The organism is Luteimonas sp. YGD11-2, from assembly GCF_004118975.1.
Lineage (GTDB): Bacteria > Pseudomonadota > Gammaproteobacteria > Xanthomonadales > Xanthomonadaceae > Luteimonas > Luteimonas muca.
The window spans coordinates 2,941,508-2,999,178 of sequence record NZ_CP035376.1; the positions used below are offsets into that span (position 1 = coordinate 2,941,508).

Annotated in this window: 47 protein-coding genes and 1 pseudogene (2 of these 48 running past the window's edge); 28 read left to right on the forward strand and 20 right to left on the reverse strand. The window is 67.4% G+C overall.

Going from position 1 to position 57,671, the window contains the following annotated elements:
* A protein-coding gene (locus ERL55_RS13605) for an RHS repeat protein (RefSeq protein ID WP_129136899.1) crosses the window boundary here: on the reverse strand, positions 1-2,686 show its 5' portion. The gene continues 2,663 nt to the left of window position 1, outside the view; the window shows 2,686 of its 5,349 coding nt (coding positions 1-2,686); the start codon lies at positions 2,684-2,686; its stop codon lies beyond the left edge, outside the window.
* Between the two features lie 222 nt (positions 2,687-2,908).
* Here ERL55_RS13605 and ERL55_RS13610 point away from each other — a divergent pair, with 222 nt between their 5' ends.
* The 4 genes from ERL55_RS13610 to ERL55_RS13625 all read left to right on the forward strand — a co-directional run bounded on the left by ERL55_RS13610 (position 2,909) and on the right by ERL55_RS13625 (position 6,264).
* A complete protein-coding gene (locus tag ERL55_RS13610) occupies positions 2,909-3,541 on the forward strand; it encodes a GntR family transcriptional regulator (RefSeq protein ID WP_241685781.1) in 633 nt (210 codons plus the stop codon).
* 126 nt (positions 3,542-3,667) lie between these two features.
* Positions 3,668-3,808: a benenodin family lasso peptide gene (locus ERL55_RS13615; protein ID WP_129136900.1), complete on the forward strand. Its 141-nt coding sequence runs from the start codon at positions 3,668-3,670 to the stop codon at positions 3,806-3,808.
* A gap of 51 nt (positions 3,809-3,859) precedes the next feature.
* Positions 3,860-4,531 carry a lasso peptide biosynthesis B2 protein gene (locus ERL55_RS13620; RefSeq protein WP_129136901.1) on the forward strand — a complete coding sequence of 224 codons (672 nt, stop codon included), beginning with the start codon at positions 3,860-3,862 and terminating at the stop codon, positions 4,529-4,531.
* Entirely contained in the window at positions 4,531-6,264 is a 1,734-nt protein-coding gene (locus tag ERL55_RS13625) for an asparagine synthase C-terminal domain-containing protein (protein WP_129136902.1), read from the forward strand. Before ERL55_RS13620 ends, ERL55_RS13625 begins: the two co-directional genes overlap by 1 nt.
* Here ERL55_RS13625 and ERL55_RS13630 read toward each other — a convergent pair.
* Positions 6,187-8,325, reverse strand: coding sequence for an Atxe2 family lasso peptide isopeptidase (locus tag ERL55_RS13630; RefSeq protein WP_164972211.1), 2,139 nt, complete (start codon positions 8,323-8,325; stop codon positions 6,187-6,189). The two genes, ERL55_RS13625 and ERL55_RS13630, sit on opposite strands and share 78 nt — an antisense overlap.
* Positions 8,326-8,398: 73 nt before the next feature.
* Positions 8,399-10,876: a TonB-dependent receptor gene (locus tag ERL55_RS13635; RefSeq protein WP_241685782.1), complete on the reverse strand. Its 2,478-nt coding sequence runs from the start codon at positions 10,874-10,876 to the stop codon at positions 8,399-8,401.
* Positions 10,877-11,045: 169 nt separating this feature from the next.
* Here ERL55_RS13635 and ERL55_RS13640 point away from each other — a divergent pair, with 169 nt between their 5' ends.
* Together ERL55_RS13640 and ERL55_RS13645 are read left to right on the forward strand one after the other, a co-directional pair.
* Complete coding sequence (locus tag ERL55_RS13640; RefSeq protein ID WP_129136904.1) at positions 11,046-11,318, forward strand: helix-turn-helix transcriptional regulator; 273 nt, start codon at positions 11,046-11,048, stop codon at positions 11,316-11,318.
* A 112-nt stretch (positions 11,319-11,430) separates the two neighbouring features.
* Positions 11,431-11,673, forward strand: a complete 243-nt coding sequence (locus ERL55_RS13645) for a helix-turn-helix transcriptional regulator (protein WP_129136905.1) — start codon at positions 11,431-11,433, stop codon at positions 11,671-11,673.
* Between the two features lie 349 nt (positions 11,674-12,022).
* On the opposite strand, the gene ERL55_RS13650 is transcribed toward ERL55_RS13645, so the two are convergent.
* Both ERL55_RS13650 and ERL55_RS13655 read right to left on the reverse strand, forming a co-directional pair.
* Complete coding sequence (locus ERL55_RS13650) at positions 12,023-13,072, reverse strand: hypothetical protein (RefSeq protein WP_129136906.1); 1,050 nt, start codon at positions 13,070-13,072, stop codon at positions 12,023-12,025.
* Positions 13,062-14,702 (reverse strand): N-6 DNA methylase, encoded by a 1,641-nt coding sequence (locus ERL55_RS13655; protein ID WP_206733326.1) that lies wholly within the window; start codon positions 14,700-14,702, stop codon positions 13,062-13,064. The genes ERL55_RS13650 and ERL55_RS13655 overlap by 11 nt, the downstream gene beginning before the upstream one ends.
* 791 nt (positions 14,703-15,493) lie before the next feature.
* On the opposite strand from ERL55_RS13655, the gene ERL55_RS15085 reads away from it, so the two are divergent.
* Entirely contained in the window at positions 15,494-15,718 is a 225-nt protein-coding gene (locus ERL55_RS15085) for a hypothetical protein (protein WP_129136908.1), read from the forward strand.
* Complete coding sequence (locus ERL55_RS13665; protein ID WP_129136909.1) at positions 15,715-16,701, forward strand: hypothetical protein; 987 nt, start codon at positions 15,715-15,717, stop codon at positions 16,699-16,701. Before ERL55_RS15085 ends, ERL55_RS13665 begins: the two co-directional genes overlap by 4 nt.
* A 375-nt stretch (positions 16,702-17,076) precedes the next feature.
* Here ERL55_RS13665 and ERL55_RS13670 read toward each other — a convergent pair whose 3' ends face one another.
* Positions 17,077-19,680 carry a DEAD/DEAH box helicase gene (locus ERL55_RS13670; protein ID WP_129136910.1) on the reverse strand — a complete coding sequence of 868 codons (2,604 nt, stop codon included), beginning with the start codon at positions 19,678-19,680 and terminating at the stop codon, positions 17,077-17,079.
* Between the two features lie 94 nt (positions 19,681-19,774).
* The gene (gene aceE, locus ERL55_RS13675; RefSeq protein WP_129136911.1) at positions 19,775-22,462 is read right to left on the reverse strand and encodes a pyruvate dehydrogenase (acetyl-transferring), homodimeric type; all 2,688 of its coding nucleotides are present in this window, start codon (positions 22,460-22,462) and stop codon (positions 19,775-19,777) included.
* 327 nt (positions 22,463-22,789) lie between these two features.
* Between aceE and ERL55_RS13680 the strand changes: the two genes are divergently transcribed.
* The 4 genes from ERL55_RS13680 (at position 22,790) to ERL55_RS13695 (ending at position 26,888) form a co-directional block, all read left to right on the forward strand.
* Positions 22,790-24,598, forward strand: a complete 1,809-nt coding sequence (locus ERL55_RS13680; protein ID WP_129136912.1) for an ATP-binding protein — start codon at positions 22,790-22,792, stop codon at positions 24,596-24,598.
* Positions 24,595-25,035, forward strand: coding sequence for a response regulator (locus tag ERL55_RS13685; protein WP_129136913.1), 441 nt, complete (start codon positions 24,595-24,597; stop codon positions 25,033-25,035). Before ERL55_RS13680 ends, ERL55_RS13685 begins: the two co-directional genes overlap by 4 nt.
* Before the next feature lie 4 nt (positions 25,036-25,039).
* Positions 25,040-25,414, forward strand: a complete 375-nt coding sequence (locus ERL55_RS13690; RefSeq protein ID WP_129136914.1) for a response regulator — start codon at positions 25,040-25,042, stop codon at positions 25,412-25,414.
* Positions 25,415-25,625: 211 nt separating this feature from the next.
* Positions 25,626-26,888, forward strand: a complete 1,263-nt coding sequence (locus tag ERL55_RS13695) for a cation:proton antiporter (protein ID WP_129136915.1) — start codon at positions 25,626-25,628, stop codon at positions 26,886-26,888.
* Positions 26,889-27,037: 149 nt separating this feature from the next.
* On the opposite strand, the gene ERL55_RS13700 is transcribed toward ERL55_RS13695, so the two are convergent.
* The gene (locus ERL55_RS13700; RefSeq protein WP_129136916.1) at positions 27,038-29,329 is read right to left on the reverse strand and encodes an NADP-dependent malic enzyme; all 2,292 of its coding nucleotides are present in this window, start codon (positions 29,327-29,329) and stop codon (positions 27,038-27,040) included.
* A 75-nt stretch (positions 29,330-29,404) separates the two neighbouring features.
* Positions 29,405-30,673, reverse strand: a complete 1,269-nt coding sequence (locus ERL55_RS13705; RefSeq protein WP_129136917.1) for a flavohemoglobin expression-modulating QEGLA motif protein — start codon at positions 30,671-30,673, stop codon at positions 29,405-29,407.
* 204 nt (positions 30,674-30,877) lie between these two features.
* Here ERL55_RS13705 and ERL55_RS13710 point away from each other — a divergent pair, with 204 nt between their 5' ends.
* On the forward strand, positions 30,878-32,098 hold the full coding sequence (locus tag ERL55_RS13710; protein WP_164972212.1) for a S41 family peptidase: 1,221 nt from the start codon (positions 30,878-30,880) through the stop codon (positions 32,096-32,098).
* 239 nt (positions 32,099-32,337) lie between these two features.
* Here ERL55_RS13710 and rsgA read toward each other — a convergent pair.
* Positions 32,338-33,357: pseudogene (gene rsgA, locus ERL55_RS13715) on the reverse strand (ribosome small subunit-dependent GTPase A); the annotation flags it as partial.
* Between the two features lie 136 nt (positions 33,358-33,493).
* Between rsgA and ERL55_RS13720 the strand changes: the two are divergent.
* From ERL55_RS13720 to ERL55_RS13730, 3 genes are read left to right on the forward strand one after another with little or no spacing between them, the layout of a single operon-like run.
* Positions 33,494-34,744, forward strand: coding sequence for an aminotransferase class I/II-fold pyridoxal phosphate-dependent enzyme (locus ERL55_RS13720; protein ID WP_129136919.1), 1,251 nt, complete (start codon positions 33,494-33,496; stop codon positions 34,742-34,744).
* Entirely contained in the window at positions 34,744-35,367 is a 624-nt protein-coding gene (locus ERL55_RS13725; protein ID WP_129136920.1) for an SGNH/GDSL hydrolase family protein, read from the forward strand. The genes ERL55_RS13720 and ERL55_RS13725 overlap by 1 nt, the downstream gene beginning before the upstream one ends.
* Before the next feature lie 31 nt (positions 35,368-35,398).
* A complete protein-coding gene (locus ERL55_RS13730; RefSeq protein WP_100324194.1) occupies positions 35,399-36,133 on the forward strand; it encodes a methyltransferase domain-containing protein in 735 nt (244 codons plus the stop codon).
* 36 nt (positions 36,134-36,169) lie between these two features.
* Here the strand turns inward: ERL55_RS13730 and ERL55_RS13735 are convergent, their stop codons facing one another.
* Entirely contained in the window at positions 36,170-37,147 is a 978-nt protein-coding gene (locus ERL55_RS13735) for a transaldolase (RefSeq protein WP_129136921.1), read from the reverse strand.
* Positions 37,148-37,382: 235 nt separating this feature from the next.
* Between ERL55_RS13735 and ERL55_RS13740 the strand changes: the two genes are divergently transcribed.
* Positions 37,383-38,081 carry a hypothetical protein gene (locus tag ERL55_RS13740; protein WP_129136922.1) on the forward strand — a complete coding sequence of 233 codons (699 nt, stop codon included), beginning with the start codon at positions 37,383-37,385 and terminating at the stop codon, positions 38,079-38,081.
* Positions 38,082-38,148: 67 nt separating this feature from the next.
* Complete coding sequence (locus tag ERL55_RS13745) at positions 38,149-38,409, forward strand: hypothetical protein (protein WP_129136923.1); 261 nt, start codon at positions 38,149-38,151, stop codon at positions 38,407-38,409.
* Positions 38,410-38,513: 104 nt separating this feature from the next.
* Here the strand turns inward: ERL55_RS13745 and ERL55_RS13750 are convergent, their stop codons facing one another.
* Complete coding sequence (locus ERL55_RS13750; RefSeq protein WP_129136924.1) at positions 38,514-39,428, reverse strand: polysaccharide deacetylase family protein; 915 nt, start codon at positions 39,426-39,428, stop codon at positions 38,514-38,516.
* A 59-nt stretch (positions 39,429-39,487) separates the two neighbouring features.
* On the opposite strand from ERL55_RS13750, the gene grxD reads away from it, so the two are divergent.
* On the forward strand, positions 39,488-40,420 hold the full coding sequence (gene grxD / locus ERL55_RS13755) for a Grx4 family monothiol glutaredoxin (protein ID WP_129136925.1): 933 nt from the start codon (positions 39,488-39,490) through the stop codon (positions 40,418-40,420).
* A 992-nt stretch (positions 40,421-41,412) separates the two neighbouring features.
* Here the strand turns inward: grxD and ERL55_RS13760 are convergent.
* The 3 genes from ERL55_RS13760 to ERL55_RS13770 are packed head-to-tail and all read right to left on the reverse strand — an operon-like array spanning position 41,413 to position 43,320.
* Positions 41,413-41,946: a DUF924 family protein gene (locus tag ERL55_RS13760; RefSeq protein ID WP_129136926.1), complete on the reverse strand. Its 534-nt coding sequence runs from the start codon at positions 41,944-41,946 to the stop codon at positions 41,413-41,415.
* The gene (locus ERL55_RS13765) at positions 41,943-42,524 is read right to left on the reverse strand and encodes a DUF411 domain-containing protein (RefSeq protein WP_241685783.1); all 582 of its coding nucleotides are present in this window, start codon (positions 42,522-42,524) and stop codon (positions 41,943-41,945) included. The genes ERL55_RS13760 and ERL55_RS13765 overlap by 4 nt, the downstream gene beginning before the upstream one ends.
* A gap of 19 nt (positions 42,525-42,543) precedes the next feature.
* Positions 42,544-43,320 (reverse strand): AMP nucleosidase, encoded by a 777-nt coding sequence (locus ERL55_RS13770; RefSeq protein WP_129136928.1) that lies wholly within the window; start codon positions 43,318-43,320, stop codon positions 42,544-42,546.
* 169 nt (positions 43,321-43,489) lie between these two features.
* Here ERL55_RS13770 and ERL55_RS13775 point away from each other — a divergent pair, with 169 nt between their 5' ends.
* From ERL55_RS13775 to zupT, 9 genes are all read left to right on the forward strand, one after another.
* The gene (locus ERL55_RS13775; protein ID WP_129136929.1) at positions 43,490-44,914 is read left to right on the forward strand and encodes an amidohydrolase; all 1,425 of its coding nucleotides are present in this window, start codon (positions 43,490-43,492) and stop codon (positions 44,912-44,914) included.
* A complete protein-coding gene (locus ERL55_RS13780; protein ID WP_129136930.1) occupies positions 44,911-46,203 on the forward strand; it encodes an amidohydrolase family protein in 1,293 nt (430 codons plus the stop codon). Before ERL55_RS13775 ends, ERL55_RS13780 begins: the two co-directional genes overlap by 4 nt.
* Before the next feature lie 1,576 nt (positions 46,204-47,779).
* Positions 47,780-48,208 carry a hypothetical protein gene (locus ERL55_RS13785; RefSeq protein WP_129136931.1) on the forward strand — a complete coding sequence of 143 codons (429 nt, stop codon included), beginning with the start codon at positions 47,780-47,782 and terminating at the stop codon, positions 48,206-48,208.
* Between the two features lie 203 nt (positions 48,209-48,411).
* Positions 48,412-49,197: a hypothetical protein gene (locus tag ERL55_RS13790; RefSeq protein WP_129136932.1), complete on the forward strand. Its 786-nt coding sequence runs from the start codon at positions 48,412-48,414 to the stop codon at positions 49,195-49,197.
* Positions 49,198-49,353: 156 nt separating this feature from the next.
* Complete coding sequence (locus tag ERL55_RS13795) at positions 49,354-49,674, forward strand: hypothetical protein (protein ID WP_206733327.1); 321 nt, start codon at positions 49,354-49,356, stop codon at positions 49,672-49,674.
* A gap of 97 nt (positions 49,675-49,771) precedes the next feature.
* Entirely contained in the window at positions 49,772-51,682 is a 1,911-nt protein-coding gene (locus ERL55_RS13800; protein ID WP_129136934.1) for a copper resistance system multicopper oxidase, read from the forward strand.
* Complete coding sequence (locus ERL55_RS15215; RefSeq protein ID WP_241685784.1) at positions 51,679-52,044, forward strand: hypothetical protein; 366 nt, start codon at positions 51,679-51,681, stop codon at positions 52,042-52,044. The genes ERL55_RS13800 and ERL55_RS15215 overlap by 4 nt, the downstream gene beginning before the upstream one ends.
* Before the next feature lie 63 nt (positions 52,045-52,107).
* Entirely contained in the window at positions 52,108-52,632 is a 525-nt protein-coding gene (locus ERL55_RS15220; RefSeq protein WP_241685785.1) for a copper resistance protein B, read from the forward strand.
* A 271-nt stretch (positions 52,633-52,903) separates the two neighbouring features.
* A complete protein-coding gene (gene zupT / locus ERL55_RS13810) occupies positions 52,904-53,725 on the forward strand; it encodes a zinc transporter ZupT (protein WP_129136935.1) in 822 nt (273 codons plus the stop codon).
* 67 nt (positions 53,726-53,792) lie between these two features.
* Here the strand turns inward: zupT and rpoH are convergent, their stop codons facing one another.
* The 5 genes from rpoH to ftsE all read right to left on the reverse strand — a co-directional run.
* Positions 53,793-54,671 (reverse strand): RNA polymerase sigma factor RpoH, encoded by an 879-nt coding sequence (gene rpoH, locus ERL55_RS13815; RefSeq protein ID WP_129136936.1) that lies wholly within the window; start codon positions 54,669-54,671, stop codon positions 53,793-53,795.
* A gap of 182 nt (positions 54,672-54,853) precedes the next feature.
* Entirely contained in the window at positions 54,854-55,612 is a 759-nt protein-coding gene (gene ung, locus ERL55_RS13820) for a uracil-DNA glycosylase (protein WP_129137363.1), read from the reverse strand.
* Between the two features lie 22 nt (positions 55,613-55,634).
* Complete coding sequence (locus tag ERL55_RS13825) at positions 55,635-56,513, reverse strand: response regulator (protein ID WP_129136937.1); 879 nt, start codon at positions 56,511-56,513, stop codon at positions 55,635-55,637.
* Position 56,514: 1 nt separating this feature from the next.
* Positions 56,515-57,468: a permease-like cell division protein FtsX gene (gene ftsX, locus ERL55_RS13830; RefSeq protein ID WP_129136938.1), complete on the reverse strand. Its 954-nt coding sequence runs from the start codon at positions 57,466-57,468 to the stop codon at positions 56,515-56,517.
* Positions 57,461-57,671, reverse strand: partial view of a cell division ATP-binding protein FtsE gene (gene ftsE, locus ERL55_RS13835; protein WP_129136939.1) — the 3' end only. It continues 479 nt past the right edge of the window; 211 of the gene's 690 nt are visible here — the last part of the coding sequence; its start codon lies off the right edge, out of view — the gene reads right to left on this strand; its stop codon occupies positions 57,461-57,463. The genes ftsX and ftsE overlap by 8 nt, the downstream gene beginning before the upstream one ends.

The window sequence follows — 57,671 nt, forward strand, 5'->3', positions numbered from 1 at the left end:
CAAAGACATTGCGTGCGATGTATGTGCGTGTGTCTTCCGGGTGCCAGATGGCGATCGGCAGTGCAGTCGATGGCTCATCGAATGCCTGGAACCACGTCCGCGTCTGCTGCCCCTTGGGGCTGGTGACAAGCGTGTATGGGCCATCCGCGTTACCGAGATAGGTGGTGGTCGTGGTCAGCGGGCCGAGTTCGCTGTCCTGCACCACCGAGCGCACGCGGCCGAGCGCGTCGTACTGCGTGCGCGTACCCGTTGATTCGCTGTGATCCGCGCTCGCGTAAGAAACGAACGTCGGCCTTCCCGCATGGTCAAACGTCTGTCGGGTGAAACGCTGCGTCTGCGACGCGTTGGCGTTGTCGTATTCGCGCACCAGCACTGGCCGCCAGAGTGCATCGAGGTAGGTCACCTTTCGGCCGTTACCAGTGGCGACCGTATGCTGCCAATGGCCAGCCGGAACGCCATGAGCCGCACTCGATGCCTTGGCCAGGGTGAAAGTAGTGGCATTCCACGCCACGGCATCGCCGGCGGGATAGGTGATCCGACTAAGCCGTCCCATGGCGTCATGGGCGTACTGGGTGGCGAATCCGTTCTCATCGGTAACAGCGGTGATCCATCCGTTATCGTCCACTGCCGCACTCTGGGTCGCACCGGAAGGGGCTTCCGGGGTAGCGGGATACCGGATGGTCTGCGGAATTCCTCGCTTCCAGCTCGATAATGTCGTGACGTTGCCCTTGCCATCCGCGACGGTCCGGATCGTCCCATCACTGTTGTAGGTCAGCGTCTGCACCACCCGGCCGAATTCCCTCGAAACCGTCGGCATCGCCTTGGCGTCGTAGTCGGTCTGCGACGCCACGACCCCGTTTACGGTAAGCCGGGCCGGCTGTCCGAGGATCCAGGTGGCAAGATTGTCGTGATACGCCGTCACCTCGTTGCGTGCAACCGAGCCCGCCGCGTCGTTGGACTTCGTAACCGACAATGCCCGCGCGAAGCTATCGAAGCTGTTCGCCTGCCAGACGAAGGCTCGGCCCTGTTGCACAACGGTGCGGCGAACCTCTGGGCGAACGGCGGCTGTGGAGGGATCGTCGCCGTTGAAGATCGTGCCGTAACGCGGGAAGAACGGCTGCTGCGCCACGTTGGCCTCCGCCAGGTAATCCACCGTTTCCGAGCGCAGCACGGAACCCGAAGAAGACACCACCTCCCGGCCCAGCAGACGCCCTTCGTTCAAGGCATACATGAAGCCATAGCGGTGACGAACGGAACTCCCGTCAGGCTGATGCACGGTGACCGTCTTATCAGCAGGACAAGTAGTGCACGGATAGGCCGCCGGAGATCCACGGCTTCCCCATAGCGGCTGATACGACCCGCCGTAGTTGTAGGTCCAGACCAGTGGGGCGACTCCCGGTCCCGCGATTTCCTTCGTACCAAGCGACATGACGTCGAAGAAATTCGGGGTATTGAGGACGTAGTACAGATAACCGCCGTCACCGCCGCCCGAACTGTGCTGCACGCGCTGCAGGCATGCGCTCGCATGAACACCGGATCGGTAGTGTCTCGTGTTGGAAAAACTGAACACCCCTACTGCACCGCTCGGGTGCGTCACCGAGAGCGCATACCCAGCCGGAATTTCCGGCGGCTGTTCGCTACATGATGCGTTGGAATTGCCGTCCCAACTCGGGATATCTGGCGTGAGAGTGCCCGAGCGTGCGTATTGCCATGAAGTCCCGTCTGGCAACGTCACGCTCGAGAGCCAACTTCCAGAATACCCGTACGTCCAGGTGCGCCCATGCGCACTGGCCGAAGTCAGAAGTCCCCCCGCATACGTCAGGGTGATAACCCGCCCGTCATTAGCAGATATCCGCGTGGGTCGGCCGTCCGCGTTGTACTCGAATGACACGGAATTGCCGAAACGGTCAATGATCCGGCTTGCCAGCAGGTAATTCCGGGTGCGAACGACACGGGCCTGCAGCGACGTAAAGATGCCAATGGTCCTGGTCATCTCGCCCTGATGGCGCGTCACCCCCACGTCGAACTCGTATCGCAGGCCCGATGACGTGCGCATGGCGAAGCCTTCGCCCGCCAGACCTCCCTTCATTGGGATGCACTCGAACATGTCCCGTTCGCGCGTAGTCCAGTTGGCGGCGGCAGCGCCTGTAGGGACCGGTACGCCCTGAGGACGGAGCAGCATCGTGCGGTCCGCCCCTCCGGGAACGTGCACACTGGTGCCCTGCCAGAACTCGGTCGGCTCGAAGCCGGGCGCGTGCGGAGTCTGCGGGTTGGAGCACCGATCGGCAGCCCACGTTCCATTGAACGTCCCGGCGATGTACGGCACATCGATGTCCCAATCGCCCGCGCCCCGCAGGTTCGCATTCCACGATCCGCCTTGGCCGACGGGATGAAGCTCGATTCTGAAGCGCCGGGTAAGGCGCACCGGCAAGCTGTTGTTCCCGGCCAGGTCGATGTCATCGACGGTGAACTCGGTCGCGCCGTTGTACAGACTGACCTGATCACCCATCAGCTGGTCGGTCAGCGCGGTGATGCTCTGCGACGATTCAACGCGCTTCCGATACTCGTGTTGCGGCTCGATCGCAACCGCTGTTGCTGCGCCACCCAGCAGTGCAAAACACGCAACTGTTTGCGCAAGGCGCACGAACCCGGGCCGCGCGGCGCGCAGCGTGACATTAAGACCCATTGCCCCTTCCCCCAAGGCGCACACATGCCGCCCGTATGCCCGGGAGCATAGTGAGGGGCATCCCGGTCTGGCTTGTCAGAAAAATCTGATTCTTTGGATGTTGTGATGGTCGTCACCCAACCGCGCGATGCCACTTGACGTCGCCAGTTGGACTTGTCCCGCCCCTGCCACGCTCGAAGTAAGATCGGCCCAGGAGCAGCTGCGCAGACAGGGAGTCACGCGATGAGTGAGATGCACTCGAAGAGCGCGTTCCTCTACGGCCAGGTCCGGCGAGCGCTGCAGTCCGGGCACTATTTGCCGGGCCAACGGATCGATCCCGCCGCGCTTGCCGCCGAATTCAATACCAGCCCCACGCCTGTCCGCTTCGCGTTGTATCGCCTCGTGGGCGAGGGCCTGCTTTCCGACCATGCGCGGAGTGGCCTGTACGTGCCGCTGCTCACCGAAGTCGCGCTGCGCGATCTCTACGACTGGATGGAGCGCCTGCTGCTGATCGCCTGCGAGGTGGGGCCGGCGCCGATCGCGTCCGCACGAATCGGGGCGCCCGATTCCGGCGCGGTCGAGGAAGACGTGGTCAAGGCCACCTGGAAGCTCTTCGATGCGATTGCCCGCTCGACCGGCCATCGGTATCTGCACGATGCAGTGAAACGCACCAACGACCGGCTGGCACCGGTACGGAGGGCCAAGCGCCACCTGCTGGACGACCTCGCCGCGGAACTCGGCGTGCTTACCCGCCTCTGGGACGAAGGCGACATCGACGGGCTGCGCGCTGCACTGCAGCGCTACTACGCACGGCGCAAGCGGCTGGTGCCGTGCATCGTTGCCACGATGAATGAAGGCCGCGAGCGCCTGCACTGAGCGGACTGTCACAGTCCGCCGGAATCATCGGGTTACAGCGCAATAATCATTTGAGAATTGCGTTTTCCGCCTCCTAGGCTGGCTTTGTCATGGGACGTCCATGACGCATCCGTTAGGAGACTGCAAATGAAGACCAACGACAGCATCCCCGCTGACGTGCGGGACGAGGTGATCGAGCTCGGCGTCGCCAGCATCGAGACCAAGGGAGCAGTGATCAATACCGAAGGTTTCGGCGGCTTGCCCATGCCGGGCATCTCCGAAGAGTGAGCCAACAGGGGCGCGCTGAAAGGCGCGCCCCTTTTTTGTTCGGGCGCCCGGATGGCCTACAGACTCCACCAGGACCTCTGGTTTTGCAGGATCGGCCAACAACTGATCTTCCTGGACGTGCACGCAGACCGGTACTTTCGGCTGCCTACCAGGGAGGAGTCGCTGCTCGTCCAACGACTGCGAGGCAACACCGGTGTCGCACCGTTGGCAATCGCCGATGGAAATCAGGTCGACCGCCTGCTTTCACTAGGATTCCCTGGTGAAAAGTTCACCAGCACACCCCCCACACGCAGCACAATGGAAGAACGCCACCAGGACGCGCCGATATCGCTCCATGCGTTGCCGGCGGTCGCCTATGCGATCGCGTCGACGCAAGCCCGCCTGAGACTCCAACCTCTCAAGAACGTTGTCAGCCACATGCAGCGATACAGGTCGAGGCGGGCTGCAAAGCCTCAGAGAGCGGAAACCACACCGCCACCCAGCGCGTTGGAAGCAGTGGACGTGTTCAATGGATTGCGCCTGTATGTCCCGATCGCACCCTGCTGTCTGCTCGACTCGATTGCCATGTCGATGTTTCTCGCCCGACACGGCATTCATTGCCAGGTCGTCTTCGGTGTGACGTCCAATCCATTTGGCGCCCATAGCTGGGTGCAAGCGGGCCATGTAGTTCTCAACGACTCGGTCGGGAGCGTCAGTGCCTACACACCTATTGGGGTGTTCTAGTGACCTATCGCTACATCGTCGTATTGGGTGATTCAGCCGAGCAACACCGGCCAGCTCCGGCTGGCCTCAGGTTGCACATGGTGGGCGGCGGCCCGGGGTCTATCGGTTCGCACCTCTGCGTCTACACATCCAGCGCAACTCCCGTCATGCCGCTTCCGGGGGGCGGCGTCATCATCGGCCACATCTTCGATGGTGCCGGCGCCCTCATCAAAGACGCCCGAGGATTCCAGTCCGCACGAGCAACGGACCACACATTCTTCCGGGACTTCTGGGGCGAGTACGTCGCGATACGACCGCTATCGGAGGCAGGTGCCTTCGACGTTACGCATTCCCCGTCCGTATCGGCCGGCCTGCCCTGCGTGTACTCGTGCGACATGGACTCGGGCTTCGTTGCCTCCCACGTGTCTCTGGCCGAGGAACTCGGGCTGTATCGTCGACGCGTGGATTGGGACTACCTAGTCCGATTCCTGGCACACCCATTCCTTCGCACAGAGCACACCGCACTGATGGGAATCCGGGAGCTGCTCCCGGGACAGCGCGTAAGGATGCCAGCCAACCGACCGGAAACCAAAGCGCTCTGGTTGCCATGGGACTTCACTTCGCGGGAAGCACGGTACGGCAACCTCGAAGAGGCGGCAGAGGCAGTGCGATCGGCAGTGATGAAGTCCGTCCGCAGCCTGGCTGCGCTGGATCAGACCATCCACATGGAGCTGTCCGGCGGCTTGGACTCATCGATCGTTGCGTGCTGTCTTCGTGGCACGGCTGCCGACGTGACCTGTTCGACCCTTATCACCTCCGACCCGGGTTCCGATGAGCGGCTTTACGCGAGCGCTGTTGCCACCACACTGGGGGCGGAGTTGCGCACGGAGGAAGTTTCCATCGAGGGTCTGCAATTCTCTTTCATCGATCCTTCGGGCCCGGTCCGTCCCAGCGTCGGCCCACTCCAGTACGCCATCGACAAGGTCATGGGCGCTGCAGGCGACCAGCTGCTGGCGACAGGTACATTCACCGGTGCCGGAGGCGATTCGGTCTTTGGATACCTGAGAACCGCCGCGCCGGCGGTCGACGCGTGGAGGGCGCATGGGCTTCGCGCCGCCCTTCCAACCGTCCACGACCTTGCGGCTCTGCATCAGTGCACGGTGTGGCGAGCCGCGGGCCTCACCGTGCGCAAGCGCCTTCGGAGGCCGTCTGCACTACCTTACCGGCCCGACACTTCCTTTCTGCAGCCCGGGTCGGCCTCTCTGGAACCACTGGATCACCCATGGTTCCACGGTCCCGCCAACATGCCACCTGGCGATCGCGAACGCATCTTCGAACTCGCAGGCAATCAGGTCTTCATGGACTACGCGCCCCGCAGGGTGAAGCGCTTCCTTAGGATGCCCCTACTGAGCCAACCCGTCGTGGAAGCATGTCTGCGCGTGCCATCGTGGATGTGGATTGCAGGCGGCCAGAACCGAGCCGTTGCCCGGCTGGCCTTCGCCGATCTGCTTCCCGCGACTGTTCGTTCGCGTCGCAGCAAGGGCACCTTCATGAGTTACCTCGGCGACGGGTACCAACGCCACAAGAAAGAGATGTGGGAATTTCTCAGGTCGGGGCACCTCTACGATCGAGGCATCATCGACCCGGCCGCGCTCGGGGCCTTCATCCGTGCGCCGCTACCTCCGCGCGACAGGTCGTTCACCCGCATCCTCGACCTGTGCCGGGCGGAGAACTGGGTCCGACATCAACACTGAGGGTCGTCCTTCTATCCCGGGCTGGTTCGAGCGCATGGAACGCCACTGCCGGTACTGCCCAGCCTTGCGCGGGTCGTCTTCCTCATGGCCGAGCAACCAGAAAAGAAACCAATCCAGGTTCCGCTCGTACGCGGCCAGCTTGTGCCTCGGCTGGAACTTCTGATGGGGTTCGTTAGGAAAGACGTACAGATCCGCGATGCCTTCACGCAACATCGGGATCGCGTAATCGAGCGAGTGGATGTACTCCTGCTCCGGCAACTGCATGAGCACCGGCGCACGCAGCGTCCCGAGGTTGAGGTCCGGCGAGAGGCGGCGCCATTGCTCCGGCGTCTCCTCGGGCCCTCCGGCTTGCCAGAACCGCTGCAGGCCCGCCAGGAATGCCTCGCCCCTCAGACTCCCCAGGAGGTAGTACTGCCGGGAAATCGCGGGTGAGCCGACGGACGCTACCGCCAGCAGATCCGAGCGCATGAGCACCCAGAACGTGGTCTCCGCACCAAAGCTCAACCCACCCATGCCGACGCGCCGGCGGTCGATCTGTCCATCGGATGCAAGGAGTTCTACCGCGCTGCGGACGGCGGCCAGGCCGTCGTCGTAGCGCTCCACCGCGTCGATCCGGTACGGCGCGGCGTTGATGCACAGTGCCGTGATGCCGCGTGCGGCAAGGGAAATCAAAGGCCACTCGTCCCCCACCCCACCCCGCACGAAGCCGGGACACAGGTAGTAGGTGATGAACAACGGTGCCGCGTCTTCGCCCTTGTCGCGCGCAAAATAGAGCTGCCCGGTGAACTCGCGGCCGTGCTCATCATGCCAACGCATCAGCCGCACCGAGATGCCATCGCCCAGGTCGCGTGCCAGAGCGTCATTCGGGTCGAACAGCTCCGCGGCGGCACCCGTCGTGAGATCCACGCTGATCAGCCGCGGTGGCCTGATGGCCTGCGCAGCCACGCAGACAAGCGCATCGCGCGATATCCCACAGGGACTGGATCGGGCACGCCCACCGGCGACAAGGCCGTCCGATCGGATGATCTCGCGCACCTGCCCCGAAGCAACATCCCAGGCGCGGATCGTCTGTGCCAGTCCGAGCCGCGGGTCCGTTACGGTGAACAGCACCTCATCGCTGCCCGGCCGCCATTGCACGCCCGTAATGGCCTGGTTCGTGCAAAGCGTCGCTCTGCACTCCAGTGGTTGCGTTCGGTCGTCTACCCAGACGGACAGTTGCACTTCCGGCGCCTCGAGCAGACCGTCCGCGCCCCCCACGCGTGTGAGCAGGGCGATCCGGTTTCCATCAGGCTCCCTCGCCATCTTCCAGGGTGATGGTTGTTCTCTCGGCAATACAACCTGCTTCTCCGACAAGGCTGGCGCCTCAGACGGCGCGAGGTCGTGCACCGCGCCGGTTGCCAGCTCCACACTCCTCCATCGTGTGGGGGTCTCGGCCAATAGTGGTACCCGGTCGAACCATTCCCCAAGGCGCTGCGTGGCCAGCCTGCCGCCAGCCGCGCCGGAGCGGAAGAGCCCCTGCCCCACCGGGATGGACGCATCGATACGGATGCCCTTGTCGTACTCGAGTTCCTCAGCTTGGCGCACCTGCTCGCGCGTCGGCCCTACCCCATACGTGAGCAGTTCTCCATCGCCACTCAGCACGAACCCACGCACATCGGCGTCGTCGCTCGTGACAGCTTCGGCACCCGAGCCATCCGCGGCGGCGCGCCATACGTCGAGCCTGCCGTCCACGTGAGCGGTGTAGTAGATCCACCGCCCATCGGGTGTCCACGTCACCGACGCCGCTAGCGGCTCTCCCGCCGAGTCGCGCAGCAGCGTGCCGCAATCCGCTATCCGGACGGGTGGCAGCGACCCGTCCACACGCTGCACGTACCAGAAGCAGTCATAAGCGTTGCGTTCCACCGAAGCCCGCTCATACCGGAACGCGACGTGTGCACCATCGGGCGAAATCACCGGTGACGCGAGATCCGCCACCTCCACCAGCCGCCGCGGCCCCAAGCCGCCGGCATGTGCCGCGGCGCTGACGATCAGTACCACGGCTGCGCCGACCAGCGCGGCCACATGGCTACGCCTCCCGCGGACTGCAACCGTCGTAACGACAACCGGCAACCGTGCGTCGCTGCGCATGCCAGCCTCAGAAGTGCTTGGCCAAGGACAGGCTGACGAAGCGCCCTATCGCCGAGTAGTTCGTCGAGTCGTACGGGACGTGGAGGCTGCCCGTGGGCACATGCAGGGGTGGTTGGCGGTTGAACAGGTTCTGGGCCGACAGCGAGATCTCGGCACCCGCGAGCAGGCCGGCAGGGGCGGCGCTTGCATAACGCAGCGTGGCATCCAACGTGGTGAACGAACCGGTCTTCCGCCCGTCGGCCGTGTTGGTGACGCCACTCGTATAGTTGCCGAACAGTGACAGCGAAAGCGTGTCCCGGCTCCACACCCCACCCAGGCGACCGCTCACCCGGGCCGGGTTGAACAGCGTGCCGGCCACGTCGAAGGATGGCTCCAGCGGGCTCGTCTTCTGCGTACTGTCCAGCCACGAGACCGAGCCGCGAAGGGATAGCCTGCCGTCACCCAGTTCCATGGCGTAGGAACCGGACAGATCGAACCCTTCGATCTGCTGTTCGGCCACGTTGGTGTAGCCGTACCGCACGATGGCCGCCACGGCGGCCGGATCGTAGGGTGCGCCCGTGCCGTTGAAGAAGTTCTGCGCGTTGGCGATGACCTCCGCCAACTGGGCTTCCGTGGGCGCGTAATCCACGAAGGGCGCGTAATTGGGATCCGCCAAGGCCCTCGCCGCGTTGGTGATTGGCTGCACAACGCGGTCCACATAGGCGATGCGGAACCAGGTCAGCTCGGCCTGCAGTCCCGGCACCGATTCCGGGTGGAACACCGCCGACACCGTACGCGTGCGTGCGCGCTCGGCCTCCAGGTCGGGGTTGCCGCCGCCCTGGATCAGCACCGTCGCCGACGGCGCATAGCCGACGCCGCCCACGTACGCCGCCGGTACAAGCTGCGCCATCCGGCCGGCGTGCAGCTGGTACAGCGTGGGCGCCTTGTACGACTCGCCCCACGTACCCTTCAGGGTGAAGTCCGCGCTCGGGCCGTAGATCAGGCCCAGCTTCGGAGTATTCACGCTGCCGAAGCTGTCGTAATCCTCGTAGCGCGCGGCGGCCGTCAGCTCCAGGCGACGCAGGCCCCTCATGGCATTGCCCTGCCCCACCAGCGGCACGCTGGCTTCGGCGTACGCGTAGCGGCTGGCCTCGTCCGCGTCGATGGTGGTGACGCTGGCCAAATGGTTCACGTGCCGGAACGCATTGCGGCGGTAGCCGACCCCGGTGGCCAACCTCATGTCGCCCGCCGGAAGTGCCAGCAACGGCCCTTCGGCGCCCACCTCATAGGACGAGTGCTCGTTGCAGAGGCACTCGTGGATGCGGGGCGTGGTGACTCCCGTGGCAACCGAAACGCCGAGGTTGAGGTTGTCCAGTTCGTCCTCGCCACGGCTGGCGCCGATCGACAATGTCCAATCGCCCGGCAGGAAGAACTCGATGCCTGGCGCCAGCAGCATGGCCGTCGTTTCGGGCGTGAGCCGGTTGTAGGTGGCGGCAGAGGTCTCGTAGTAGTGGCTGTAGGCCTGCCTGCGACGCGTGGCCAACGCATCCAGGCGCAACTCGGCCCACTGGCCGAGGGCATGGTGGAGGCTGAGCAGCCCGCTTTGCAGGTCGTTTCCGGGGTAGATGGTGGTCGGTGCGGGAAGGTGTGCGGTGTAGGGCCGCTGGTGGGCCTCGATGGGATCCGCAGAGACATCCTTGTATGTGGCGATCAGGCCGCCTCCCGACCACTCCGCGCCCGCAGTGACCGAGTAGTCGCGCGTGGCAAGGCCGCCATCGGCGGTACCGCCATAGCGGGCCCGTAGCGCCACACCGTCGAAGTAACGCCGCAGAACCACATTGCCCACGCCACCCACTGCATCCGAGCCATAGATGGCCGAGGCGCCGTCGGGCACGATGTCGATCCGTTCCACCGCCTCCACGGGGATGGCCCCGATGTCCACGGCCTGCACGTAGCCGCCGTAGGACATGCGTCGCCCGTTGAGCAGGGTGAGCGAGGCATCCGGCCCAAGCCCGCGCAGGTTGAGGCTGGACCCACCCGTGAGGTTCTGGTTTGCCAAGCCGCCCGCACCGAGAGTTGCGCCAGCCGCCACGCCCGGGTTCTGCCCGCCGGAGAAGTTCTGCGGGACGCTACGGATCACCTCGCCCACATCGGCGAAACCTTCGGCCTGGATGCGGGCCGCATCGATCTCGACGACCGATGAGGCCACGGCCCCGCCCCGGATGCGCGTGCCGGTGACCTGGATGGTGTCGAGCTGGATTGCGGCTTCTTGAGCCGCTCGCCGTGCGCTCGTGGCTTTCTCCTCTTCGGCCTGGTCCTCCGCCGTCTGGGCCGAGGCAGCACCCGCCATCAGCAGGAGTGCGACCGTGCTTGCGAGCACCGATCGCCGGCCGATCCGCACGCGTACCCGATCGCGTGGTGCCAGGCCGCCGCGAACTCCCGGAATTTCGCCCTTCCCCGGGCGACCCGCGCCCTGCCCTGCAACAACAGCCCTGTCGTTCAACATGCGATGTCTCCGGTTTAGAAGTGCTCGCCCCGGGGGCTTGGCCGCCCTGAGCCGGCCGAGCAGGAGCCCGGGCAAGGCAGACGTCTCGCCCGCCACACCGATGCGAGAGTAATACACAGTAGACTTATAGTCTGTAGATTGCAATACAGTAGAGGTGCAGGCTGGCCACATGACGCCAGAACCTGCCGATCCCACTGTTCCTGTCGTTCGCTGTCACATCGCGCAGAACGTCCGCCGGCTGCGGAAAGCCAAGGGCTTGAGCCAGGAAAAGCTCGGCGAGCTGGCCGAGTGCCACCGCACCTATGTGTCTCAGCTTGAGCGGTGCGTCACCAACATCTCTGTCGACCGCCTTGAGAAGTTCGCCCAGATCCTTGACGTGGAGTTCGTCGTGCTCATCTCAGAGCCCGAGGCGGATCCGAGAGGGGCGGACTCGTCTAAGTAGACGCCACCGAGCAGAGCGACCCTCAGGAAGCCGTCTTCCTGCACATGTAGATACATATGCAGTAGACGAATAGTCTGTAGAACGCGATGCAGTAGATGTTCACGCTGCGCGCATGCCTCCCAAGCCTGCTGCGCCCGCTCCCGAAAGTGCACGAGACCGAGTCGCGGCCAATGTCCGCCGCCTGCGCAGAGCGAACGGCCTGAGCCAGGAAGGGCTCGCCGAAGTGGCGCAGTTCCACCGGACATACGTCTCGCAGCTGGAGCGATGCGTCACGAACATCTCTATCGACGGGCTTGAGCGGCTGGCTCAAGCCTTGAACGTCGACATCACCGAACTCTTGCGGCCCTCTGCCTGAGAAGCGGCGGCGCTGCACGGTGCGCATCAGCACTACGCGCGGGCCGTCCGACGGGGCTCGGAGTTTTCCTACCAAGCGAAGCGGAGTGAACTGATACGAAGCGGCTACGGCATCTCGCATCCTCAATCCTGCCAGCACCGCACGGACTCGGCACACGGAGAACCGGCGATCCACGGTCCTACCTGCCCCACAGGTCGACACGTCCTCGCCGCCGGAACCGCAGTCCTCCACCGTGCGGGCGCCACAAGGAGGGTGGCGCCGCTGGCGCCCCACTGCGCTGTCGGCCAATCTCGCCAGGGACCATCCCTTTCGGGGCGTTGGTCCAGAGCAAACTTTACGCCCAAGACAATCAATTGGGCTCGATGGGAGTTACTTGCTCCAGTTGAAACTCAACCAACGGTTCCGCGCGCCGAGCGCGCGCAATCTTGTGCATTGTTACGGGCGTTGCCCCAAGCACGCGGTCTACCATTGCGGCAAGAAAGCGACTTGGCATCAGCTCTTCCGGTGTCTCATCCAGCCGAATTCGCACCTTGGGCAGGCACTCAATGGTGTGCTCTAAGTCTTCATCGACCGACAGCACCTGCTCGCCATCAGGCTCCGCACCGGGCTCGTGCGTGACATCCGGTGCGCCCTCGTCACCGTTATCTACCAGCGAAACACCGTCCGAATACTCCATCAGAACCAACGCTGTCGCATGGTAGGCGTCGTCTTCTTGCCCTAGCTTAGCTAACAGATCGAACAGCCACTCAGCGGTGGCCGGCTCCTTCTCTAGGATGTCCGATCGCAGTCCGAAGACGAAACCGAGAGCAGCAAGTGGATGGCGCAACCGCAGATTCTTCGCGTCCCCGTAGGATTCTTCGACTCGATTCGGCGCATTCTTCCCATATGAGGAATCCATGCGCTTCGTGGAGATGAGCAGCTCAGGGCCTGTTGCCCAATCACTGATGATGACATCGACCTGTTTCAGGTAGTTCTTTCCAAGGATAGTCGCACTTGAAGAGGTGACCCCCGAAATCGCCCCTTGACGTTCGATTCGAGCCCGCAGCAAGTCAGCCTCGCGCCTTGGCAGTTCGCTGAGGAGCCTGGCTACCGGGCCAGGCAGGATCCGCGGGTGCTTGGACCGAGGCCATGTTTCATCCACACCAAACCCAGCGCGACGGAGCTCGTAGCTAATCCAGACGTCCAAGGCCAGCGCCGGCACACCGGACTGTGTATTCGCCTTTAGATGAAGCGGCACGCCAAGCAATAGGCAAAGCGTGTCGTAATCAGGCTCATAGCGACGACAGCCTTCACTATCCTTGACCCAAGGGTTCGACCGCAGCTCGCCTATCTCCACGCGCTCAATGATGCGATCGAAAATTGCCCACGCTTTGGCTTTCGTTGACGGCTCAGCGGCCACTGCGAGACCTCACTTCCCGGCGACCAGCAAGCAGCTCCCTTGCAGCACGCAGTGTTTCCACTTGCCTAATCGGGAGCACCGAGCTATCAATTAGCAGAGCACGATCAACGTGTTTTACCGCACCGAGCAGGTCACCCTCCTTTAACAACTTGGTTACCACGTGCTTGACCCTGCGCAATGCGGATGCGCGGGCCCGTACCAAGGTGCTCGAGGGCATGGCCCAGAGGTCCGCTTCTTTCGGTTCCAATTTCAGGATTCCGCCGCCATAGGCACGGCCCACCACTTCCGCATGCATCAACGTTACGGAATTCAGGCTCGCTAGTGGGAGCAGCTCTCGACCAATCTCCTGCTCAGCGGCCTTTAGATAGACCCCGTGAACAGAGTTCAGGTGGTAAGACTTGGCATCATTGGAAACCAACCGCGGCGTATCGGCGTTCATGCAGGTTAAAAGGAGATCTGCGGGTGGTAGAAGCGGAACTTGGTACCAGTTCTTACGCACCCGACATTTGTAGGCCGTGTCCACACCAGTATGGCGCCCAGCCTCGATGTAGGCCAAGGCTGCTTTGGACGGCTTTGAACGAGGGTAGAAGAGCCGGGTGGAGTATCCGTCCCTGCCAAGCTTCGCCAATAGATCAGACGAAAGCGCCACTCCTCGCAAATGAGCGCTTCCGGGCGGCGATAGCGGTAGTAGCTCATCAGGTGGCAAGCCCAGCGTTCTGGCGCGGTGCGGTGAGATCGCGAAGTACTTGTTGTTGCCGGTGACGATCCCTAAGGTTGTGTCGCCCCAGCCCTCCAAGGGCACGAACTGGCCGCTGCTGAAAAGAGCATTAAGTAAATCGAGTGCATCGGGATCCACCAGACTATCGGTCCACTTACCCGCTGGATTTGTCGGGGTCCAGGCCTGCCCTCGCGTAATGGTCGCGAGAGTACTTGCATTTTTCGTCTGGCTGACTACAGCTCGCCCCGTGGGTGGTTCCCCGAACCCTTCGGCCAAGAGCAACACAACGTCTGCTTCGGCCTCGGGAAATACCTGCTCGGCAAACAGCACCAGTTGCACCTGCCGGAAGCGTTCGAAGAGAAATTGGCGGACGGGCGCCGCGTAGTTCACTGACAGCAGTTCAGCTGGTAATACGAGGCCAAGCCGCCCTCCTGGCTTAAGGAAAAGAGCAGAGTGCACGACGAAGGCCGCCCAGCTAGAAGCTAATCCGGAAAGCGCTACCCCGCCCCTCAGTGCGGCCTCCCGCGATTTCGTGCGTGCGTCGCCTGAAAAGTTCTGATAGCGGATATACGGCGGATTGCCGATTACCGCGTCATAGACTGGCTCGGGAGCGACATCGAAGAAATCGCATTGACGAATGTTCGCTTTGCCACCCGCCGCGTCAATGTGGCGCCGTGCGGCTTGCGCGCTAAGTGCGTGGATCTCGACTCCGTCGACTTCCGGCTGCGCGCCCTTCTTCCGGCCCAGCTTCGTGAGACGAGCGACCGCGGCGGTCAAGAATGCAGCGTCTCCTACAGACGGCTCCATCACCCGATCCGTACCGGCCTTGATAGCCCAATTCGCTACGAATTCTGTAATGGCCGACGGCGTGAAGAACGCACCCCGCGCTTTACGGAGTTCGGGTGTATCCACGTCCGACGTTAGAACAGCTGAGGCCATACTGTATCCAAGGGATTGCGCACAACAGACCGCCACGAGGGAACGCCGGGGGGTCCCCTCTGGAAGAACGCATCGCTCATAGAAGTGCCGCGATCGTCTAGGCGGATCATCGTAGCCGGCTAGCCTACTCCCATCCACCACCCCCGACTCTCGAGCTTGGCACCACTACCGCTACGCGTCGCCTGTGGTCGGAAGCCGTTTCAGATGACCCGAGATGGCTCACCCGGAGAGCCTGCCTGGAGAGCGACAGCGTCACATAGTCTGCGATCATCCCTCCAAGCTGTCGCGCGAGTTGAGATGCTAGCGAGCGGACGACCTGTTCTGGAGTGATGACGGCACCGGCCTCGCGGCGTTGCGTTGCGTGGCCTTTGATCCTTATCCGGCAGGACACAACAGTGAAGGAACTCGACGTGACCCAGATGCCATCGCCGCCGGTGGGTGCGGCTGCTCATCCCCCTCGTGCTGTTCGCACTACTGTTCTACACCGTATGCGGTTGTTCGGTCTGCCCAGCTGGCGCAGCCATCATTGCCGAGGGCTCCTTGAGCATTGGGCCCCAAGGAGGGTCGATGACGCTGCGGTGGACTGACGATCGGGCATCTCTTCGGCATCCACCGTCATCTTGGCGGCGCTCGACGCTTCATAACCAGTAGGCGCATCAGCCTCCGCCCCGCGGCGATTCAAGCGCCTACTCCCACAAAGGTGAACAAAGCTCAGACCGAGCGGGGCACTTGCGTTGGCGTCTCTAAGGCATATCATCGCGGCCATGAAGCGTTTTTTCGCCCAGTTCGTCACCTCGGCTAAGAACTCCGACACGTTCTATCGCGTGACAAAAGATGGGGCGCTCATGTTGGACCGGGACGCATTGCTTCGCTCTGGCAAGATGGACAGACAGCTACAGGCTGCACGTGAACTTAAGAGCCAAGCTGTTCGTAAAAGCCGGGGCGTAGAAGTGTCGCACGAGGATCTGAGGCGGATACGCCTTAGATGACTAGCGTGGTTCTGCTTGCTGTGCTACTTGCAGCAGGCTGGTACTTTTATCGCCAATGGCGATACACGCGATTTGAAGCCCTCCATCATCCGGGCCATCCCCAGTACTTTGGCGCTGCACTCTGCGCGGTCTACTTGTTTGCGCTTAGCGCGGCCATACATGAGTTGGCTTCAAAAAACGGGCTCTACAGCGCGACCTTAGAAGGCGTCATAGCGCTTCTGCCCCTTGAACCAAGCGAGCGCCAAAGCGACGCCCAGCTACAATTGCATTTCGCGATTACGCTTCTCTCGCTATTGTTCGCAGCTTTCCTCCCGTTGCTATTTAACGGTCCTTTGGTCAGGACGCCCTCGCTTGCGCAAATCATTGCCACCCGACACGGTGCAATAGATCCGCTTGAGAGCCTCGCCATCAAGTGCGAAGAGGAGGGAACGCTATGTGCGTTAACCCTCGACAATGGAAAATTTTACGCCGGCCTGCTCGAAGCATTCACCTCCCCCCAAATCGGAAAAGAGTGGATTGCGATTACACCTATAGCATCTGGATTTAGGGATGACCACAAAGCGCTGCAGCTTACTACCTTCTACGACATCGCACTTCCTGACGATACAACAGCCGAAATCTTTCGCGTCGTGATCTCTACCAAACAGATCGTCACCGCCCAATCTTTTGATTTAGCGCTCTATCAGGAATTCAAGCGGCCCAAAATCGACTTCGAGGGGGTTGCCCACGCCCGGGACTTCGTAAGCCCTCAAGTTAATGAGCGGCGAAGCGACAACCATTCGACACTCAATACAGCGCGCTACTTGCTCTATCTTTGCCTCCCGGCCCTAACGTTGGCCGCCCCCTTCGCTGCAATTAAGTCAAGTATCGCCGGTTATGCCTTCATCCTAGCTGCTGGTGCTTCTGCGAAGATTGCCGAGGCGCTTCCACTTCGGCGCATGAGCTGGCGCTGGAACACGAGACGGTATTATTCGCAGCCGTAGCGTTTCGGGAAGCGTGTAGCATCTCTCCGCGCGCTCTCGGCATTGAAGCTGTGCTGGACGAGTTCGTCGCCAGGGTCGACCGCTACGACAGGCGTGCACCACGCATGACCTACAGACGCTGCAGCAGCTGCAGAAGCTTTCGCACATGAAAGCTCGGAGCCCGCGACCGCCCAAGCGCGCAAGCAACTTCCGGTATACAGCCGGAGGGTGTTCCTAGTGAGGTGGAGCAGTGGCTATAAAAAGGGTTTCTGCCGCAAGGGCCGCATCACCGGAAGCCGGCCGGGGCCGAAACGCCTACGCGATGGAAGTGGTGCTACGCAAGCAGCAGCCAGCCCGGCGCATGTCTGCATGATCCATTCTCACCGCCGCAGCCGATCATTGCTCGTCGCGAAGTAGCTTGTCTGCGGGCTGTGATCGAAGCCAATGCATTAAGGAAATTACATCCAACTTTGCAGATGACAGCGCTGTCGCCGCGCTCGCGCGCCATAGAAGATCAGCACCTCCCGCCGGCAGCGTTCTGCGCAGATCTCTTATCGCTATCAACGCAGTATCCGCCCAAGCCCTAAACGCGCCTAACTCCCAATAACTCACACGACTTAATGATGGCAGAGCACCCGGAGCCGCTCGCGATGAAGGTGAAACAAGCACCGGAATGATCTCAGCCTCATTAGGCACGTTTAGAAAGGCACGCGCCCATTCGACGTGCGAGGCAGCTTGCCGTGCTTTTGTCGCATCAATGACTGTCGAAGCGCCCTTAGCATTAGCATGATCCTCGAAAATTATTACCGCATCGTCGACACGCCACCACGGGTCCGGGGAAGCGTCTGATTCCTCTTTACCAACTTCAAACCCGATGTGGCGACCCAGCAGCTTTTGGCCCTCTTCGAATGTTTTTCCATCCGACAGCAGATCCCGCACCCTTGCCTCAAACGAGTTGAAATCTCGATTCTGTACAGTGCCAAGTCTGAGCAAGTGTGCTTCCAGATTCTCCACTTGAGCCATGACCGCGGATTGCTCTCTATCCGACGCACTCGGCACCTGGCCTTCTTCTGTCGCTAGAGCAACGAGCCATGGAATACCCTTCGCGGCTTCCTTAGCGAGCCTAAACTGATCAATTGCATCACCACTGAAGCTCTTGCCTCCATTGAGCGCTGCAGTTTTCGCGGAGCTTCCAGCTAAGTAGTGCCAAAGAGCACGATATCCTCGCAGCAACGGGTCGACCAACGCAGCCAAAATTTCTCTCGAAGATTCGTAGGCCGCGATATAATCTCCTTGCCAAATAGCCTCTTGCCATTCGATTTCGTGCTTTACTATGCGCTCGAGTTGCTGCATCGCCGGACGCACCTCCTGAATAGAGCCGGCTCTGAGCTCGATTATCCCCTCGTTTGCAGCCTCCCACTCGGAGTCGTGCCTTAGAAAAATAGCGAAGTTGTCAACAATCGCCTCTTTGTCAATTCCGGTTGATTGCTCCACCCCGAACTCGATCTCTGCCTGTAGTTCAGGATGAAAGAACTTCCTGCGCTTCTTATCAGCCAAATAGGCTGACAAATCATCACCGAGCACTACCACGGCGGAGTAGTCATTCAACCCCCGAGTGCATCGGCCCACCGCTTGGAACACTCGAGTCTGGATCCTTTCATCCAGAAGCAGTCCGGCGCCCATTCGGTTCACGAAAAATCTTTCTTGAAGATTGGTTGCTCTTGGCAGCCCTTCAATAAACAGCAACCGACAATCATCATTGGGGAAGTCTATACCGTCGTATCGATTTGCAATTACGGCGATCGAGTTCTCCTGTGTAGTAAATGCAGACCTCGATCGCTCTAAATCTGCCGCGGTGTAAACTGAAAATCCGATACCTTGCGCTATCTCCTCAGTCACTTCTCGTGCGGCGCGCTTCGACGGCACGAGGACTGCCGCTCGTCTGGCCTGCCGCATCATCTGTAGCTTCAGCGCCCTCAACTCATTCGCATCTAGCGACATACCCGGAAAGACAAAGAATCGTCTGCCGATTCCTTGGCGATCCCACCCAGCAGGAATCGGTAATCTATGTATCGACCGTCGACCGGTTAAGCGCTCAAGGTCACCTCCAGCGCCGAGGGTTGCAGACATATATATCCGCTGCGCCGCAGAGGCAAATGCAGAGTGAGTCCAGGTGGGCGGGATTAAAGGACGTACAAGTATCTCTCGGACCCCCACATATAGCTGACAACCCACCAGATGGTCGGAAATCATCTGCCATGGATAGCGTTGTTTGGACTCCCCAATATTGGCAGTTACTACAGCATGAAGCTCTTCTGCGATATCGGAGAGCCTTGCCGTTGAGAGCTTATCTACCCATAAGCCATCATCTTCTGCATGCAGGTCGCCGATTAGTCGGCGGTAACTGGTACTCGACAGAGCGCTTTTGAGAACTGCTGACACAGCGTCGAAAAGCCCGACGTCAACTTCATCATCTGAATGGCGACTTATCCTTAGGGTCCAGTTTGTGGCGATGTAGTTTTCAGCCGCATGTGCATCATCTAACAATATAATATCTGGCGCAGCGAAGAACGGACGAGTGTTGAAAATGCTGCTGTAAGTCGTAACTGCGACACGCTCAGCGGAATTGTAGCTAGCCTTAGCTTCCGCTGAATATTTATTTGCAGGCCCGGTGAAGCCTTGGACAGATATGCCGTACTTATTTGTAGCCTCGTCTACAACCTGGTTAACCAATTGAACTGTCGGACATAAATAAACGACCTTTTCTTGGAACTTCCTCCTTCGCCATTCCGCCAGCAACAGTCCTACTAGAGTTTTTCCACTTCCAGTTGGCAGTTGCAGCGCGACGTCGGGTTTCGCGAGCCCTTCGGCCACATACGTTCTGAGGGTCTGTCCTTGGTGGTCGTACAGGCTAGGGTGCTTGCGCCGCGGCAGATCCCTAAACAGGAGGTCCGGACTGTCAGGCGCAACGGTGCGTGGTGTCGGCTGCTTGAATGCCATCGTGAACCCTCCAAGAAACTCAGGTCATTGAGTACGCGTAATAAGACAGGGACCCAAAGAAAAGGCGGCCAATGGCCGCCTAATTCTCCGCCGATCAAACGTTGACCGGATTCGGCCTGTCCACATCGAGCTTGTAAAGCTTGATCGCCCGCGCCACGTCCTTCGCGGTCATCTTGCCGTCCTTGGCCAACGCATCGATCGCCGCATGGGCGATGTGGAAACGGTCGACCTCGAAGTGGCGGCGCAGGTTGGCGCGGGTGTCGGAGCGGCCGAAGCCGTCGGTGCCGAGCACGGTGTAGGTCATCGGCACGAAGGCACGGATCTGGTCGGCCACGGCGCGCACGTAGTCGGTGGCGGCGATGGCCGGGCCCTGGCGGCCTTCCAGCAGCTGGGTGACATACGGCTTGCGCTGCTCGCCTTCCGGGTGGAAGCGGTTGTGGCGTTCCGCATCGAAGCCATCACGACGCAGCTCGTTGAAGCTCGGGCAGGACCAGATGTCGGCGGTCACGCCGAAGTCCTTGTCCAGCAGCGTGGCGGCCTCGATGGCCTCGCGCAGGATGGTGCCGGCGCCCAGCAGCTGCACGCGCAGCTCGTTCTTCTTCGGCTTGCCGGCGTCTTTCAGCAGGTACATGCCCTTGATGATCCCTTCGGCCGCGCCTTCCGGCATGTCCGGGTGGCCGTAGTTCTCGTTCATCAGGGTCAGGTAGTAGTACTCGTCCACCTGCTCTTCGAGCATGCGCTTCATGCCGTGCTGCAGGATGACCGCGACCTCGTAGCCGAAGGTCGGGTCGTAGCTGCGGCAGTTGGGGATGGCCCCGGCCAGCAGCAGGGCGTGGCCGTCCTGGTGCTGCAGGCCTTCACCGTTGAGCGTGGTGCGGCCGGCGGTGCCACCCAGCAGGAAGCCGCGCGCGCGCATGTCGGCCGCCTGCCAGGCGGCATCGCCGATGCGCTGGAAGCCGAACATCGAGTAGTAGATGTAGAACGGCAGCAGCTGCAGGTCGTTGGTGCTGTAGCTGGTGGCCGCGGCCATCCAGCTGGCGAACGCACCGGCCTCGGTGATGCCTTCCTCCAGCACCTGGCCCGCGGCGTCCTCGCGGTAGTACATCAGCTGGTCGCGGTCGACCGGCTTGTACATCTGGCCCTGCGGCGAATAGATGCCGAGCTGGCGGAACAGGCCTTCCATGCCGAAGGTGCGCGCCTCGTCGGCGACGATCGGCACCACGCGCGGGGCCACTTCCTTGTCGCGCAGGATGATGCCCAGCGCCTGCACGAAGGCCATGGTGGTGGAGATCGAACGCTCGCCGGTGGACTTGAGCAGGCGGTCGAACACCTCCAGCTTCGGCGCGGTGAGCGCCTGCGTCGCCTTGCGACGGCGCTGCGGGATGTAGCCGCCGAGCGCCTTGCGGCGCTCGCGCATGTACTGCACTTCCTCCGAGTCCTCGCCCGGGTGGAAGAACGGCACCGCGCCATCCTTGAGCATGTCGTCGGTGACCGGGATCTTGAAGCGGTCACGGAACGCGCGCACGGCGTCGTCGTCGAGCTTCTTGGTCTGGTGCGTGGGATTCAGCGCCTCGCCGGCGGTGCCCATGCCATAGCCCTTGACGGTCTTGGCCAGGATCACCGTGGGCAGCCCCCGGGTGTCCTTCGCGTTCTGGTATGCGGCGTAGACCTTGTGCGGATCATGGCCGCCGCGGTTGAGGCGCCAGATGTCCTCGTCGCTCAGGTTGGCGACGAGATTGGCCGTTTCCTTGTACTTGCCGAAGAAGTTCTCGCGCGTGTACGCGCCGCCGAAGGCCTTGCAGTTCTGGTACTCGCCGTCGACGGTTTCCATCATCAGGCGCTTGAGCATGCCGTCGCGGTCCTTGGCGAGCAGCGGATCCCAGTAGCTGCCCCAGATCAGCTTCACCACGTTCCAGCCGGCGCCGCGGAAGTTGCCTTCCAGCTCCTGGATGATCTTGCCGTTGCCACGCACCGGCCCGTCGAGGCGCTGCAGGTTGCAGTTGATGACGAACACCAGGTTGTCGAGGCCTTCGCGGCCGGCGATCGAGATCGCACCCAGGCTCTCCGGCTCGTCGGTCTCGCCGTCGCCGAGGAAGCACCACACCTTGCGGTCGGATTTCGGCATCAGCCCGCGCGCTTCGAGGTACTTCCAGTTGCGCGCCTGGTAGATCGCGGCGATCGGGCCCAGCCCCATCGACACCGTGGGCAGCTGCCAGTAGTCGGGCATCAGCCACGGATGCGGGTAGGAGCTCACGCCGCGGCCGTCGACCTCCATGCGGAAGTTGTCGAGCTGCGATTCGTTGATGCGGCCTTCCAGGAAGGAACGCGCGTAGATGCCCGGCGAGCTGTGGCCCTGCACGCCGATGAGATCGCCCGGGTGGTCGCCTTCCGGGCCGCGCCAGAAGTGGTTGAAGCCGACGTCATACAGCGTGGCGGCACTGGCGAAGCTGGCGATGTGGCCGCCGAGGTCGCCGGGGCGGCGGTTGGAGCGCACCACCATCGCCATCGCGTTCCAGCGGATGATCGAGCGGATCCGCCATTCAAGGTCGGAATCGCCCGGCATCTTCGGCTCGAGGTGCGCCGGGATGGTGTTGATGTATTCGGTGGTTGGCGCGAACGGCATGTGCGCGCCGGCGCGGCGGGTCAGCTCGACCATGTTCTCGAGCAGGTGGTGGGCACGCTCCGGGCCGTCGGCATCGATCACCGCCTTGATCGACTCCACCCACTCGCGGGTCTCGGTGGGGTCGGTGTCGTTTTCCAACAGCTCGTTCAACCAGTTCATCGCTAGCTCCGCTCGCGGCCGCGCGGCCGCTGGGTCATCGGGGAAGAGACCCCGGATTCTAACAGGGGCATGCCGCTTCCACCGGCCGGCTGGAATCGGTTACCACCGCGGCAGGTGGCCGGTTTTTCCATGCGCGGCAGTACGTTATCGTCTGGTCCCGCGCTTACGAAACCGGCCTGTGCGAGGGCTTCTTCACACGAATTTAACGGGTCATGGCGATGATCCCGCGGTTGCCCGGCTGCCACGGAATGCGCCCGCTGCGCGACCACTCCTTGGGGGGAGGACCACCGGTACCGACGCCCATCCTTCGCGGTCAGTACCGAGTCCATGTTCGTCTCATCCAACGCATCCACCTGGTCGAAGCTGCAGCTGCCGGGCCTCGTGCTCGCGATCGCAGCCATCGTCATCGCGCCATTCCTCCTGACCCAGACGGCCGCGGTGTCCAGCCGGGATGCACAGCGCCTGGTCGCCCACAGCCTGCAGGTGGAGGCGCGCCTGAGTTCGCTGGCGGCCGACGTGCGCAACCTGGAATCCAGCGCACTGGGCGCGGCCTTCGGCGTGGAGGCGGAACTTCTCAACGAACGCATGGATCTGAGCCGCCCGCGGATCGGGCCGCAGCTCGACGAGCTCGATGAGCTGACCCGTGACAACCCGGTCCAGCAGCGCCTGCTGGGCCAGTTCCGCTCGATGCTCGACCTGCGCATGGACGAAGTGGCGCGGATGACCGACTCCGAGCGACGGCCGACCACCGAAGAAGTGGCCACGCTGCTGACCCGGTACCCGATCCACCACCTGGTCCAGGACATCAACAACGAGGAACACCGCCTGCTGGAGGCGCGCCAGGCGCTGGCCGCCACCGCGATGCGCCGCGCCGACCTGCTGGGCTGGTTCGCACTGGCCGCGCAGCTGGTGCTGCTGGGCACGCTGGCGTGGTTCGCGCTGCGCCAGGGCCAGCAGCGCCTGCAGGCCGAACGCGATGCGGTGCTGGCCAGCGGCCGCGCCACCATCGTGCTCGATACCGTGCGCGAGCCGATCGCGCTGATCGATGCCGGGACCCGGGTGCTGATGTACAACGCCGCGTTCGCGGAACTCTATGGCGTCGACGTGGACGACGCGCGCGGCCAACAGCTGGTCGATTTCGGCGGCGGCGCCTGGAACGACCCGCAGGTGCTGCGCCGGCTTACCGACGTGCTCACCCGCGGCCGCGAACTGTGGGACTTCGAGGTCACCCAGCGCACCGCCGACGACGTCGAACGCATCATGTTGCTGTCCGCACGGCGCATGGTGCTGCCCGATTCCGAGGACATGGCGGTGCTGCTGACCGCCAGCGACATCAGCGCGCAGAAGATCCACGAGCGGCAGATCCGCGAGCTCAACCGCCAGCTGGAAGGCAAGGTCGAGCAGGTGTCGGACGTCAACCGCGAGCTGGAAGCGTTCAGCTACTCGGTCTCCCACGACCTGCGCGCGCCGTTGCGCCACATCGCCGGCTTCGCCGACAAGCTCGGCCGCCACATCGGCGACCAGGCCGATGAGAAGAGCACCCACTACCTCGAGGTGATCTCGGGGTCGGCACGCCGCATGTCGGCGCTGATCGACGACCTGCTGGTGTACTCGCGCCTGGGCCGCAGCGCGCTGCGCCAGCAGATGGTGGACGTGCAGTCGATGGTCACCGACACCCGCGCGATGCTCGACTCCAACGCGCACGCCGAGAACCCGGAGCACCGGATCATCTGGGACGTCGGCCACCTGCCGGTGGTCATCGCCGACGAGAACATGTTCCGCCAGGTGTGGCTGAACGTGCTCGGCAACGCGGTCAAGTACAGTGCGAATTCGGAGCCGGCGCGGATCACCGTCAGCTACGAACAGACCGATGACGGCAGCCACCTGTTCCATGTCAGCGATAATGGCGCCGGCTTCGACATGCAGTACGCAAACAAGCTGTTCGGCGTGTTCCAGCGCCTGCATGCACCAAGCGAGTTCAGCGGCACCGGCATCGGCCTGGCCAGCGTGCGACGCGTGCTGTCGCGCCATGGCGGCCGCATCTGGGCTGAATCGGAGCCCGGCAAGGGCGCCTCGTTCCACTTCACACTCCCCGCGACCGGCGATATCGCCAACCAGCCCGAGAAGACGCAATGACCGAGATCCGCACGATCCTCCTCGCCGAGGACAGCCCGCACGATGCCGAGATGGCGATCGATGCGCTGCGCGAGGCCCATCTGGTGAACCCCATCGTCCATGTCGAGGACGGCGTGGAGGCGCTGGACTACCTGTTGCGCCGCGGCCGGTTCGCCGACCGCACCGACCCCGACCCGGCCGTGCTGCTGCTCGACATCAAGATGCCGCGCATGGACGGACTTGAAGTGCTCAAGCGCCTGCGCGAGGAGGAATCGCTCAAGCGCCTGCCGGTGGTGATCCTGTCGTCGTCGCGCGAGGAAAGCGATCTGGCGCGCAGCTGGGACCTCGGCGTGAACGCCTACGTGGTGAAGCCGGTGGACGTCGACCAGTTCTTCGAGGCCGTGCGCACGCTGGGCAAGTTCTGGGCGGTCTTCAACGAAGCCCCGGAACGGGACTGACGCAATGACGGCCGGCGCGGGCGGTCCCTGGCGCATCCTGCTCGTCGACGATTCACGCGACGACGCAGAGCTGACCGAGATCGCCCTGCGCGACGCCGGCCTTGCGTTCCACAGCCGCCGCGCGGACACCGCCGACACGGTGCGCGCGGCACTGGCAGAGTTCGACCCGCACCTGGTGATCTCCGACCTCAACCTGCCGGGGTTCTCCGGCGGGGAAGCACTGGAGCTGGTGCGCGCGCACGACCCGGCGCTGCCGTTCGTGTTCCTCACCGGCTCGCTGTTCGTCGTCGACGAGCCACCGGCCGACGTCCACGGCCTGCTGCTGAAGGACGACCTCGCGCCGTTGCCTGCGCTGATACGCCGGCTGCTCGGCGGCTGATCGCAGCTGCGGGTGCGTCCGCGGCGCTTCCGCGGCCATGGCCGCTCCGACACACACACAGGACCGCGTCGCGGTAGGTGCGCGCCTGCGCGCGATCGCGTTCCTGCCGGTCGACCGGACGCCCCGAACGCCCCGAACGCCCCGAACGCCCCGAACGCCCCGAACGCGCGCGTATCATCGGCGCTCCGTCACCGCCTGAACGCCCGCGCGCATGCCCACCGCACAGCTGTCGGTCTACTTCTTCCTGCAGGCAGCGGTGATCCTCGCCACCTGCCGCCTGGTCGGTGCACTGGGACGGCGGTTCGGCCAGCCGCAGGTGGTCGGCGAGATGATCGCCGGCGTGACCCTCGGCCCATCGCTGCTGGGCTGGCTGATGCCACAGGCGCAGGCCGCGCTGTTTCCGCCGGAAACCCTGGGCACGCTGTACGTGTTCGCACAGTTCGGCGTCGGCTTCTACATGTTCCTGGTCGGCACCGAGTTCAGCACCGAACACTTCCGCCACCGCTTCCGCGGCGCGCTGATGGTGTCGATGGCCGGCATCGTCGCGCCGTTCGCGCTGGCCCTGCTGCTGACCCCGTGGCTGCTCGGCGTGCCCGGGCTGTTCGCCGCCGACATCGCCTACCGCGAGGCGGCGCTGTTTCTGGGTGCGGCGATCGCGATCACCGCGTTCCCGATGCTGGCGCGGATCATCCACGAGCGTGGTATGGCCGGCACCCCGCTGGGCACGCTTGCACTGACCGCGGGTGCAGTGGACGACGCCGCGGCCTGGTGCTTCCTTGCGATCGTGCTGGCGAGCTTCGGCGGCAGCTGGGACAGCGCCTGGTGGGCGATCGGCGGCGGCGCGGCCTATGCGGTCTTCATGCTGACCGTGGGCCGTCGCGGGCTGCGGCTGCTGGCCGAACGCGTGCAGCCGGACCAGCCGCTGTCGGCGACGATGCTGGCGATCGTGCTGGTGCTGTTCTGCCTGAGCGCCTGGGCGATGGATGCGATCGGCATCCATGCGGTGTTCGGCGGCTTCCTGCTCGGCGCCTGCATGCCGCGCGGCGCGCTCACCGCGCGTCTGCGGGAAATGCTGCAGCCGTTCGTGGTGGTGTTCTTCCTGCCGATGTTCTTCACCTATTCCGGGCTCAACACCCGGCTCGGGATGATGCTCGACCCGGACATCCTGCTGGCGGCGATCGCGATCCTGCTGGCGTCGTTCGCCGGCAAGGGGCTGGCCTGCTGGGCCGCGGCCCGCGTTGCCGGCGAGAGCCCGCGCGATGCGCAGGCGATCGGCGCGCTGATGAACGCACGCGGGCTGATGGAACTCATCCTGATCAACATCGGCCTGCAGGCCGGAGTGATCCAGCCGGGCCTGTTCTCGATCCTGGTGCTGATGGCGATCACCAGCACGCTGATGGCCACGCCGCTGTTCAACTGGATCATGCGCCGGCACGCGGCACCGGCCGCGGCGCTGGCGCCGGACGCGCGGTAGGAACGTCAGAACAATCCGCTCCTGATCGTCGTTCCCGCAAACGGCGAGATGACGACGGTTGTGCAGGGCTTCCGAGCGGAGGCGCCCCCGGGTCCGCGCCGCAGCCCGGAAGGGCCGGAGGCCGCATCCGGGGGCCGCGGAGTCCTCGGTCAGCCCTGTTCCTGCCCGCGCTGTGCCTTGCGGATCTGTGCATCGACCGCGGCGATCGCGGTCATGTTGATCACCCGGCGCGGCGTCGCCGTGGAGGTCATCACGTGCACCGGCGCAGACAGCCCCATCAGGATCGGTCCCAGCGCGGCGCCGTCGGTCATCACCCGGATCATGTTGTAGGTGATGTTGGCAGCGTCGAGGTTGGGCAGCACGAACAGGTTCGGCCGGCCCGACAGCGTGGTGTTGGGGAAGATGCGCTTGCGCAGCATTTCGTCCCAGGCGGCATCGCCCATCATCTCGCCGTCGACTTCGAGCCTCGGCGCGCGGCGCGCGAGGATTTCCCGCACCTCGCGCATCTTGCGTGCGCTGGCGTTGTCGTGGCTGCCGAAGCTTGAATGCGACAGCAGCGCCACCTTGGGCTCGATGCCGAACAGCTTCAGCCGGTAGGAAGCCTGCAGCGTGCTCTCGGCCAGCTGCTCGGCGGTGGGATCGAGCTGCACGTGGGTATCGAGGAAGAACCAGATGCCGCGCTCGTTCACCACGCCGGTCATCGCCGAGGTGCTCTGCACGCCGGGCTCCAGCGGGAACACGCTGCGGATATAGCCCAGCTTCTTGTGGAAGCGGCCGACGATGCCGCACAGCATCGCGTCGGCTTCGCCACGCCGCACCATCAGCGCCGCGATCAGCGACGGCCGCGAGCGCAGCAGGCTCTTGGCGGAGTCGGGGGTCACGCCGCGGCGCTCGACGATCGCGTGGTACTGCTGCCAGTACTCGTTGAAGCGCGGGTCGTCGTTGATGTTGGTGATCTCGAAATCGCGTCCGGCCTGCATGCGCAGGCCCAGCCGGCCGATGCGGTTGTCGATCACTTCCGGGCGGCCGATCAGGATCGGGAAGGCGAGGCGGTCGTCGATCACCGTCTGCACCGCGCGCAGCACCTGTTCCTCCTCGCCCTCGGCGTAGACCACGCGCTGCAGGTCGGCGCGCGCGCGATCGTAGATCGGCTTCATCGCAAGGCCGGTGCGGTAGAGGAACTGCTTGAGCTTCTCGCGGTACACGTCCATGTCGTGGATCGGCCGCAGCGCGATGCCGGAATCCATCGCCGCCTGCGCCACCGCCGGCGCCAGGTGGGTCAGCAGGCGCTGGTCGAACGGACGCGGGATGATGTACTCCGGGCCGAAGCTCGGGATCTCCTCGCCGTAGGCACTGCCCAGGTCACTGGCCTCTTCCTTGGCGAGCTGCGCGATTGCGCGCACGCAGGCGAGCTTCATCGCCTCGTTGATGCCGGTGGCGCCGACATCGAGCGCGCCACGGAAGATGTACGGGAAGCAGACCGCGTTGTTGACCTGGTTCGGGTAGTCCGAGCGGCCGGTGGCGATGATCGCGTCCGGGCGCGCGTGCTTGGCGGCCTCGGGCATGATCTCCGGATACGGGTTGGCCAGCGCGAGGATCACCGGGTTGGGTGCCATCGTGGCGACCATGTCGGTGGTCAGGATGCCGCCGGCCGACAGCCCCAGGAACAGGTCGGCACCGGCGACGATCTCGCCCAGGCTGCGCATGTCCGTGTCGCGCGCATAGCGCGCCTTGGCCTCGTCGAGGTCGGTGCGGCCGCTGTGGATCACGCCTTCGCGGTCGAAGGCGATGATGTTCTCCGGCCGCGCGCCCAGCGCCACCAGCATGTCCAGGCAGGCGATGCCGGCGGCACCGGCACCGGTGGTGGCGATGCGGATGTCGGCGATGTTCTTGCCGGCGATCTCCAGCGCATTGACCACCGCCGCGCCGACGATGATCGCGGTGCCGTGCTGGTCGTCGTGGAACACCGGGATCTTCAGCCGCTCGCGCAGCTTGCGCTCCACGATGAAGCACTCGGGTGCCTTGATGTCCTCGAGGTTGATGCCGCCGAAGGTCGGCTCGAGGCTGGCGATGATGTCGACCAGCCTGTCGGGGTCGCGCTCGTCGACCTCGATGTCGAAGACGTCGATGCCGGCGAACTTCTGGAACAGCACGCCCTTGCCTTCCATCACCGGCTTGCCGGCCAGCGGGCCGATGTCGCCCAGGCCCAGCACCGCGGTGCCGTTCGAGATCACCGCCACCAGGTTGCCGCGCGCGGTGTAGTCGCTGGCGGTGGTGGGGTCAGCGACGATGGCCTCGCAGGCATAGGCCACGCCCGGCGAATACGCCAGCGCCAGGTCGCGCTGGGTGAGCATGGACTTGGTGGCGCTGACCTTGATCTTCCCCGCCGGTGCCTGGCGGTGGTAGTCGAGGGCGGCCTGCTTGAAATCGTCGTTGGACATCGGGAGCGGTCTGCCGGAAGTACGCGAGGGGGCTCCTGATTCTAACCCCCGGGCCCGGACCGGGCCTGCGGCGGCCTACCCGGCCGGCGGGTCGAGCGGCCCCCTGCCGGTCGGCCCGTCGATGGCGCCGAGGCGGATGCGGTTGGCGAACAGCGAAAACGCCAGCATTCCCGCCAGCCCGTTGGCGCGCGCCACCCAGGGCGGCAGCCAGCGTGGCGGCGCGAGGGTGCCGTCGTCGAACAGCGGCTCGAAGCGGATCACGTCCTCCAGCGTCATCTTGCCGGCGAACAGCAGCCGGCACAGGCGCAGGCGCCCGGCCCCGAGTGCGCGGCGGAAGAAGGTGTGCACGTCGATCAGCCCGCGCAGGTACACGGTGTCCTTGGTGAAGGCATGACCACCCTCCACCGGCACGCCGCGGAACACCCGCTGCGCGGAGGCGAAGCTTTCGGCGGCGGTCTGCCCGGCATCGAGGAAGTAGCGGTAGACCTCGATGAAGTCGGCGCCATCCATCGCCAGCGCGACCGCCTCGATGCGCAGGCCGATGCGCTTCAGGCGTTCGATGTCGATGTTGCCGGTGATCTGCTCGGCCAGCGTGGCCAGGCCTTCCTGCACCGTGGTGATGCGTGGAGAGGACATCGCCAGGCTGCCCAGCACCGGCTGCTCGCGGCCATTGAGGGCGGTGAGCGAGTGCACCAGCGCCTCGTGCTGCAGCAGCTGGTGGCGGTCGTAGTCGGTGTAGGCGGCACTGCTGCGCAGGCGGATGCGGTACGCGCCGGCCGCGGCCTTGGCGATCAGCTCCGGGTCGAGTTCCACCTGCACCACGCGCCCGGCGAAGAACTGGTCCAGCTCACCCTGCAGCCACAGCTGCAGCGCGGTGGCGGAAATCTCCACCTGCTCGTGCGGGGCGATCAGTTCGGTATCGAATTCGTCGGCGATGCCGATGAAGTGGCGGGCGGCGTCGCGCGCGGTGAGCTCGCTGCCGGGCAGTCTCTCTGCCGGGCCGCCGTACAGCGCCAGCGAATGCGTGCACACCGCCGGCGTGCCCAGCGCTTCCACCAGCTCCGCGGCGATCGACCACTGCCGCGCGGAATCGACCAGGTAGATGCCCAGCGGATGCGACGGATCGGCCTCGCCGGCAACCGCATCCAGTTCGCGCCGGGCATCGCTGAAGTCCTGCGGTGGATACGCCACGCGCGGCAGGGCGAGGCGCCCGGCCATCGCCTCGTCGATGAAGCGCCGCTGCACGCTGGCCGGCCAGCTCGCCAGCGCCAGCACGCGGATGCCGCGCGCCGCGGCGATCATGCGCCGGTCGAGCGCGGCGTGGTGGGCGACGGCATCGTGCATCGGTGGATCCACTGGCGACAGGCGGCCCACGCTAGCCGATCGCTGCGTGCCCGGCCATGCCAGCGCCCGTGGCCCGGATTGCGCAGAGCGCCCGGGTCCGTTCCCCTCCATCTGACTTCCGGGATGCGGCCTGCAGCCTACCCGCGCGGCATGCGCGCAGGCGGCGCTGGCTGCGCCGCGGATGCACACATTAACCTTAGGGGCATGGGACGGATCCTCCACTTGCTGGTCGCGGCGAGCCTGCTGCTTGCCGGCTGCGCCAGTGTTCCCTGGGCCCGCGACGACGCCACCCCGGAGCCGGCCCAGGTGACCGACGGCTCGGCGGAACGCGCCGCACTCAACGCCCGCGTATACGACGCCGTGGTGCGCCATGTCGTTCGCCGGTTCCATCGGCGCGAGGCCATCAGCGACTTCCGCGCGCATGCCGCAGCACAGCGCGACGCGGTCGTGGCGCAACCGGACGAGGCCGGCCTGTACGCCGGCCTCAGCACACTGCTGGAGAGGCTCGACGACGACCACAGCTACGTCACCAGCCCGGGCTCACGCGTGCGCCACGACGCCCTTCGTGCGGGCACCGCAGTCGCCGACACCGGACTGCGCACGCAGCTGGTCGGCGAGACCTACTTCGTATCGACCGTGCGCCCGGATTCGCCCGCGGCCGGGGCGGGCGTGCTGCCCGGATGGCGGCTGGTGGATATCGATGGCGTGCCGACCGCGCTGGCCGCACCACCGGCCGACGGCGTCCGCCGCACGCTGCGGCTGCTCGACGAACATGACCGCGAGCACCTGCTGGCGCTGACGCCGCGGATGATGCCGCCGCTGCCCCGGCACGAACTCCGGCGCCTGGACGGCGGGATCGCCCACCTCCGGTTCGAGGCCTTCGATCGCGAGACGCACCGTTGGCTGCTGGAGCAGATGGACGCGCTGGAGGAAGCGCGGCCGCGCGGCATCGTGCTCGACCTGCGCGGCAATGGCGGCGGCCACGGCGGCATGGCCACCGTCACCCACGCCTTCTTCCATCCCGGGACGCAGCCCCTCCTCACGCTGCAGCGCCGCTTCTTCCGCCAGACCTACGTGGCCGGACCGATGCCGCACCATCGCGGCGAGCCGATGGTGGTGCTGGTCGGGCCGACCACCGCGAGCATGGCCGAGATACTCGCCGCCCGCCTGCAGGAAACCGGCCGCGCCCTGGTGGTCGGCCAGCGCACCCGTGGCGCGGTGGTCGCAACGCGCGGCATCGACCTGCCCGATGGCGGCCTGTTGCACCTCGGCATGTTCGGCCTGACCACCGCCGGCGGTCAGGCGCTCGAGAAACGTGGCGTGTTGCCGGACGTCGAGGTCGACCTGGACTGGCAGGCGGTGCGCGAGGGCGGCGATCCGGTGCTGGACGCCGCACTGGAGAAACTGGCGACCCTGATGCCGTAGGCGCGCGTCTGGCCCGTGGGCACATCCAGGACTGTCCGGACGGGTGCAGCCGGTCCGGGGCAGGCCGCACGGAACCGGCGAGAAAGCAGTCCGTTCCACAGGCGCACCGGTCATATCACCCGGATCAGCGCGAACATCCGGTTGTGGCCGTTGTACTTCGCGGGCGACGCCTGGCAGGGCGGCCGTCAGCGCCGCCGGCGCGATCCCGTCGTCGGCTGCGGGTTGCGGCGCCGTTCCTCCAGCTGGCGGGCCGCGGCGGCGTGCTCGTCGCTCAGCTTGAGGAAATTGGCGAAACGCGCCGGATCCAGCGTCCCGGCCTGCACCGCCGCGCGTACCGCGCAGCCGGGTTCGTTGCAGTGGCCGCAGTCGCGGAAGCGGCACTGTTCGGCCAGCGCTTCGATGTCGGTGAAGTTCTCGGCGATGACTTCCTCGCCGGTGGGTTTGAGCTCGCGCATGCCCGGCGTGTCGATCAGGCAGGCGCCCGACGGCAGCGGGATCAGCGCGCGGTGGGTGGTGGTGTGGCGGCCGCGGTCGTCGGACGCGCGGACCTCGCCGGTGCGCATGCGTTCGCGCCCGAGCAGGGTGTTGGTGAGCGTGGACTTGCCGGCACCCGAGCTGCCCACCAGTACCGCGGTCACGCCAGCGCCCAGCCACGGCGACAGTGCCGCCGCGCTGGCGGCATCGCGTGCGTTGACCGCGATCACCGGCACGTCCGCGCCCACCACCTCGGCCAGCGCCGCGCGCGCGGCGTCGACCTCGGCGGCGTCGTGATCGGCCTTGGTCAGCACGATCAGCGGTTCGGCACCGCCGCCGCGCACCAGCAGCAGGTAACGCTCGATGCGGCGTGGATTGAAGTCGCCATCCAGTCCGCACACCACGAGCACCCGGTCGATATTGGCGGCGATCACCTGCTGGCGGTAATGCTCGCCGGCGGCACCACGCTTGATCACCGTGCGCCGCGGCAGCAGCAGCACCACGCGCCCGTCCTCGACCAGCACCCAGTCGCCGACCGCGGCACGCTGTTCCGGCGGGCAGCGCGGCAGCTGCCATTCCGGCAGCGACTCCACGCCGACCGCTTCGTCCGGCGCCTGTGCGACCAGATACCCGGTGCGGTGCTGCTCGACCACGCGCGCCGGCGCGGCCTGCGGATGCGCGGCCATCGCCTCGCGCCAGGGGCCATCGGGTACGTCACCGGCGTGCGGCCAGCCGATCGCCCGCAGCGCGGCGTGGGCGGGGGTATCGATGGCGGAGGCGGTCACGCGCGGGCTGTCAGGAAATCCATGCGCGCAGTTTATGCGCCCGGCGCCCACACCGCCGCACGCCCGTGGCTGGCCGACCCGCAAGGGGTTTTCCGCTAGGCTTGGCCACGCCCCACTTCCCGCACGCGCCTGCCCGATGCCCAGCCTCAAGACCCGCGAACGCCTGTCCGAAGTGCGCTACGAGATCCGCGGTGAGCTCGCCCGCCGGGCCCGCGAGCTGGAAGCCCAGGGCCGCACGCTGATCAAGCTCAACATCGGCAATCCCGGCGCATTCGGGTTCCGCGCGCCGGCGCACCTGCAGCGCGCGATCGCCGACCACATCCACGACACCGATCCCTACACCCACCAGCAGGGGCTGCCGGCCGCGCGCGAGGCGATCGCCGACGTCCACCGCGCCCGCGGCACGCCGGACGCCTCCCCGGAACGGGTGTTCATCGGCAACGGCGTCAGCGAGCTGATCGACATCTCGCTGCGCGCGCTGCTCGATCCCGGGGACGAGGTGCTGCTGCCCTCGCCCGACTATCCGCTGTGGTCCGCGGCGACGATCCTCAACGACGGCCGCCCCGTGTACTACCGCTGCCAGGCCGACAACGGCTTCCTGCCCGACCCCGACGAGATCGAGGCACTGGTATCGCCGCGCACGCGGGCGATCGTGCTGATCAACCCGAACAACCCCACCGGCGCGGTGTATCCGCGCGCGCTGCTGGAGCGCATCGTCGCCATCGCGGCCAAGCACCGCCTGCTGCTGATGTCCGACGAGATCTACGACGGCATCCTCTACGACGGCGCGCTGTTCGAGCCGCTGGCGCCGCTGGCCGGCGACGTGCCCTGCCTGTCGTTCGGCGGGCTGTCGAAGGTGCACCGCGCCTGTGGCTGGCGGGTCGGCTGGGCGGTGCTGTCGGGTGATCCGCTGGCCAGCGGCGACTACCACCACGCGATGGACCTGCTCGGCGCACTGCGCCTGTGTGCCAACGTACCCGGGCAGTTCGCGATCGCGGCGGCGCTGCACGGCACCGACACCATTGGCGCGCTGTGCGCCCCCGGGGGTCGCCTGTACGAGGCGCGGCGCGCGGTGATCGAAAGCTGCGCGGCGAGCCCGCACCTGTCGCTGCACGCGCCGGCCGGTGCGCTGTACGCATTCCCCGCCGTATGCGGGGCGGCCGCCGAAGGTTTCGACGACCACGCGTTCGCGCTGGAACTGCTGGAAACCGAGGACGTGCTGGTGGTGCCCGGGTCGAGCTTCAACCTCGCCGAGCGCAACCGCTTCCGGGTGACCCTGCTGCCGGAACCGGCGCAGGTGCGCGAGGTGTTCGGCCGCATCCACCGCGTGCTCGAGCGACGCGCTGCGGCGGTGCGCGACACGGACGACCACGTGGCGGTGGCCTGATGATCGACAACGGCAACCACATCGCGATGCTGTCGCTGGGCGACAGCTACACGATCGGCGAGGGCGTGGCCGAACACGAACGCTGGCCCGGGCAGCTGGCCGCGGCGTTGCGCGACGAAGGCATTCCGGTGGCGCCGCCGTACATCATCGCGCGGACGGGCTGGACCACCGACGAACTCGACGCCGCGATCGACGCCGCCGGCATCACCGGCAATTACGGGCTGGTGACGCTGCTGATCGGCGTCAACAACCAGTACCGCGGGCGCAGCGTGGACGAATACCGCGAGCAGTTCGATGCACTCCTGCAGCGCGCGATCGGCTTTGCCGGCGGCCGCGCCGACCGCGTGCTGGCGCTGTCGATCCCGGACTGGGGGGTGACCCCGTTCGCCGCCGACTCCGGCCGCGACACCCGGCATATCGCCCGCGACATCGATGCCTACAACGCCACCGCCGGCCAGTGCTGCAAGGCGCGCGACGTGGCCTGGGTGGACATCACCTTCGCCACCCGCATGCGCGACGCAGCGCGGATGCTGGTGGCCGATGGCCTGCATCCATCCGCGGAGATGTACGCGCAATGGACCGCGCTGGCGCTGCCCGAGGCACGCCGGCTGTTGACTGCATGACCCCGGCGCTGCCGGACAAGGACTCCCACGCATGACCCATACCGCCGGCGCCATCGCCGCCGATCACGGACGCCCGCTCGAACCCGCGCGTGCGCGCAGCATCGCCCGCGCGTTCGCCCCCGCGCACCCGCTGGGCAACCGCCACGACTACTACTACACGCTGATCAAGCTGCGCAGCGACCCGCTGTATCCGGGCGTGCTTGCCGCGTTGCGTGGTACCCGCGAACCGGTGCTGGACCTCGGCTGCGGGCTCGGCCTGCTCGCGCATGCGCTGCGCCAGGACGGGCAGTCGATGCCGTATTACGGGGTCGATATCGACGCCGACAAGATCGGCCGCGGCCGCCGCGTTGCCGCGCGCAGCGGGCTGGCCGACGTGCACTTCGATGTCGTCGACCTGGCACGGACCACGCCGTCGCATGCCGGCAGCGTGGCGATCCTCGACGTGCTGCAGTACCTGCAGCAGCCGGCGCAGCAGGCGCTGCTGTCGACGGTGGGCGCGATGCTCACGCCCGGCGCGCGGCTGGTGATCCGCACCGGGCTGTCGGAGGAAAGCCGCCGCGGCCGCACCACCCGCATCGCCGACCGCCTCGCCAGCCTGGTCGGCTGGATGCAGGAACGCGCGCGCTGCTACCCGACCCGCGACGGCCTGGAGGCGATGCTGGCCACTGCCGGACTGCGGGCGACCTTTGCACCGCTGTACGGCAACACGCCCTTCAACAACTGGCTGGTGGTTGCGGAGCGGGCCGGCGATACCGCGGCGCCCTGACGCCAGGCGCCCGGGCCGCGGAGGTGATCGGCCGACTCAGCCCTTCAGCCGCTCCGTCACCGACGCACGCAGCGCATCGAGGTCGGCGGCGAACGCCCTGATGCCGTCGCGCAGCTTTTCCGACGCCATCGCATCGGCCTCGAGGTCGGCAGCGAAACGTTCGGCATCGACTGCGGTGCGCGGCTCGTCGTCGGGCGCCTCGGGCACCAGCACCCGCGGGAGATCGCCATGGTCGGCATCGAGCGCCTCCAGCAGCTCCGGCGAGATCGTCAGGCGGTCGCAGCCGGCCAGCGCCTCGACCTGCGCGGCGGAGCGGAAGGAGGCCCCCATGACCACGGTCTTCGAGCCGCGGCGCTTGAACTCGGTATAGACGTCGCGCACGAAGCGCACGCCCGGGTCGTCGTCGATGCTGGCCGGCGTCTCGCCGCGGGCGACGTGCCAGTCGAGGATGCGGCCCACGAACGGCGAGATCAGGAACGCGCCGGCCTCCGAGCAGGCGATCGCCTGGCTCTGGTTGAAGATCAGCGTGAGGTTGCAGTCGATGCCCTCGCGCTGCAGCTGCCCGGCGGCGCGGATGCCTTCCCAGGTGGCGGCGATCTTGATCAGCACGCGGTCGCGCTTGACGCCGGCCGCCTCGAACAGCGCGATGAACGCACGCGCCTTGGCGACCGTGGCATCGGTGTCGTAGGCGAGGTCGGCATCGACCTCGGTGGAGACGCGCCCGGGCACCAGCCCGCTCAGGTGCACGCCGACGCCGATGGTCAGGCGGTCGACCACGCCGTGTGCGGCTTCGGCCGGATCGCCGCCCTGCGCACGCGCGGCTTCGAGTTCGCGTTCCACCAGGTCGGCGTACACCGGCAGGTCCAGCGCCTTGCGCACCAGGGTCGGGTTGGTGGTGCAGTCGACCGGCTTCAGCCGCTCGATCGCGCCCGCATCGCCGGTATCGGCCACCACGACGGTCATGTCGCGCAGCTGCGCGAGCTTGGACGGGCGGGCGGTGGCGGGTGCGGACATGACGGACTCCTGCGGAATGGGTCCATCACGATAGCCGCTGGGCTGTCATGGCGGAACATGCACCCCGGTCGCGGCAAACGCATCGGCACGTGCGCGGTCGCCGCATGTCGGCCCGCGGGCGCATTGACGGCGACGGCGGGTGCACTGGTGCAGACTGGCGGCGCACCGCCGGCCCCGGCAGCCTGCCGCGGCCATTCCTTCCGGCAGTCCCGTTGTCCACGACAAGGAGCCCGTGATGAGCATGCCCACGTTGCCGCAGGCGCTGTACAAGGCCAACCTCGACCTCTGGTTGCGGATCGGCGAACTGCTGGAGGACAACCGCGCGCAGTGGACCGCGCTGCTCGCGCGCGAGCTTGGCGATGGCGCCGTGCCGGGTCTCGACGCCCTGCGCCAGGGCGACTGGCAGGCGCTCGCATCGCTGCCGGCGCAGGTGCTGGAGCGGCTGTCGTCGCAGGGCCTGGGCGAGCTGCAGGCCACCGCGCAGACCGCGCTGGGCGGGCAGATGAATTTCGCGACCGGGTTCCAGGCCGCGCTTGCGGAATGGCAGCAGGCCACCGCTGCTGCGCTGGGCGAGGCCGGCGCCGGTACGGGCGACCTGCAGTCGGTCATCGAACAGGGCCTGCAGGCATTTGGCGCTGGCACGACCACGCGCGGCACGTCCTCCACGACAGACGCACCCGCAGATGCCGCGGCGACGGCAGCGGCCGGGCCTGCGACGGGCGCGGCCCGCAAGGCCGCGGCACGGCCACGCAGCAAAGCCGCGGCGAAGAAGGTGCCCGCCACCGCCACGAAGGGCTCGACACGGGAGGCCTCCGGCAACAACGACAGCGGCAAGCAGGCGGCACGCAAGGCCGCCAAGCGCGCGGCACCGCGCAAGGCGGCGAAAGCCGCAAAGGCAACCAGAACGCCCGCGAAGCGCGCCCGCTCCCACTGACCACCGCCTTGCCGCGGCCGCGACACCGGCGATGCCAGCCTGCATGCCCCACATCGAGGATGCAGCCATGACCAGGGACACCCGCGAACCCGCCCCGGAATCGCCGGAACAGACGCAGGACCGCAACGATGCCGTCGCCTCGCGCGGCGGGCCGGCACTGCGCGACCCGCGCTCGCAGGCGGCACTGGACAACGTCGGTCTCGACGACCAGGCCAACCTGCTCGACCCGGAACTCGACGACCAGATCGGCGACGACGGAGACGGCCCGTCGTTCATGGACGACGTGCGCAGCGACGTCGGCCGCGGCAACAACGGCGAGCCACGCTGAACGATCCTGCCGGGGTGCCTTGCCCCTCTTCTGCGAAGCGGGAAGCGGGCAGGGCGCGGCGGGAGTATCCAAGCGATCCGCCCGCCATCGCGGACGACGCGGGATCAGCGACCTTCGGCAGTCCCGACGAGCGTGGCAGCTGGTGATGATCGGGTGGCACCGGCGGCCATCCCGTCGTGGACCATCATCGCGCCCGACAGCGCCTCCGGCAGCACGCTCGCGTAACCCAGCACATCCAGCCGCTGCAGCAGCAGGTCGATCATCTCCACGCTGCGCCCATGCGGCGCGCCCTCGTGCAGCAGCACGATCGCGCCGGGTGCGAGGTCGCGTTCGATCAGCGCGACCACCTCGGCGGGATCCGTGCGCACCGCGTCGTAGCCGCGCGCGCTCCAGGCCACGCGGGTGAGCCCGGCATCGCGCAGCGGAGCCGCCACGAACGGATTGGTCATCCCCACCACCGAACGGAACCAGCGTGGCGGCTGTCCGCACAGCGCGGTCAACGCGGCCTGCGCACGCAGCACCTCACTGCGCATCCTCCGCGGGCCGAGCGCCCAGAACCAGGCCTGCGGATGGGTATGGCTGTGGTTGCCGATGCCATGGCCGCGACCTGCGATCGCGGCCACCAGGTCCGGACGCGCCAGCGCCCGCTCTCCGACCAGGAAAAATGTCGCCTTCGCACGGTGGCGGTCGAGCAGATCGAGGATCGCAGCGGTGTCGTCGGAGGGGCCATCGTCGATGGTCAGCCACACCCGGCGATCGTCCACCGGCAGCCGCGCCAGCACTGGCGCATATACGCGCGAACGGGGCCGGAACACGGGCACCAGCACCAGCGCATGCGAGACCAGCATGGCCGGCAGCCCGGCAGGCCAGCCCCAGGCCAGCCAGATCGCCAACACCAGCAGTTGCGATGCACCGACCCACCACAGCCACGCGTGCGGGCGACGCGGCACGCGCGAAAGCTGCGGAGCCGTCGCTTCGGCGGCGGTTGACGGGGGCCGCACTGTTTCCCGGGCGCTCATGCCCGGATGATGCCACGCGGGTAAAATACGCGGTTCTTCCGCAATGCCGAGCCGCTGCCATGACCCTGTCCCCCGCTGTGCGCGAGCGCATCGAATCCCTGCTGCAGTCCAACAAGGTGGTGCTGTTCATGAAGGGACAGCCGTCGATGCCGCAGTGCGGCTTCTCGGCGAAGGCGGCCGGCATCCTCGGTGACCTCGGCGTCGAGTACGCCCACGTCAACGTGCTGGCCGACGCGGAGATCCGCGAGGGCATCAAGGCCTACGGCAACTGGCCGACGATCCCGCAGCTCTACATCGACGGCGAGCTGGTCGGCGGCAGCGACATCATCGAGGAGATGGCCGGTTCCGGGGATCTCAATACCGCACTCGGCCTGCCCGCACCCGACCGCACCCCGCCGGCAAACGTCACCGTGACCGCCGAAGCCGCGAAGATGCTGCGCGAGGCGCTCGACGGTGCCGGCAGCAACACCGCGCTGGCGCTGTCGATCGACGGCCGCTTCCAGCCGCGCTTCCAGATCGCGCAGGCCAGCGACGGCGCGATCGCGGTGGAGAGTGCGGGCATCCGCATCCAGTTCGATGCCGCCAGCGCGCGCCGCGCCGACGGCATCACCATCGACTGGGTCGACGACGTGCGCGGCAAGGGCCTGGTGGTGGAGAACCCCAACGCGCCGAAGCCGGTGCTGCCGCTGGTGCCGGCCGAAGCCGATGCACAGGTGCGCGCGGGCACGCTGACGCTGGTCGACGTGCGCCCCGCCGAAGAGCGCGCGCAGGCCGCGGTGAACCTGCCGTTCGAGACCCTCGACGACGGCAACCGCGAGCGCCTGGAAGCGCTGCCCAAGGACACCGCGTTGGCCTTCCTGTGCCACGGCGGCGTGCGCAGCCGCCAGGCCGCCGAGCATTTCCACGCGCTGGGCTTCACCCGCGTGCACAACGTGGAAGGCGGCATCGACGCCTGGTCGCAGACGGTTGACGCCTCGATCCCGCGCTACTGATCCGCGCCACGCGGCAGGCGACATCGGTGGCACACGGAGGGCAGTCGCGAAAGCGGCTGCCCTTTTTGATGTCCGCCCGATCGGGAAGTGCTCATGGAGTCCGTCCTGCGGACTGTCGGGCAGTGGCTGCTCGGAGTCGAAGCTGGTCCACCGCGCCACAAGGGGATGCCCAGCCGGATATCGCCGCGTCTGCTACCACGGCGGTCGGCCATCCAGGGCCGCGACAACAGTCGCCCTTTTCGACGTTCGCTCCCCGCTAGGTGGGGGCAGCGGCAGCCCACCGCGGCCGCAGGGGGATGCCCAGCCGGATATCTACGCGTCCTGCTCCCACATCCGGCCGCCGGCCATCCATGGGTCGTGACAACCGCTGACCTCTTCGGCGTCCGCTATCCCACCGAGGGACGCTCAGTGGGGTCATCGCAGCCCACCGCGGCCACAGGGGGATGCCCAGCCGGAAATCTCCGCGTCCTGCTCCCACATCCGGCCGCCGGCCATCCATGGCCGGCTCTGGACATCCCCCTGCGGCCGCGGCGGGCCCCGGACCGTCATGGCGTCCGAAAGAAGGTCAACGGCGAAGAAGGTCAGGCTGTCGCGGCAGGCTTTGGCTGCCGCCGCTCTCCGTGACGCCTGAGGAACGAAGAACCGGAGACTGATAACCGCTGAACGCACGAGCGTGGCTCGGTTGCAGGAGACGCCGGCAGCACCGCTGTTGCTCTCCGTGCCGGAGCGGGCGAATGCAGGAGGCCCGTCGCGTGCACCGGGGGGTGTGCTCCCAGCCGGCCATGGATGGCCGGCGGCCGGCCGTGGTAGCTGGACGCGGACTCCGGCCGGGGGAGCACACCCCCCGGTGCACGCGACGGGCAGCGCGGACCATAACGAAGCTCCCCACGCGCACTGACGCACGACCAGTCCAGCAGTTGCCGTCGCTCGAATCCGCGATCCCGAACCCGGACCCCGGAACCCGGAACCCGGAGAACAGCCTCCGCAATTCCTCAGAACCCGCCGCCTGCATCCAGCCAGGCCTGCTCGTCGGCCGTATTCACCCGCCCGAGTGCGGCGTTGCGATGCGGGAAGCGGCCGAAGCGTTCGATGACGTCCAGGTGCGCCAGCGCATAGCGGTCGTACTCGGCGTTGCCGAGGGTGCGGAACAGCCGCACCGCCTCGTGCTGGTCGGCCAGGACTTCCGAATGCTCGAACGGCAGGTACACGAACGCACGCAGGTCGGCGTCCACCTGCAGGTCCATGCCACGTGCGACCGCACAGCGCGCGTAGTGCAGCGCCAACCCGTCGGTGGCGAACGCATGCCCGCTGCCGCGGAAGAGGTTGCGCGGGATCTGGTCGAGCAGGATCAGCAGCGCGACGAGGCCCTCGGCCGTGTCCTGCCAGTGCGCATGCTCGCGACGCGCCGCGGCGTGGTGCGCGTCCAGGAAACGCAGGCATTCGCGATCGAATGCCTCGCCGCCGTTGAACCACTTTCCCGCGCCCGCCTTGCGCCAGAACGCCACCACCTCGTGTGGGGGGTTCATCGCGTGCTTCCGTCACGCGCCGGGTGGTGCGCCCAGTCGCTCGTGGTGCCGTCGCGGCCCACGAGTTCCACGGTGAATGCCTGGCGGCGGCCGTCGGGCATCTCCATCCCGGGCGATCCGGCGGGCATGCCGGGTAGCACCAGCCCGCGCGCCTGTGGACGTTCCTGCAACAGCCTGCGGATGTCGGCGACCGGCACATGGCCCTCGATGAGATAGCCATCGATGTGCGCGGTATGGCACGAACCCTTCCCGTACGGCACGCCCAGCTGTTGCTTGATCGGCCCCATGTCATCGGTGTCGACCACCTCCACCGGCACGCCCGCACGGCGCATGTGCTCGATCCACACCACGCAGCACCCGCAGGACGGGCTCTTGTGGACGGTCATCGTGGGCCACGCGAATGACGCGGCAGCGGTATCCGCCCCGGCGCTGCCCCGATCCGCAGCTGGCGGCGCAGCGGATGGGGCCTCTGCGACGGGTGCTGCGATCATCGCCGCGGGCCGGGCGGATTCTTCCGCACAGGCGGAAAGCGAGAATGCCGCGAGCGCAGCGGCAAGGGTCAGGGTGTTGTGATTCATCGGCAGGCTCCGTGATGCGCTATTCGTCGAACCGCAGGTGCCGCACCGACTTGCCATGGCGGCGGATCAGCCGCAGCGCCTCGATGCCGACCTGGATGTGGTTCTCCACGTACTCGGCGCTGACCTTGGCATCGCTGGCCTCGGTCTTCACCCCTTCCGGCACCATCGGCTGGTCGGACACCAGCAGCAACGCACCGCACGGGATGCGGTTGGCGAAGCCGGCGGCGAAGATGGTCGCGGTCTCCATGTCGATGGCCATGCAGCGCAGCCGGCGCAGGTAGGCCTTGAACTCCTCGTCGTGTTCCCACACCCGGCGGTTGGTGGTGAACACGGTGCCGGTCCAGTAGTCGTGGCCGAGATCGCGGATGGTGGTGGAGACCGCACGCTGCAGCGCGAACGCCGGCAGCGCCGGCACTTCCGGCGGCAGGTAGTCGTTGCTGGTGCCGTCGCCGCGGATCGCCGCGATCGGCAGGATCAGGTCGCCCAGCTGGTTCTTGCGCTTGAGGCCGCCGCACTTGCCCAGAAACAGCACCGCTTTGGGCGCGATCGCCGACAGCAGGTCCATCATCGTCGCCGCGTTGGGGCTGCCCATGCCGAAGTTGATCATGGTGATGCCGTCGGCGGTGGCGCTGGGCATCGGGCGGTCGGCGCCGACGATTTCCGCGCCGGTCAGGCGCGCGAAATGGGCCAGGTAGCCGCCGAAGTTGGTCAGCAGGATGTGCTCGCCGAAGCCGTCCAGTGGCACGCCGGTGTAGCGCGGCAGCCAGTTGTCGACGATCTGGGACTTGTCTTTCATGCCATCTCCTTTTTGCGCCCCATTCTAGGTCGCGGCGCGCGACACCCGCGTCGCGCGGCCCGCCACCGCTGGAACAGTGCGGGTCGTCGCACGTCCATGACCAACGTCAGGTTGGCAGCCCCCGCGGCAGCGGATAGCGTTGACGGTTCGACGTCCCGGGGAACCACCGATGCTCAAACCACTGTCCGCGGCGCTGGCCGCGGTGCTCGCGATCGCGTCCGCGCCCGCCTTCGCCAACGAGGCGCCGCAGGGTGCCGCGCGCTTCGCCCACGATCCCTACCCCAGCACCTATGCGCCGATCGCCAGCGCGCCGGTGCTGATCCGCGGCGCCACCGTGCTGACCGGCACCGGCGAGCGCCTCGACGGCGCCGATGTGCTGCTGGTGGGTGGCCGTATCGAGGCGGTCGGCCCGGGCCTGCAGGCCCCCGAGGGCGCGACCGTGGTCGACGGCACCGGCAAGTGGGTCACGCCCGGCCTGGTCGACGTGCACTCGCACCTGGGCGTCTACCCCAGCCCCGGCGTGCGTGCGCACTCGGACGGCAACGAGATGACCAACCCCAACACCGCCGCGGTGTGGGCCGAGCATTCGGTGTGGCCGCAGGATCCGGGTTTCGCCGCCGCGCTGGCCGGCGGCGTGACCTCGCTGCAGATCCTGCCCGGCTCGGCCAACCTGTTCGGCGGCCGCGCGGTGACGCTCAAGAACGTCGCCGGCACCACCATGCAGGACATGAAGTTCCCGGGTGCGCCGCACGGGCTGAAGATGGCCTGCGGCGAGAACCCCAAGCGCGTCTACGGCCAGAAGGGCGGCCCGGCCACGCGCATGGGCAACATGGCCGGCTTCCGCGCCGCCTTCACCGAGGCGGCCGAATACCGCACCCGCAACACCCCGGCCGAAGAGGCGCCGCGCCGCCGTGGCCGCAACAGCGGCAGCGAGAACGGCAACGGCAATGGCGCCGGCAAGCGCGACCTGCGCCTGGACACCCTGGCCGGCGCGCTCAACGGCGACATCCTCGTCCACATCCACTGCTACCGCGCCGACGAGATGGCCAACATGATGCAGCTGGCCAATGAATTCGGCTTCGAGATCGCCGCGTTCCACCATGGCGTGGAGGCCTACAAGCTCGCCGACGACCTCGCCCGCGAAGGCATCTGCGGCGCGCTGTGGGCCGACTGGTGGGGCTTCAAGATGGAGGCCTTCGACGGCATCCAGGAGAACGTGGCGCTGGTGGACCGCCCCGCCAACGGCTGCGCGATCGTGCATTCCGATTCCAGCGAGGGCATCCAGCGCCTCAACCAGGAAGCCGCCAAGGTGATGGCCAGCGCACGCCGCGCCGGCATGGACATCGCCCCCGAGCGCGCGATCACCTGGGTCACGGCCAACCCCGCCCGTTCGATGGGCATCCTGGATGAAACCGGCACCCTGGAGCCCGGCAAGATGGCCGACGTGGTGGTGTGGAACCGCGACCCGTTCTCGAGCTACGCGCTGGCCGAGCACGTCTATATCGACGGCGCGCGCGTGTACGACCGCAACGACCGCAACCGCCAGCCGGTGTCCGACTTCATGCTTGGCCAGTCCGCCGGAGGTGCCCGATGAGCCGCCGCGTTCCCGCCCTGCTCGCCGCGGCGCTGTCCGCGGCACTGGCATTGCCCGTCGCCGCGCAGGACCTGCTGATCCGCAACGCCACCGTGCACACCGCCACCGCGCAGGGCACCCTGCACAACACCGACGTGCTGGTGCGCGCTGGCCGCATCGCCGGGGTCGGCAACGGCCTCGCCGCCGGCGGGGCGACCGTGATCGACGCCGCGGGCAGGCCGCTGACGCCGGCGCTGTTCGGCGGCATCAATGGCCTCGGCATCGAGGAGGTGTCGGGCGAGGAGACCACCAGCGACGGCCGCCTCGCACTGGGCGACGGCGCCAAGGACATGGTGGTGCGGCCCGAGTTCGACGTGACCCTGGCCTACAACCCGGATTCGATCCTGCGCCCGGTGGCCACCGCCGAGGGCATCGGCTTCACCCTGCTGGCCGCCGGCGCCACCTCGGGCGGCTCGATCCTCGCCGGCCAGGGCGCCGCCATGCGCCTGGATGGCGGCATCGACCCGGCCGGCCCGCGGGTGCTGTTCCTGCAGCTGGGTGCGCGCGGCGCTGAACTCACCGGCAACTCGCGCGCCGCGCAGTGGATGCTGCTCGACCAGATCATCGACGAGGCACGCGGGCGCATCCCCGCCGGTTCGCATGTGTCGCTGCTGACGCCGGCGGGCCGCACCGCGCTCACCCGCTACTTCGACGGCAACGGCCGCGTGCTGGTGGCGGTGGACCGCGCCGCCGACATCCGCCAGCTGCTGCGCTGGTCCAAGCGCCACAACCTGCGCATCGCCATCGCCGGCGGCAGCGAGGCCTGGCGCGTGGCCGGCGAACTGGCCGCCGCCAACGTGCCGGTGTTCGTCGATCCGCTCGACAACCTGCCGGCCGGCTTCGACCAGTTGCATGCCTCGCTGGAAAACGCCGCGCGCCTGCAGGCCGCCGGCGTGCAGGTGTCGTTCGCGCAGGCCAGCGATGCCGCCCACAACGCACGCAAGCTCCGCCAGCTGGCCGGCAACGCGGTGGCCAACGGCATGCCCTGGGACGCCGCGCTCGCGGGGCTGACCCGGGTGCCGGCGGAAACCCTGGGCGTGGAGGGCGTGGGCACGATCGCCGTGGGCCAGCGCGCGGACCTGGTGCTGTGGACGGGCGATCCGCTCGACGTCATCCACACCGCCGAGCAGACCTGGTTCGACGGCCGCGCCATCCCGATGCGCTCGCGGCAGACGGAGCTGCGTGATCGCTACATGCAGCAGGAATCGCCGCGCGAGCAGGGCGGGCTGCCGCGCGCCTACGGGCGCTGAAGCGGCGGTCGGATGCGCCTGCCCCGCCCTCACCCGCTCCGGGGTGAGGGCGGGTGACGGCTGGCACGCGGGCACCCCCGGGCCAGTCGGCGCATGAGCCCGTCGCCCCGGGGCAAGGAGCTCCGCCCGCCGGGCGGATACCTCGCCCACCGCGCCCAGTGGCCGGCCCCCCGGGCTCAACGCTCGGCACGCCGGGGTCAATGCTCGGCACGCCGCGTTCCGGGCTCAATGCTCGGCCTGCCGGGTTCCGGGCTCCGCCTGCCGGGCTCAATGCTCGGCCCGCCGCGTTCCGGGCCCCGCGCACCGGGCCCGGAATTCGGCGCGCCGGGCTGCAGGCTTGGCGCGCCGGGCAGAAAGCCCGGCCGGCGGAGCTCCGGGACCGGGACCCGGAGCTTCGAACCCCGGCCGCGGAGTTCCGAACCCGGCCGGTGGACAACATTTGTCCAACGATCGGGTTTTTCGCCCGAGTCGCGGGGCTCCGGGGCCGGCGTGCCGGGTTCCCGGACGTGGCGGTTGGACGGAATTTGTCCATCGCCGGAGCTCCGGGCCCGGCCTGCCGTGATTTCCGGTGCTTCCCTCAACTCCAGGACGGTGTCGTAGGGCCGAGGTAACCGTGCGCGCGTGGCCCGGTTGGGCGCGGCGCCGGCCATCGTGCGCACGGGGGCGTCGTCTTCGCTCTTCTCCACGCGGCGGTGGTAGCGCAAGGCCTGAGTGCCGTGTGCTCGGTGCCGGGTGCCGGTTCGGTTCTTCGATTGGCGTCGCGTTGTCCGTCGCGCGCACCGGGGGGTGTCCTCGCTCGTCTCCACGCGGCGGCTTTGGCGCGACGCCGGAGTGCCGGGTGCCGGTGAGGGGCTTCGTTCGGCGTCGCGCTGCCCGTCGCGCGCACCGGGGGGTGTGCTCCCCCGGCCGGAGTCCGCGTCCAGCTACCACGGCCGGCCGCCGGCCATCCATGGCCGGCTGGGAGCACACCCCCCGGTGCACGCGACGCGCCCGGGCATCCGCCGGCTCCGGCACGGAAATCAACAGCGGTTGTGCCGGCGTTGCCTGCTGACATACCCGCGTCGTGCGTTCGGCAGTTCCGGCATGAGGTCGGCAGGCGCGATACGGCCTCAACGCCGCCAGCGGCGCCATGGCGGCAGCGACGGTAAAGGCGGCAGGCCGGAAGCCCCCGGCACGTCGGTCTGACGCGCTTCGCCGTTGATCTCTTCCGGAAACGCGACGACGTTTCGGGGCACGCCGCGGACGCAGGGGGATGTCCAGAGCCGGCCATGGATGGCCGGCGGCCGGATGTGGGAGCAGGACGCGGAGATATCCGGCTGGGCATCCCCCTGTGGCCGCGGCGGGCCACCCGCGCCCCACCCGGCCCGTGCTCCGGCTCGGGCTCTGGCTTGGCTCGGCTTCCCAGCTTCCCAGCTTCCCAGCTTCCCGGCTCCGTGCTCCGTGCTCCGGGCTTCCGGCTCTAGGGCTTCCCGCGCAAAGCTCCGCGCCCCGAAGGCCGCGGCGTGCCGCCCGAAATCACACGCCGGCGCCTCTCGAAGGGGAGAATCACCCCCCAGCGCTCACCGCAGGCAACCCCATGTTCGGCTTCCTGAAACGCAGAAAGATCCGCAGGTTCGACCTCGCCGCCATCGGCGACAACTGGCTGGTGCGGCCGCTCGTGCACGACGGTATCGCCGGCACCCTGCACGTCCGCCAATTGCCGGCCGGCGTGCGTCGCGCCGACTTCCCGGTGGTCGCGCTGGCCTGGGTCGAGCGCGCGGAGATCGCCGGTGAGCCTTCCGCGCTGCTGGAAACGGTGAAGACCGCGCTGGAGAAGGACCGCGCCTGCCTGACGGTGCTGGTCCACGAAACCCCGGACCGGGTGCTGTGGTACGCGTACGCGGCGCAATCCTCCACGCTCGACGCCACGCTTGCGGCGCTCGACAACAAGGCCATCCGCTGGGGCGTCAACGACGACCCCGAATGGGTGGAGTACGACCATGCCAAGGGGCTCGTCGGCGCGTGATCGCTGCGGAGCGCGGCGCCCGCGCGTGACCGATCGGGCGCGGCAACTCGAATCGCCTGCGCGCACCCCGCGTCGGCCGGCCGCCGTCGCCGATGTACACGTTTTGTACATGCCGCGCGTGGATCGGCGGATAACCGCTCCAGCCCTAGCGTCGGCGCGTCGCCACCGTGGCGTCGCCGCAACCGTCGCTTCCCGGAGCCCCCATGCGCACCTCCCTGCTGCTTGTCCCGTTCGCTGCACTGCTTGCCACGTCCGCCCACGCCGCCGGCCCCGAGGCCGGTCGTTTCTCGCTGTCACTGACCGGTGGCGTGGATGTCCCGGTCGGCGGTGATGTCCACGATGGCGCCGTCGCGCCGGTGCCCGACCTCGGCCCGCTCAATCCCGCGCTCGCCGGGGTGGCGGCGGAACTGCGCATCGGCGCCCGCGACCATGAGCGCATCTACGGCCAGGCCACCACGATCGGCCTCGAACTGGGCTATGGCCTGAGCGACAGCGCCGAGGTGTTCGGGTCCATTCGCAAGACGATGACCGAGGAGGGCTACGTGCAGGTGGGCGGCGCGTTCGTCCCGGCGCTGGACACGGAGCTGCCGGTGTACGGCACGTTCGGCGACTACGAGGCGCTCGCGGCGGAGGTCGGCTACCGCCACTACTTCGGCACCGTCGGCTTCGCGCGGCCGTTCGTGGGTGCGCGCATCGGTGCGACCCGCACCAACGGCATCCGCGCCACCTTCGACATCCCCGACGCCGGCATCACCATCGCCGGTGCGCCGTTCTACGAGACGGGCTGGTCGGCGACCGGCGGACTCGACCTCGGCGTGGTCATGCCGGTCTCCGACACCTTCAGCGTGACCCTGGCCAGCGGCGTGCGCTATGTCGGCGACCTCAAGGACGACGACAGCGCCATCGGCGGCCTCGGCCTCGCCAGCATCAACGACACCGGCAGCCGCGTCTCGGTACCGGTCACGCTGTCGGCGCGCTGGGACTTCTGATCTGCGTGACCCCAGGCCCATGGCGGTGAAGCCGTCGCGGGCGGGCCGGCGGCGGACAGCTGCGGTATCCTGCCGCCGCCGTCGGCCCTCCGTGTATCCATGCCCTGCTGTTCCGCCTGCTGCTGTACGCTGCTGCTCAACGGCATCGGCTCGGCCATGGCATCGGTCCATGTGCAGCTGGAGGCCCTTGCCAGCGACGTGGTGACTGCACCGGCCGCCGAGGGTCATGACTGCGGGCATCCGGTTGCCGCCCTTGCGGACACCCCACACGCAGCGCCCGAGCCGGAGCGCGCACCCGGCGTCACCGACTGCATGAAACTGTGCATGGACCTGAGCCTGCAGCCGGTGCAGGTGCTTTCCGCATTGCCAGCGCTGCCGCCGGCGACCCGGACCGTGGCCGCGCCGGTGAAACGCGTCGCCCCAGGGCTCGCATCCACGCCGCGCCTGCCACCGCTGCGACCGCCCATCGGGGCATGACATCACGGTCGCCTGCGACCGCACCGCGCGCCCTGTGCAGCCGCACCGTGGCGTGACCCGATGTCATCACGGCACGCCCGCGTGCCCGGAGCCTTCGATGCACCACCATTCTTCCGGCCTGCCGTCATGGCAGGCGCCGCTGTCGCGCCGTCGCTTCGTGCAGGGCCTGGCGCTGGGCGGTCTTGGGCTCGGCACCGCCGGCCTGCGTCTGCCCGCGCACGCGTCCGCCGACGCACGCACCGGGCCGCAAGTGCTTGCCGGCAACAGTTTCGACCTGTCGATCGGCAGCACGCCCGTCAACTTCACCGGCCGCACGCGACCGGCCATCACCGTCAACGGCAGCCTGCCGGCGCCGATCCTGCGCTGGCGCCAGGGCGACACCGTGACGCTGCGGGTGGCCAACCGGCTACGGGACGCGATGACCTCGATCCACTGGCACGGGATCATCCTGCCGGCCAACATGGACGGCGTGCCCGGCCTGAGCTTCGACGGCATCGCGCCCGGCGAGAGCTGGCTCTACCGCTTCACGCTCGGCCAGTCCGGCAGCTACTGGTACCACAGCCATTCGCTGTTCCAGGAACAGGCCGGCCTGTACGGCGCGATCATCGTCGACCCGGCCGAGCCGCTGCCCTACCGCTGGGACCGCGAGCACGTGGTGCTGCTGTCGGACTGGACCGATCTCGATCCCGGCCGGCTGTTCCGCCGCCTGAAGATCGACTCCGCCTACGACAACCGCCACCAGCCCACCGTCGGCGAGCTCGTCCGCGACGTGCGCACCCATGGCTGGGCCGCCGCGCTCGCCGACCGCCGTGACTGGGCGCGCATGCGGATGACGCCGACCGACCTCTCCGACGTCGACGCCAACACCTACACCTACCTGATGAACGGCGCGACGCCGGCATCGAACTGGACCGGGCTGTTCCGCAGCGGCGAGAAGGTGCTGCTGCGCTTCATCAATGCCGGCGCGATGACCTATTTCGACGTGCGCATTCCGGGGCTGAAGATGACCGTGGTGGCGGCCGACGGCCTGCCGGTGCATCCGGTGACGGTGGACGAGTTCCGCATCGCCGCCGCGGAGACCTTCGACGTCATCGTCGAACCGTCCGGCCAGGATGCCTACACGATCTTCGCCCAGGACATGGGCCGCACCGGCTTCGCCCGCGGCACGCTCGCCGTGCGGCCCGGCCTGGAAGCGCCGCTGCCGCCGATCGACCCGCGCCCCCGGCTGACGATGGCCGACATGGGCCATGGCGACCACGCCATGCACGGGGCGGCGCCGGCCAACGCCGCACACGGCACGCATGCCGGGCACGGCGATGCCCACGCAGGCCCGGCGGCACACGGCGCGCCTCCTGCGCAGACAGGACATGGCAGTGGTCATGCGCCTGTCGCCGGGCACGCTGCGCATGCCGGGCACGAGCCAGAGGCCTCCGCCCACCCCGGCCGCGACGCCCATGCGCACGCCGGACACGGCGGCATGCAGGCGCATCCTGCCAGCGAGGCAGGCAACCCGCTGGTCGACATGCAGACGATGTCGCCGACGCCACGCCTCGACGACCCCGGCATCGGCCTGCGCGACAACGGCCGTCGCGTGCTGGCCTATGCGGACCTCGCCAGCATTGCCGGCGACGAGGACGGCCGCGACCCCGGGCGCGAGGTGGAGCTGCACCTCACCGGCCACATGGAGAAGTTCTCCTGGTCATTCGACGGCATCCCGTTCGCGGGCGCCGAGCCGCTGCGGCTCAACTACGGCGAGCGGGTGCGCATCGTGCTGGTCAACGACACGATGATGACCCACCCCATCCCCATGCACGGCGTGTGGAGTGATCTCGAGGACGCCGACGGCGACTTCATGGTGCGCAAGCACACCGTGGACATGCCGCCCGGCACGCGCCGCGCTTTCCGCGTACGTGCCGACGCACTCGGCCGATGGGCGTTCCACTGCCATCTGCTCTATCACATGGAGGCCGGGATGATGCGCGAGGTCCGCATCGAGGAGACCGCATGAGCAGGCGCCACGCAATCGCGATCGCCGCGCTGGCCGCCATCAGCTGCGGCGCGACGGCGCACGCACAGCACGGCGACCATGCACAGCAGCACGGGCAGGACCACGGGCACCGGAATGACGGCGGCAGCACCGGGACAGGCCATGGCCAGCACCAGGCGGCCCACGACGCGCACCACCAGGGCCCCTCGTGCACTCCGGAACACGCGGCGATGGGCCACTGCACGCTGTCCACCCGTGCGCCACGCACGCCCGTGCCGGAGCCGACCGATGCCGATCGCGCGGCCGCGTTTCCCGTCCTTGCTCACCATTCGATGGAGCACCCGTCGCCGGTGACGTGGCAGCTCGAGATCGATCGCCTGTAGGCCCGGGATGCCGATCCGGGCACCGGCCAGCTGTGGGAGGCCGAGGCGTCGGTCGGCGGTGATGTGCACGGCCTGTTGCTGAAGAGCGAGGGCAGCCGCAGCGGCGGGCGGACCGACAGCGCCGAGCTCGAACTGCTGTATGGCCGCGCCGTGACGCCATGGTGGGATGTGCTGGCCGGGGTGTGCCACGAGACCCGGCCCGGGTCGCGCAGCTGGGCGGCGCTCGGCGTCGAAGGCACCGCACCGGGGATGATCGACGTCACCGCGATGGCCTACGTCGGCAGCGGCGGCCAGCTGCAACTCAAGCTGGAGGCGGGGTACGACCTGCGCTTCAGCGACCGGCTGATCCTGCAGCCGCTGCTGGAGGCCACCGCCTCGCTCGAGGACGAGCCCGACCACGGCACCGGCAGCGGCCTCAACGGCATCGAGGCCGGGTTGCGCCTGCGCTACGAGATCACTCCACGGTTCGCGCCCTATGTCGGCATCGCGCATGAGCGCCTGTTCGGCGGCACCGCGGACCTTGCGCGCACGGCCGGGGAGCCGGCCCGCGACACCCACGTGGTCGCGGGCGTGCGCGGATGGTGGTGAGGGCATCACGTGCTGTGGCGGGGGTCCTGGAGTGGGCGCATCCCCGACGGCCGACAACGCCCCGCGAAGCCCGCCACCTCCGCCCCACCGTGGTGGCGCCGCCCGGGCGCCGGCTCGAAGCTGCGTGGCGAGGGGGCGGCGTCAGCCGGATCCGCCGGCACGGACATGCCGCAAGGCTGGCTGCGCCTGTCGCCAAGCAGCCGGCCGCTGACTACGATTGCAGCGCAGTCGTGCGCACTCCCGCGCCCGCTGACACGGGAACGCGCAGCGCATGCTCGACATCCAGCTGTCCAACATCCTGATCGCGCTCGCGGTCACCACCGGCGCCGGCCTCGCCACCGGCATCGGCGGCCTGCTGGTGTTCACGACCAGGGCGCCGAACGCACGGCTGCTGGCCTTCGGGCTCGCCTTCGCCGGCGGCGCGATGGTGTTCGTGTCGCTGTCGGAAATCCTGAACAAGTCGATCCAGTCGTTCTCGCTCGCCTATGGCGACAACCTCGGCTTCACCTGCGCGATCCTCGCGTTCCTGGCCGGCCTGCTGCTCATCGTCGGGATCGACCACCTGGTGCCCAACCCGCACGAGAGCCTGGAAGCCGACGACCCGTTCTTCCGCGAACACAACCGCGAATACATCAAGCGCGTCGGCCTGCTGACCGCGATCGCGATCACCGCGCACAACTTCCCGGAGGGCCTGGCCACCTTCTTCGCCACCGTCGGCGATCCGGCCGTCGGCCTGCCGCTGGCGCTGGCGATCGCGATCCACAACATCCCCGAGGGCATCGCCATCGCGGTGCCGGTGTACTACGCCACCAACAACAAGTCGCTGGCGTTCCTCGCCTCGCTGCTGTCGGGCATGGCGGAGCCGATCGGCGCGATCCTGGGCTACGTGCTGCTGGCGCCGGTGATGTCGGAGGCGGTGTTCGGCGGCGTGTTCGGGGTGATCGCCGGCATCATGGTGTTCCTCGCGCTCGACGAACTGCTCCCCGCCGCCAAGCGCTACGCCAAGGGCCACGAGACCGTGTACGGGCTGGTGGCGGGCATGTCGGCGCTGGCACTGAGCCTGGTGCTGTTCAAGTGGGGCACGTCCCCTTAACCCACGCGACCGGCACCAACGAAAAAGGCCCGGATCGCTCCGGGCCTTCTGGCAGCCACCGCGCGGCTCAGGCCGCGAACAGCGCCTTCATCTTCTTCAGCGCGTTGGCTTCCACCTGGCGGATCCGCTCGGCCGACACGCCGTACTCGTCGGCCAGCTCCTGCAGGGTGATCCTGGCATCCGGATCCAGCCAGCGGCGCCTGATGATGTCGCGCGAACGCGCATCCAGCCCGGCCAGGCCCTCGCGCAGCAGGGCGAGCTGGTTGTCCTCGCTGTCGGCGCGCTCGTAGGCCTGCGCGGGATCGGCGTCGTGCGCCATCAGATACCCGGCCGGTGCCGGCGGCGCGCGCTCGTCATCCTCGTCGGCGCTGGCATCGAAGCCGATATCGCGCCCGGACAGCCGCGACTCCATCTCCAGCACCTCGCGCTCGGAGACGTTGAGGTCCTTGGCAACCGCGCTCACTTCGGCCGCGTTCAACCAGCCCAGGCGCTTCTTGCTCCGGCGCAGGTTGAAGAACAGCTTGCGCTGCGCCTTGGTGGTGGCGACCTTGACGATGCGCCAGTTCTTGAGGATGTACTCGTGCATCTCGGCACGGATCCAGTGCACCGCGAACGACACCAGGCGCACGCCGACCGCGGGGTCGAAACGCTTCACCGCCTTCATCAGGCCGATGTTGCCTTCCTGGATCAGGTCGCCCAGCGGCAGCCCGTAGCCGTTGTAGCCACGCGCCACGTGCACCACGAAACGCAGGTGCGAATGCACCAGCTCGCGGGCGGCGTCGAGATCCTCGTTCTCGCGGTAACGGCGTGCCAGCGCCTGCTCGTCCTCGACCGACAGCACCGGGATCTGGTGTACGGCATTGACGTAGGCGTCCAGCGAACCGAGCGCACTGGGGACGGGGAGATTGTTGGCAACCAAGGCGTTGGCAGTCATCGTCTGGCTCATGGACCTCATGTTAGCAGTCGGGCTATTGGACTGCCGGGTACAGGAAAAGTTCCTCTGTTCCGCCGGTGGAACGGCGTTATCGAGCCAACAAAGGGTGTTCCGGAAGCACAGGACGGTAACGGATCCACCTTCAACAGGACGTGGACAGCGGGCAATCCCGCCCGCAACCGTGCAGGCGGCAGTCAGCCGGGGACGACGGCATCCAGCTGGGCCCGCGGCGGCAGGCGCCAGTCGATCGCGCCCAGCCCGCGGCGGCGCAGGTAGTCGTTGGCGGCGGAGAAATGCCCGCAGCCGTTGAACCCGCGGTGGGCCGACAGCGGCGAGGGGTGGGTGCTGCGCAGCACCTTGTGCCTGCGCGGGTCGATCACCCGCCCCTTGGCCTGGGCGTAGCTGCCCCACAGCATGAACACCAGGCCGTCGCGCTCGCGGTTGAGGGTTTCCACCACGTGGTCGGTGAAGCCTTCCCAGCCGCGTCCCTGGTGTGCGCCGGCCTTGCCATGCTCGACCGTCAGCACCGCGTTGAGCAGCAGCACCCCACGCTGCGCCCAGGGCAGCAGATAGCCATGGTCGGGGCGTGGCAGGCCGAGGTCGCGCTCGAGTTCCTTGAACATGTTGAGCAGCGACGGCGGCACCGGCACCCCGGGCGGCACCGAGAACGCCAACCCATGGGACTGCCCGGGGCCGTGGTAGGGATCCTGGCCGAGGACCACCACCTTGACGTCATCGAAGGGCGTGGCCTCGAAGGCGGCGAAGATCCGCGGGCCGGGCGGGTAGATTGCCGCGCCCGCCGCCCTGCGTTCGCGCAGGAACGCCGACAGCGCCTGCATGTCCTCGCGCAGCAGGTAGTCGCCGATGCGGGCTTTCCAGGACGGGTGCAGACGGATCCGCGAATCCGCGTCACTGTGGGGCGCCCCCGCGGCCTGCGTCGGGAGGTCGTCCACCGATGCGTTGCGTGTCACCGCCTCAGCCCGCGGTGGGCGCCGGCGCCCCGCGTCCCTGCGGCCCTGCCCCGCCCAGCCGGGCCAGCCGCAGCTGAAACAGCGCCTTGGTGACCAGCAGCCGTTCCTCGATCGGCTTGAGCACCAGGTCGTTGGCGCCGTCGCGAAGCAGCGCCATCTGGTTGACCCGGTTGTCGTCACCGGTCATCACCAGCACCGGCAGCCGCCGCTTGCCGTAGCCGAGCTCGCCGCGCACGGCCTGCAGCAGGTCGCGGCCGCTGAGTTCGCCCTTCAGGTAGACGTCGGTCAGCAGCAGGTCGGCGCCGGGCGCATCGGCGCTGTCGCGGCGCTCACGCAACCACTCGATGGCTTCCTCGGCGCTGATCAGGTGGATCACCTCCATGCCGTGCGACTGCAGCATGCGCCGGGTCGCCAGCGCGACGGTGCGGCTGTCCTCGACATAGAGCACGCGGGCCCCGGGGATCGCCTGCGGCATCACGTAGCCGCGCACGAACGTCGCCAGCGCCTGGTGGCCTTCGCCCTTGTCGAAGTAGTCGGTGACGTCCTCGGTGAAGCGGCGGCGCTCCAGGTGCGCCTGCGCCTCGGCCGAGACCACGATCACCGGCACGTATTTCTGCCCGGCGGTCTCGCGCACCGCGCGTGCCAGTTGCTGGCCATCGCCATCGGGCAGCACCAGCGAGGTGGTGACGAGGTCCACCGGCGCCGCGGCCAGCGCCTCGCGCGCCTCGGACAGGCCGGCGCAGGCAACCACCTCGACGTTGGGCACCTCCTGCCGCAGCACGTCGCCGATCAGCCGCCGCACCAGCTTCGAGCCGTCGACCACCATGATTCGCGGGGTGTCGCTCACCAGATGACGCAGGTCGGGGGCAGCGGGATGGCTCATCTCAGGCATCCGTGGGTCGGGTCTGTCGCAGATAGTGGCCGGTCACCACGCCGGCACCGAGCCAGCCCAGCAGCGCGGCACCCGCGACCACCGCCAGCGACTGCGCGATGCCGAAACCCCGCAGGGCGAAGCCGCTGCCGTAACCGGCCACGAGTTCCGCCAGCGGCGCCTGCAGCGCGAGGCCGGCCAGGGCCAGCAGGCCGAGCGCCAGCGCGCCGGCCGCCAGGCCGTACCACGCGCCCTGGTACAGGAACGGCCGACGGATGAAACCGTCGGTGGCACCCAGCAGCTGCAGCACGCCGATCTCGTCGCGCCGCGACTGGATGTCCAGACGCACGGTATTGCCCACTACCAGCAGCGCGCCGATGCCCAACAGCGCCGCCAGCACCCAGGCCACGCGCGCGGCGAAGCGCATCCACGCATCCAGCCGCTGGCGCCAGGCGGCGTCGTGCACCACCAGCTCCGCTTCGGGCAAGGCACCCAGCGCTGCGGCAAGCGCTGCATCGTCGCGTGCCGGTACCACCACCAGCACCGCCGGCAGCGGATTCGCGTCGAGGCCGCCCAGGCCATCGATGGCATCGCCAAGGCCGCCACGGCTGCGCAGTTCCTCCAGGCCCTGCTCGGGCGTGCGCAGTTCCACTGTGGCGACGTCGGCACGTGCGGCGATCTCGCGCTCGAGTGCCTGCGTGCGTTCGGTGCTGGTGTCCATCGCCAGGAACACACTGATTTCCTGCGACTGCTGCACGCTGCCCGACAGCCGCCCGACGTTGTCGAGCACCAGCAGCAGCCCCAGCGGCAGCGCCAGCGCCACCGCCATCACGCCGATGGTCAGCGCGGTCGCCCAGGGCCTGCGCAGCAGGCGTCCGAGGCCCGACACCACGCTGTAGGCATGGTGGTCGATCCAGGTGCCGAAGCCGGATTGCGACTGCACCGGCTTCGCCGCCGGCTCACTCATCGGCGAGTTCCTCGGGCTTGATGTCATCCACCAGCCGCCCCTGGTCGAGCACCAGCACGCGCTTGCGCATGCGCCGCACCAGTGCGAGGTCGTGGCTTGCCACCAGCACGCTGGTGCCCCGCGCGGGCAGGGTCTCGAACAGCGTCATGATCTCCGCCGACAGGGTGGGATCGAGATTGCCGGTGGGTTCGTCGGCCACCAGC

Bases quoted from the DNA above. Each gene is read 5' to 3' on its own strand.
- ERL55_RS13610 (WP_241685781.1), top strand. From the start codon at position 2,909: ATGAGTGAGATGCACTCGAAGAGCGCGTTCCTCTACGGCCAGGTCCGG.
- ERL55_RS13615 (WP_129136900.1), top strand. From the start codon at position 3,668: ATGAAGACCAACGACAGCATCCCCGCTGACGTGCGGGACGAGGTGATC.
- ERL55_RS13620 (WP_129136901.1), top strand. From the start codon at position 3,860: ATGGCCTACAGACTCCACCAGGACCTCTGGTTTTGCAGGATCGGCCAA.
- ERL55_RS13635 (WP_241685782.1), bottom strand. From the start codon at position 10,876: ATGTTGAACGACAGGGCTGTTGTTGCAGGGCAGGGCGCGGGTCGCCCG.
- ERL55_RS13640 (WP_129136904.1), top strand. From the start codon at position 11,046: ATGACGCCAGAACCTGCCGATCCCACTGTTCCTGTCGTTCGCTGTCAC.
- ERL55_RS13645 (WP_129136905.1), top strand. From the start codon at position 11,431: ATGCCTCCCAAGCCTGCTGCGCCCGCTCCCGAAAGTGCACGAGACCGA.
- ERL55_RS15085 (WP_129136908.1), top strand. From the start codon at position 15,494: ATGAAGCGTTTTTTCGCCCAGTTCGTCACCTCGGCTAAGAACTCCGAC.
- ERL55_RS13665 (WP_129136909.1), top strand. From the start codon at position 15,715: ATGACTAGCGTGGTTCTGCTTGCTGTGCTACTTGCAGCAGGCTGGTAC.
- ERL55_RS13670 (WP_129136910.1), bottom strand. From the start codon at position 19,680: ATGGCATTCAAGCAGCCGACACCACGCACCGTTGCGCCTGACAGTCCG.
- aceE (WP_129136911.1), bottom strand. From the start codon at position 22,462: ATGAACTGGTTGAACGAGCTGTTGGAAAACGACACCGACCCCACCGAG.
- ERL55_RS13680 (WP_129136912.1), top strand. From the start codon at position 22,790: ATGTTCGTCTCATCCAACGCATCCACCTGGTCGAAGCTGCAGCTGCCG.
- ERL55_RS13685 (WP_129136913.1), top strand. From the start codon at position 24,595: ATGACCGAGATCCGCACGATCCTCCTCGCCGAGGACAGCCCGCACGAT.
- ERL55_RS13690 (WP_129136914.1), top strand. From the start codon at position 25,040: ATGACGGCCGGCGCGGGCGGTCCCTGGCGCATCCTGCTCGTCGACGAT.
- ERL55_RS13695 (WP_129136915.1), top strand. From the start codon at position 25,626: ATGCCCACCGCACAGCTGTCGGTCTACTTCTTCCTGCAGGCAGCGGTG.
- ERL55_RS13700 (WP_129136916.1), bottom strand. From the start codon at position 29,329: ATGTCCAACGACGATTTCAAGCAGGCCGCCCTCGACTACCACCGCCAG.
- ERL55_RS13705 (WP_129136917.1), bottom strand. From the start codon at position 30,673: ATGCACGATGCCGTCGCCCACCACGCCGCGCTCGACCGGCGCATGATC.
- ERL55_RS13710 (WP_164972212.1), top strand. From the start codon at position 30,878: ATGGGACGGATCCTCCACTTGCTGGTCGCGGCGAGCCTGCTGCTTGCC.
- ERL55_RS13720 (WP_129136919.1), top strand. From the start codon at position 33,494: ATGCCCAGCCTCAAGACCCGCGAACGCCTGTCCGAAGTGCGCTACGAG.
- ERL55_RS13725 (WP_129136920.1), top strand. From the start codon at position 34,744: ATGATCGACAACGGCAACCACATCGCGATGCTGTCGCTGGGCGACAGC.
- ERL55_RS13730 (WP_100324194.1), top strand. From the start codon at position 35,399: ATGACCCATACCGCCGGCGCCATCGCCGCCGATCACGGACGCCCGCTC.
- ERL55_RS13735 (WP_129136921.1), bottom strand. From the start codon at position 37,147: ATGTCCGCACCCGCCACCGCCCGCCCGTCCAAGCTCGCGCAGCTGCGC.
- ERL55_RS13740 (WP_129136922.1), top strand. From the start codon at position 37,383: ATGAGCATGCCCACGTTGCCGCAGGCGCTGTACAAGGCCAACCTCGAC.
- ERL55_RS13745 (WP_129136923.1), top strand. From the start codon at position 38,149: ATGACCAGGGACACCCGCGAACCCGCCCCGGAATCGCCGGAACAGACG.
- ERL55_RS13750 (WP_129136924.1), bottom strand. From the start codon at position 39,428: ATGAGCGCCCGGGAAACAGTGCGGCCCCCGTCAACCGCCGCCGAAGCG.
- grxD (WP_129136925.1), top strand. From the start codon at position 39,488: ATGACCCTGTCCCCCGCTGTGCGCGAGCGCATCGAATCCCTGCTGCAG.
- ERL55_RS13760 (WP_129136926.1), bottom strand. From the start codon at position 41,946: ATGAACCCCCCACACGAGGTGGTGGCGTTCTGGCGCAAGGCGGGCGCG.
- ERL55_RS13765 (WP_241685783.1), bottom strand. From the start codon at position 42,524: ATGAATCACAACACCCTGACCCTTGCCGCTGCGCTCGCGGCATTCTCG.
- ERL55_RS13770 (WP_129136928.1), bottom strand. From the start codon at position 43,320: ATGAAAGACAAGTCCCAGATCGTCGACAACTGGCTGCCGCGCTACACC.
- ERL55_RS13775 (WP_129136929.1), top strand. From the start codon at position 43,490: ATGCTCAAACCACTGTCCGCGGCGCTGGCCGCGGTGCTCGCGATCGCG.
- ERL55_RS13780 (WP_129136930.1), top strand. From the start codon at position 44,911: ATGAGCCGCCGCGTTCCCGCCCTGCTCGCCGCGGCGCTGTCCGCGGCA.
- ERL55_RS13785 (WP_129136931.1), top strand. From the start codon at position 47,780: ATGTTCGGCTTCCTGAAACGCAGAAAGATCCGCAGGTTCGACCTCGCC.
- ERL55_RS13790 (WP_129136932.1), top strand. From the start codon at position 48,412: ATGCGCACCTCCCTGCTGCTTGTCCCGTTCGCTGCACTGCTTGCCACG.
- ERL55_RS13795 (WP_206733327.1), top strand. From the start codon at position 49,354: ATGGCATCGGTCCATGTGCAGCTGGAGGCCCTTGCCAGCGACGTGGTG.
- ERL55_RS13800 (WP_129136934.1), top strand. From the start codon at position 49,772: ATGCACCACCATTCTTCCGGCCTGCCGTCATGGCAGGCGCCGCTGTCG.
- ERL55_RS15215 (WP_241685784.1), top strand. From the start codon at position 51,679: ATGAGCAGGCGCCACGCAATCGCGATCGCCGCGCTGGCCGCCATCAGC.
- zupT (WP_129136935.1), top strand. From the start codon at position 52,904: ATGCTCGACATCCAGCTGTCCAACATCCTGATCGCGCTCGCGGTCACC.
- rpoH (WP_129136936.1), bottom strand. From the start codon at position 54,671: ATGAGCCAGACGATGACTGCCAACGCCTTGGTTGCCAACAATCTCCCC.
- ERL55_RS13825 (WP_129136937.1), bottom strand. From the start codon at position 56,513: ATGAGCCATCCCGCTGCCCCCGACCTGCGTCATCTGGTGAGCGACACC.
- ftsX (WP_129136938.1), bottom strand. From the start codon at position 57,468: ATGAGTGAGCCGGCGGCGAAGCCGGTGCAGTCGCAATCCGGCTTCGGC.